Source organism: Streptomyces sp. NPDC017448 (genome assembly GCF_044330565.1).
Lineage (GTDB): Bacteria > Actinomycetota > Actinomycetes > Streptomycetales > Streptomycetaceae > Streptomyces.
This window is the reverse complement of sequence record NZ_JBIRLM010000007.1, coordinates 1-56,531: the sequence shown is the minus strand read 5'-3', so window position 1 is coordinate 56,531 and position 56,531 is coordinate 1. Positions and strand designations below refer to the sequence as shown.

The following is a 56,531-nucleotide window of genomic DNA, read 5'->3' as shown; positions in this document are numbered from 1 at the left end:
GCCTGCGCTACCTCCAGACCGGCGCGGTGAAGCTGGTCGCGGAGAACCACTTCGAGCGGCGCGCGGTCTCCCGCGAGGTGGCCCCGCACCTGGCCAACCCGCTCACCTTCTACCTGCCGGTCTACAAGGGCGGACCGCACGGCGCGGCCAAGCTCGGCGCGGGCGTCTTCGCCTACTCCGCGCTCTCCGCCTTCGGCGACGGCGTCGGCCACGTCATCTCCCCGGCCAGGGCCCAGCGCGACGTCCCCGAGCTGCGCACCGACAACCTCAAGGCCGTCGCGGTCTACGGCGACGACCAGATGAACGACGCCCGCATGGCGCTGATGACGGTCCGCGCGGCGGTCGACGCCGGCGCGGTCGTCCTCAACCACGCGGCCGTCACGGGTCTGCGCTTCACCCGGGGCCGGGTCACCGGCGCGGAGCTGAAGGACAGCACGGACGGCACGGAGTTCGGCGTCACCGCCCGCCTCGTGCTGAACGCGACGGGCCCCTGGGTCGACCACCTGCGGAAGATGGAGGACCCGAACGCGGCCCCCTCCATCCGCCTCTCCAAGGGCGCGCACCTGGTCCTCAAGCGGACCCGGCCGTGGCGGGCGGCGCTCGCCACCCCGATCGACAAGTACCGCATCACGTTCGCGCTGCCGTGGGAGGACATGCTGCTCCTCGGCACGACGGACGAGGAGTACGAGGGCGACCCGGCGGACGTCGCGGTGACCGAGGCGGACACCGCGCAGATCCTCGACGAGGCGGCGTTCTCGATCAAGGACCAGCAGCTCTCGCGCGATCTGATCACGTACTCCTTCGCGGGGCTGCGGGTGCTGCCCGGCGGCCCCGGCGACACCTCCAAGGCCAAGCGCGAGACGGTCGTCACGGAGGGCCGCGGCGGGATGCTGTCGGTCGCCGGCGGCAAGTGGACGACCTTCCGCCACATCGGCCGCACGGTCATGAACAAGCTGGCGGCCCTGCCGGGCCACCCGCTGGCCGAGGACATGGAGCCGATGAACCGGCTGCCGCGGAAGCTGCCGCTGCCCGGGATCGCCAACCCGAACGCGGTCGCGCACCGGCTGCTGGTCGACGGCCCCGCGCCCGGGCCCCGGATGGCTCCGGACACCGCCCGGCACCTGGCCACGCACTACGGCTCGCTCGCCTTCGACATCGCCCGGCTGGCGAACGAGAACCCGGAGCTGGCCGAGCGCGTCCACCCGGACGCCCCGGAGATCTGGGCGCAGGTCGCCTACGCCCGGGACCACGAGTGGGCCGAGACGGCGGACGACGTGCTGCGCCGCCGGACCACGCTGACGATCCGGGGCCTGGCCACGGACGAGGTCCGCGAGGGCGTCGAGAAGCTGCTGGCCGACCGCGACTGACCTCCCTGATCCACCCCCCACGGGTACGGGAACGGGGGCGGCCTCCCCGTCGGGGCCGCCCCCGTTCCCCTGTCCGCGCCTCCCGGGGGTTCTGACGGGGCGGCGGCACGGGGGCGGGCAGGCCGCCGTGCGCGGGGCCATGATGCACGGTTCCGCCCGGTGATCCACTCCTGGTGGCAGGGTTCACCCGGCCGTGCGGGAGGGCTGCGGCGGGGGGCCCCGGAAGCCGTAAGGTTGCTCCGTACGCATGGAGACAGCGGAAGGAGGCCCGGGTGATCGAGCTCGAGTCGGTGCCCGAGCTGGTCGACCCGGTCATGGTGGCCGCGTTCGAAGGCTGGAACGACGCCGGGGACGCCGCCTCCACAGCGGTCGCTCATCTGGACCGGGAGTGGAAGGGCGAGGTGTTCGCGGCGCTGGACGCCGAGGACTACTACGACTTCCAGGTCAACCGGCCCACGGTGTGGCTGGACGGCGGGACGCGGAAGATCACCTGGCCGACGACGCGGCTGTCCGTGGTGCGGGTCGGCGGCGACAAACCCCGGGACCTGGTCCTGGTGCGCGGCATCGAACCGTCGATGCGGTGGCGGTCGTTCTGCAACGAGATCCTCGGCTTCGCCCATGAGCTGGGCGTCGAAATGGTCGTCATCCTGGGCGCGTTGCTCGGGGACACCCCGCACACCCGGCCGGTGCCGGTGAGCGGGGTCACCTCCGACGCGGACCTGGCGCGGACGATGGACCTGGAGGAGACGCGGTACGAGGGCCCCACGGGCATCGTCGGGGTGCTCCAGGAGGCGTGCACGCACGCCGGGGTGCCCGCGGTCAGCCTGTGGGCGGCGGTCCCGCACTACGTGTCGCAGCCGCCGAACCCGAAGGCGACGCTGGCCCTGCTGAACCGCCTGGAGGATCTGATCGGACTGCGCATCCCGCTGGGCGAGCTGCCCGAGGACGCACGGGCGTGGCAGGTCGGCGTGGACCAACTGGCCTCGGAGGACAGCGAGGTCGCGGAGTACGTGCAGACGCTGGAGGAGGCGCGGGACACCGCGGAGCTGCCCGAGGCGTCCGGCGAGGCCATCGCCCGGGAGTTCGAGCGCTATCTGCGGCGGCGGGACGGCGGCCCCGGGCAGGGGCCGGGCGGCCACGCCACCGAGTCCGGCGACGTACCGTATCTGCGCGACCCCGGCTCCGGCCGCACCCGCCCGCCGATGCCGCCGCGCCCGGAGGCGGGGCGGGGCAGGGCCGCCGACGACCAGGGCGCCAAGGGCCCGGACGAGCCGTCCGAAGGCGAAGCGGGGGGTCCCGGCGACGGTCCGGACCGCCCCGGGGAGGACTGACCGCCGGGCAGGCCGAGGACCGACCGGAGCGCCGCACGGGGAACGATCCCGTGCGGCGCTCCGGCGCGTCGGGCCGGAGTCAGGCGCAGTGGAACCTCGCCGCGGCCCAGTCGCCGTGGTCCCCGGTCTTGGACCCGTTGGTGTCGGTGACCTTCAGCTGCACACGGCGTACGCCGTCGAGCCCCACCTCCACCGGGACGGTCGCCGAGGCGCCGGTCAGCTTCGGCGAGGTCCAGAGCACCTTGCCGTCGCCCTCCACGGAGAACGCGACCTCCCCGTACCCGTTGATCTCGTCGTCGATCCCGACGTCGGCGGTGAACGCGGTGCACCGGCCGCCGAGGTGGAACGCGATGGCGGAGTCGGCGTGGACGCCGATGCCCTTCTCGTACGAAGTTCCCGCCAGCGTCAGCCTCTTCCCGTCGCTCGCGCCGGACTCCCCGTTGGAGCGGTCGCGTTCGGCCGGGCCGTAGCCGTTGGTCTCGGAGAGCCAGACGAGATCGCTCGCCCAGGCGTCGCCCCCGGGCGGCGGGGGCAGGACGGTGACGGCGAGCCGCTGTTCGCTCGTGCGCTCCTCGCCGCCGGTCCGGTAGCGGGCGAGGGCCGTCAGCGTGGTCTCCCGCACTTCCGCGTCCTTCGGCGGGGTGAGGGCCACCTCGACCCGGCGGGTGGCCCCCGCCGGAATCCGGTCCGGGACCTGGACGGTCGCGGCCTGCCAGCCCTCGGGCGCCCGGAGGGAGACCGTGGTGCCCGTGAGCGCCGTGCTGCCGGCGGTCACGTCGACCAGGACCGTGCCGGGTGTGCCGGCCGCGGCCTCCTGGCCCGCGGGGGCGGTGAGGGCGGCGGCCGCCGAAGCCTTCTTCCCGCCGACCGCGCTGGTGCCCAGCAGCTTCACCGTGAACTTCTTCGCGGTGGTCAGGGGCGCGGTCTTCACGTGCACCACGCCGCCCCGGTCGTCGCGGTCGTACCACCAGCCCTGGCGGGCCCGGTCGTACGCGCTCTTCGACGTCAGCTCGGGCAGGGTCCGGTCCAGCTTCACCGTGCGGGGCTCGGAGCCGGTGTGGACGGTGAACTCGTAGGGGCGGGCGGTCTGTTTGCCGGTGAAGTCGCCCCGGCTCTCGTTGATCGTGACGGAGACGTCGCCCGCCCCGTGCTCCGGCGCGCGGACGTCGGCGCGCTGGGTGGCGTACGCGCCGGCCCGGTGCTCGCGGGTGACGCCGTCGTCCTCGTACAGGGTGAAGGAGGTGTCGCCCTGCGGGTAGACGTCCCAGGCGAGCGGGGAGTCGGCGGTGCGGTCGCGGTACGAGCGGATGCCCGGCCACATCGGGACCGCCGCCCCCGCCTTCACGAAGAGCGGCAGGGTGTCGAGCGGGGCGCTGTAGGTGTCGAGGGTGGTGGGGCCCTGGTAAGTGCGGCCGCTCCAGTAGTCGATCCAGGTGCCCTCCGGGAGGTAGATGTCCTTGCGCTCGGTGGCGTCCTGGTAGACGGGGGCGACGAGGAAGTGCTCGCCGGAGAGGAACTCGTACTTCGCCGCCTCCGTGGCCGCCTTCGGGTCGTCGGGGTGTTCGAGGACCAGCGGCCGGACCATGCCGACCCCGGTCTCGGTGGCCTCGTGGGCGTAGCTGTACTGGTAGGGCAGCAGCGACTCCTTGAGCTTGAGGTAGTCGCGGTTGATCGAGGTGTACGGCTCCCCGTAGCGGAAGGGCTGCTTGTCCTTGGCGGCCCACCCGTCCATGGTCATCGTGGTGCCGAGGAACATCTTCCACTGGAGGTCGCGGGTGTAGGTCTTGGCGCTGCCGCCGAAGATCCCGTCGACGTCACCGGTGGTGTAGGCGAGGCCGGACATGGTGGCGCCCGCGTAGGTCGGGATCTGCCAGCGGATGTACTCCCAGTCGCCCTTCTGGTCGCCGGACCACTGGACGCCGCAGCGCTGCGCGCCCGCCCAGCTCTCCGGGGCCCAGGTGAAGCCGCGGGCGTCGCTGTTGTCCTCGATGCCCCGGTAGGCGTCCTTGCAGGCGTCGAGGGCGAACTTGTAGCCCGGGCCGACCCAGGCGACGTCCAGCTTGGCGACCCGCTGTCCGGCCTTGACCTGGTCGGCGAGGCCGTCGATGCCGTCCTCGGTCCACAGCCCCAGTTCCATGTTCCGGTCCTTGAGCCCCTGGGCGGTCTTCTCCAGGTCCTCGTAGCCGCAGCCGTAGCCGTCGTTGACCAGCATCCAGCCGTTGGGCATGTCGTTCTCGACGTACCCGTCGGCGACCTTCAGCGCGTCCAGGGTGCGGCGCTCGCCCCGGTTGGCGTTGTGGAGGTAGCAGTCGGCGTCGCCGATCTCCATGCCGTAGACGGGCGGCAGGAACGGCTTGCCGGTGAGGTCGGTGTACTGGCCGATGACGTCCTTGGCCCCGCCGCCCGCGAAGTAGTAGGCGTCGAAGCGCCGTTCCTTCGCGCTCGTCGTCACCGGGTCGGTGAACGCGTAGGTGTTGGGGGCGTAGGTGTTGCGGAAGACGCCGTAGCCGGCCGAGGAGAGGTAGAACGGGACGGAGTTGGGGTGGCCGCCGTCGTTCCAGTTGTAGTCGACGGCGACCTCGACGGTCTTGTCGCGGTGGGTCGTGTTGCCCCGGCCGTTCTGCATGCCGGCCCCGTAGAACTGCTCCGTCGCGCCCCGGGCCAGCGTCTGGACGGTCCGCTCGCCGGTCCAGCTCAGGCCCTTCGTCTCGGACCAGACGCGGCTGCCGTCGGCCCGGTGCAGGGCGAAGCGGAGCGGGGTCTTGTAGGCCCGCAGGGTGACCGCGCTCGTCGACAGCTCGTAGCGGTCGCCGCGGTCCTTCCAGCGGGTGCGGGGCGGCGCGCCCTGGGGCAGGACGATGTCGTCGCCGGTGGGGTCGGTGAACTTCCCGTCCGGGGCCAGCTCGATGCGGAAGGTCTCGTCCGAGACGAAGCTGACCCGGGCCTCGGCCTGCCCGGCGGTCAGCCGGTAGACCGCCCCGTCCGCCCGGAAGCCGGTGACGTCCCCGACGGTGGTGGTCTCCGTGCTCTCCGGCGGGGCCTCGTCGGCGTGGGCCCCGCCGGGCCCCGCGAGGGCCGTGAGCAGTCCGAGCAGTGCGGCAACTGCCGCCACCCTCATGCGCGTTGATGTTTGCATAGAGAGCTTTTAGCGCAACTTCGAGCAGCTGACCATGGACAAAAAGGAACCGGCCCGAACTTCGTGCGGAAGTTCAGGGCCGGTCCGGGTGGTCGGATCGGGCGGCGGAGGCCGCTCGCCGTGCTACAGAGCGACCCCCAGCAGGGCGTCGACCGTACGCGAGACGAGGCCGGGCGCACCCTCGTCCGTACCGCCCTCCGCGCCCTGGAGCGCGGCCCAGCGGTCCACCGCGGCCAGGGCGGCGGGGCTGTCCAGATCGTCGGCGAGAGCCTCGCGGACCTCCTCGACCAGCGCGTCGGCGGACGGGCCGTCGGGGCGAGAGACGGCGGCCCGCCAGCGCGCGAGGCGCTCGACGGCGTCGGCCAGTACCTGGTCGGTCCACTCCCAGTCGGAGCGGTAGTGGCGGGAGAGGAGGGAGAGCCGGATGGCCGCCGGGTCCACGCCCTCGCGGCGCAGCGCCGAGACGAAGACCAGGTTGCCGCGCGACTTGGACATCTTCTCGCCGTCCAGGGCGACCATGCCCGCGTGGACGTACGCCCGGGCGAACGGGTGCTCGCCGGTCAGCGCCTGGGCGTGCGAGGCGCCCATCTCGTGGTGCGGGAAGGCGAGGTCGGAGCCGCCGCCCTGGATGTCGAAGCCCATGCCGAGGTGGTCGAGCGCGATGGCGACGCACTCGATGTGCCAGCCGGGGCGGCCCTCGCCCAGGGAGGCCCCGTCCCAGCTCGGCTCGCCCGGACGGGCGGCCATCCAGAGCATCGGGTCGAGGGGGTTCTTCTTGCCGGGGCGCTCCGGGTCGCCGCCGCGCTCGGCGGAGAGCAGCCGCATCGCCTCGGCGTCCAGGCCGGCGACCTCCCCGAAGTGCGGGTCGGCGTCGACGGAGAAGTAGACGTCGCCGTCCAGCTCGTAGGCGGCGCCCGCGCCCCGGAGGCGTTCGACGAGGGGCACGATGGCCGGTATCGCCTCGACCGCTCCGACGTAGTGCCGCGGGGGCAGCATCCGCAGGGCGGTCATGTCCTCGCGGAAGAGGGCGGTCTCGCGCTCCGCCAGCTCGGTCCAGTCCTGACCGTCGCGCACGGCCCGCTCCAGCAGCGGGTCGTCCACGTCGGTCACGTTCTGGACGTAGTGGACCTGCCGCTTGGTGTCGAGCCACACGCGCTGAACCAGGTCGAACGCGTTGTAGGTCGCCGCATGACCCATGTGGGTCGCGTCGTACGGCGTGATGCCGCAGACGTAGATGCGGGCGACGGGACCGGGGTCAAGGGTGATCCGTCCGCCGGTCGCGGTGTCGTGGATCCGAAGGTCGCGGCCCTTGCCGGGCAGGGCGGGGACCTCAGAAGCGGGCCAGGCATGCATGCCATGAGCGTAACCGGACGATGCTTCCGGATACGAACCGGATCCGTCATCCTGTCCGAAGAGGCACTCTTGCGGGAACCCCCGGCGCGTGGCGGACCACCACCGGTCGTCGGACCGGCGGCCCTCAGACCGGCGGCCAGGGGATGGACGGCCACTGCCCGCTCGGCTGCGGATGCGTCCCGCTCCCGACCAGCCCGGCGACCCGCGCGCGCAGGGCCTCCAACTCGGCGGCGGTGATGAGTTCGGCCATCCGGGTGGCGAGGGCGGTCCCCGGCGCCAGCTCGGCGGCGAGCCGGTCCAGCACCCGGCGGGCTTCCTCGGTCAACGGCTCGCCCGCCCACCCCCAGAGCAGGGTCCGCAACTTGTCGTCGGCGTTGAAGGTGACGCCGTGGTCGATGCCGAAGAGCCGTCCGCCGGGGCCGGGCAGCAGATGGCCGCCCTTGCGGTCGCCGTTGTTGATGACCGCGTCCAGCACGGCGAGCCGGCGCAGCCGGGGGTCGTCGGCGTGGACCAGCAGCGCGGTCCTCCCCTCCCCCACCTCCGCGAGGCCCACGGCCTTCCAGCCCTCGCCCGGCTCCTCCCCCTCGACGAGCGCCAGCAAGGAGGGCGCCTCCTCGTCGGACGGGGGGCCGTCGATCCAGAGCTGGCACATTCCCGGCCCGTACGGCCCTTCCCGCAGTACGGTCGGCGGCACCAGGTCCCAGCCGGTCGCCCGGGAGATCTCGTACGCCGCCACCTCCCGCTGGGCGAGAGTTCCGTCGGGGAAGTCCCAGAGCGGCTGCTCCCCCGCGACCGGCTTGTAGGCGCAGGTGCGCTCCTCGCCCTCGTACGCCACCGTGCAGTGCAGCACCGCGTTGGACGCCCCGCCGACCTGTCCGAGGACGGTGAGCGTGCCCTCGGAGAGCAGGGTGAGCAGCTCGGGGTCGGTCAGGCTCCGCGACGGTATCCGTTCTGGCGCGGGCATACGTGTCCTTCCGGATCGAGCGGCAGGCTGCACAGGGGGCACGGCGGGCGGCCGGCGTTGACGACGTCCAGGGCGCGCTTGGCGAAGGCGCGGGCCTGGGCGCCGCTGAGCCGGACGCGGAGCATCGGCGGGCCGTTCTCCTCGTCCTGGAGGAGCCTCTCCTCGGCCTCCGCGAGGTCGTCCTCGGTGTCCGCGTCGAGCTCGACGAGGGCCTGCGCCTCGACGATCATGCGCTGTTCCTCGCCGTCCCAGGCCAGGGCCATGGTGCCGACCCGGAACTCCTCCTCGACGGGGACGTCGAGCGGCGCGGTGTCGGTGACGTCGGTGGGGGCCACGGCGGGCACCGGGGAGCTGCCCCCGGTACGGCGCACGACCTCGTCGAGCAGTTCGTCGATCCGCTCGGCGAGCGCGGCGACCTGGGTCTTCTCCAGCGCCACGCTGGTGACCCGGCCCTGCGCGGACGCCTGCAGGAAAAACGTACGACGGCCAGGCAACCCGACCGTACCGGCCACGAATCGGTCCGGGGGATCGTAGAGGAACACCTGACGGGACACGTCCTGCTCCCTTGAGCTTCGATGGTGGTGGGGCGGCGCTACGGCGCGTCCACCCTACTGCCCGGAGCGATCACGGCGCGCCCGCGCCGCCCCCGACCGTCGCCGCCGCCGTGCCGTCGCCGGAGGGGGAGGCCGCGGCGTCCGCCCCGACCGGGTTCCCGCTCGGGGCCAGGGCGGCCAGGTCGCCGGTGTCGCCGAGCCGCAGGAGGAAGGGCCGCAGCCGGGTGTAGCGGATCGCGGTGACCGAGCAGGGGTCGGCGTGGAGGCGCTGGAAGAGGTCCAGGTGCATGCCCAGCGCGTCGGCCACCAGGGACTTGATGATGTCGCCGTGCGAGCACATGACGTACGCGGCGTCCTCGCCGTGCTCGGTCTCGACGCGGGCGTTCCAGTCGCGTACGGCGTCGACGGCGCGGGCCTGCATCGCGCGCATGGACTCGCCGCCGGGGAAGGCCGCGGCGGAGGGGTGCTGCTGGACGACGGACATCAGGGGCTCGTCGGCGAGTTCGGCCAGCTTCCGTCCCGACCAGTGGCCGTAGTCGCACTCGCTGATCCGCTCCTCGATGTGCAGGGGCAGCCCCGGGCGGGCGTCGAGGAGCGGCTGGAGCGTCTGGCGGCAGCGCTCCAGGGGGCTGCTGACGGCGAGGACCGGGGAGAGGGCGGAGAGCCGGGCGGGAAGGGCCGCGGCCTGTTCGGCGCCGCGTTCGTCGAGGCTGACGCCGGGGGTGCGGCCCGCGAGCACTCCGGCGGTGTTGGCGGTGGAGCGTCCGTGGCGTACGAGGATCAGCGTGGGCATACCCGCCAGCGTAGAGGGCCGGTGGAGGTGCGTAGAGGCGGGTTCACGGGGAAGAATGCCCGCCGTGATCGTGGACTGTGCCATTTACCGGGACGGGCGCCGCACCGACCGGCCCGAAGACTTCTCCGATGCCCTGGACGAGGCGCGGGCCTCGCACGACGCCTTCCTGTGGATCGGGCTGCACGAGCCGACGGAGGCGGAGTTCGACCTGGTCAGCGCGGAGTTCGGGCTGCACCCGCTGGCCGTGGAGGACGCGCTGCGGGCGCACCAGCGGCCCAAGCTGGAGGTGTACGACGACTCGCTGTTCGCGGTGCTCAAGCCGGTCGTCTACGAGCCGGAGAGCGACGCGGTCAGCGCGGACGAGCTGATGGTCTTCATCGGCGACGCGTTCGTGGTGACGGTCCGGCACGGCGAGGGCGCTCCGCTGGCGGCCGTGCGCCGCCGCCTGGAGGCCGAGCCCGAGGTGCTCAAGCACGGGCCGACCGCGGTGCTGTACGCGGTCAGCGACGCGGTCGTGGACCACTACCTGGACGTGGCCGGGGAGCTCCAGGTGGACCTGGAGGAGCTGGAGACGGAGGTCTTCGCGCCGTCCGGCTCGGGCGACTCGAAGAACACCGCCGCCCGGATCTACACCTTCAAGCGGCAGGTGCTGGAGTTCCGCCGGGCGGCCGGCCCGCTGTCGGGGCCGATGACGCGCCTGGCGGGGGCGGGCGTGCCGTTCGTCCACGAGGACGCGCAGCCGTTCTTCCGGGACGTCGCCGACCACCTGACGCGCGCCAACGAGCAGGTGGAGGGGTTGGACCGGCTGCTCTCGGACATCCTGTCGGCGCATCTGGCGCAGATGGGCGTGCGGCAGAACGACGACATGCGCAAGATCTCCGCCTGGGCGGCCATGGCCGCCGTCCCGACGATGGTGGCGGGGGTCTACGGCATGAACTTCGACCACATGCCGGAGCTGCACTGGACGTGGACCTACCCGGTGGTGGTCGGGCTGATGGGCGTGGCCGTGGTCGGCCTGTACCGGCTGTTCAAGCGGCGCGGCTGGCTCTGAGGGCGCCGGGTGCCCGAGAGAGCCGTGGGCCGGCGAGCCCCGGGGCGTTCAGGGCGTACGCGCTCGCCGGGCGTCCGGACGGGCGGGGCGGCGGGGCGGCGGGGCGGCGGGGCTCAGGCGTATTCGTGTTCCGGCGCGGCGGGGGCGCCCAGCGCGTCGCGCCGCCGCGGCGTCTCCAGCCGCACCATGCGCCGCCAGCCGCCCAGGCGCTCGTACGCGTACACCGCGTGGATGCCCGCGGCGAGCACGGCGGCCTTCGGCCGCGACCAGCCCAGCACCCGGCCCATGTGGGCCATCACCGCGAGGCTGACGTCGCGGTAGACGCGGATCTCGGCCAGCGCGCACTCGCGCATGATCCGCTGGATGGTCCGGCCGTGTCCGGCGCGGGCGAGGCGGAGCAGTTCCTCATGGCAGTAGGCGAGGTGGTTGTCCTCGTCGTGGGAGATCATCCTCACCGCCCGCCCGATGTCGGGGTGGTCGGCGAAGTACCGGCGCAGCAGGCGCATCTGCTCGGAGGCCCGCTGCTCGGTGACGCGGCTGTGGGCCAGATAGGTGATGACGTCGCGCTCGGTGAGCCGTTCCTCGCCCCGCAGCCGGGAGTGGGCGAGGCCGATGCCCTCCTGCTCCAGGAGCATCGTGTAGTCGGTCTCCGGCGGGACCTCGACCGGCGGCAGCCCGCGCTTCCTCAGCAGGGCGTTGAAGATCCGGCCGTGCTTGTCCTCGTCGGCGCCGTGCCGGACGATCTTGGGGGCCAGGTCGCGGCCGCTCTCCGGGACGAGGGCGGCGATCCGGGCGTTCTCCCAGCCGCCCTGGGCCTCTCCGCTCGCGGCGATGGAGCAGAAGAGCCGGTAGGACTCGTCGTTGTCCAGGATCTCCTGAAACAGGGTCTGCGCTGAGAGCATGTCGGCCGCCTCCGTACCCGTCGCCCGCGGAGCCGAGGTCCGCCCCGCAGTAGTCCGCACAGAGAGTCAAAGGCGCGTCCGGTCGGTCGGCAACCGGAGCGATCCCGCACGGGGCGCGCCGCCCCGCCGTAACCCCGGGGCGCGCGACGCGTTGTTCCCGGTGACGGCCGTGGCGGGGAGGAACCCCGAGCCCCCACCACGGCCGTAGCGCTGCGCCGGGAGGGTCAGGCGAGTCCGGAGCGCTCCAGGGCGTCCGTGCCGGCGCGCAGGGCGGTGATCCGCTCGTCCAGGGTGAAGCCGGCCGGGGCGAGGTTCAGCGTGGTGACCCCGGCGGCGGCGTACGCCTGCATCCGCTCCGCGATCCGCTCGACGGGGCCGAGCAGCGCGGTCTGGTCGATCAGCCGGTGCGGCACGGCGGCGGCGGCCCCGGCCTTGTCCCCGTCCAGGTACTTGTCCTGGATCTCCGCGGCCTCCTTCTCGTACCCCATGCGCTGGGCGAGCTGGTTGTAGAAGTTCTGCTTGCGGCTGCCCATCCCGCCGACGTACAGCGCGGTGTAGGGGCGGAACATGTCGGCGAGGCCGGTCACGTCGTCACCGACCGCGAGCGGCAGCGTGGGGCTGACGTCGAAACCCTCCATCGTCCTGCCGGCCTTCTCGCGGCCCGCGCGCAACGGCTGGATCGCGGTCTCCTCCAGGTGCTCGGCGGAGGGGAAGATCAGCAGGGCGCCGTCGGCGATCTCACCGGTCTGCTCCAGGTTCTTGGGGCCGATCGCGGCGATGTAGAGCGGGATGTGCTCGCGCTGGGGGTGCACGGTGAGCTTGATCGGCTTGCCCGGACCGCCGGGGAGCGGGAGGGTCCAGTGGGCGCCCTCGTACGACAGGCGCTCACGGGTCATCGCCTTGCGGACGATCTCCACGTACTCGCGGGTGCGGGCCAGCGGCTTGTCGAACTTCACGCCGTACCAGCCCTCGGAGACCTGCGGACCCGAGACGCCGAGGCCCAGGCGGAAGCGGCCTCCGGAGAGCGAGTCGAGGGTCGCGGCGGTCATCGCCGTCATGGTGGGCTGCCGGGCCGGGATCTGCATGATCGCGGAGCCGACGTCGATCGACTCGGTCTGGGCCGCGACCCAGGTCAGCACGGTCGGGGCGTCGGAGCCGTACGCCTCGGCCGCCCAGCAGACGTCGTAGCCGAGCCGGTCGGCCTCCTGCGCGACGGCGAGGTTGTCGCCGTCCATGCCGGCGCCCCAGTAACCGAGATTGATGCCGAGCCGCATAACCGCTCCCCTTACTGATCAGTAACGTCCCTTTCTCCGGACTCTAGCGCGGGCGGCGGCGATGCGGCAGGCCCGGCGGACCTCGGCTTGTCCACAGGCTTCCGCCCGCCGGGGCCCCGGCCAGTAATCTCAGCCTCCATGGAGCAGAGGCATCTCGGCCGTACCGGCCTTCGCGTGTCCCGGATCGGGCTCGGAACCCTCACCTGGAGCCGGGACACGGACGAGCACGTCGCCGCCGACCAGCTGAAGGCCTTCTGGGACGCGGGCGGCACGCTGGTGGACACCGCCGACGTCTACGGCGGCGGCGAGGCCGAGTTCCTGCTCGGGCGGCTCCTCGACACCCTGGTGCCCCGCCAGGACCTGGTCATCGCCACGAAGGCGGGCAACGTCCCCGACCCCTACCGCCGCGTCAACGGCTCGCGCGGGCACCTGCTGGCCGCTCTGGACGCGTCCCTGGAACGGCTCGGTACGGATTACGTGGACCTGTGGCAGATCCACGCCTTCGATCCGGCGACCCCGCTGGAGGAGACGCTCCAGGCGGTGGACCAGGCCGTCTCCTCCGGCCGGGTCCGGTACGCGGGCGTGTCGAACTTCTGCGGGTGGCAGCTGGCGAAGGCCGCGACCTGGCAGCTCGCCGTGCCCGGTGCGCGCACCCGGCTGGCCAGCACGCAGATGGAGTACTCGCTGCTCCAGCGGGGCATCGAGCGCGAGGTCCTGCCCGCCGCGCTGGACCTGGGGCTCGGGCTGCTGCCGTCCTCGCCGCTGGGGCGCGGCGTGCTGACCGGCAAGTACCGCCGGGGCACCCCGTCCGACTCGCGGGGCGCCTCGACCCGGCTCGCCCCGTTGGTCGAGCCGTATCTCGACGAGGCGGCGACCCGGGTCGTCGAGGCGGTGGCGACGGCGGCGGACGGCCTGGCGACGAGCCCGCTCCAGGTGGCGCTCGCCTGGGTCCGGGACCGGCCCGGCGTGACCGCCCCGATCGTCGGCGCGCGCAACGCCGCGCAGCTCACGGAGGCTTTGTCGGTGGAGGCGCTTAGTCTTCCCTACGAGATCCGCCGGGCGCTCGACGATGTGTCGGCGCCCGTGCACCGCTATCCCGACCAGGACTGGAGCACCCTGTGACTGCGCTTCCCGGGGAGACCCCCGGCACGGACGACGCGACGGCCGAGGACGCGTCGGCCGCCGCCCCCGCGCCCGGGGACGGCGCCGAGGACGCGACGCCCTCGGACGGCGGCCCCGCGGCTCCTCCCGCCGCCGAGGAGGGGGAGCCCGGCACGGACGAGAGCGCGACCGGGGACGGCGGCGCGGAGGCGGCGCCCGAAGCCGACGCCTCCGACGCGACGCCCGGAGCCGGTCCGCCCGACGCCGCCCCCGGAGCCGGCTCATCCGACGCCGCGCCCGCCTCCGAGCTCTCGGAGGCGCAGGCCGAGCTGGCCGCCCAGCGCGAGCTGCGGGAGCGGATCGAGAAGCGCAAGGCGGAGAAGGCCGCGCCCATCTCCGCGGGCGGAGGCCTGAGCGGTACGGCCGCCGATCTGCTCGCGGCCGTCCGGGCGGTGGAGAGCGGCGAGAAGGCGGGGACCGCGTTCTTCGCCCGTCCCGCCCCGGCCCCCGCTCCCGCGGCCTCCCAGCGCCCCGACCCGGCCCAGCCGCCCCGGCCCGCCGTGCCCGAGGCCGCTCCCGCGGCGCAGGCCGTCCCGCCGGAGGCCCTGGACGCGGTGCGCGCGGTGCTGGCGGAGGGCGGGGCCCCCGAGGCGCTGGCCCGCCCGGCCGTCGGCGCCCTGGGCGAACAGGCGGCCGAGCTGCTGCGCACCGATCCCTGGCACCTGCTGGCCGTGCCCGGCGTGCGGCCGGAGCAGGCCGACGGGTTCGCACGGGCCCTGCTGGGCGCGGAGTGCGGCCCGGACGACGAGCGCCGGACGGCGGCCCTGGTCGGCTGGCTGCTGGAGCGAGCCGCCCTCCAGGGCCACACCGCGCTGGACGCCGGCGCCGTACGGGCGGCGCTCGCCGAGCACGCGGTCCGCGACCCGGAGGCGGCCGTGCTGAACGCCGTCGAGGAAGGCGTCGCCCTGCTCTTCCGGGAGGGCGGTGACCCGGAGGCGGACGAGGCCGAAGCGGACGGGACCGGGGCGGACGAGGACGGAGCGCACGAGGCGGGCCCCGCCGAGGGTGCCGACGCGGCCGCGGAGCCGGCCCGGGTGCTGTTGGGCCTGGACCGCTACGCCCTGGCCGAGGAGAGCCTCGCGGACGGCCTGGCCCGGCTCGTCAACACCTGCGAGAAGGCCGCCGACTGGACGGAGGCGGCCGCGGCCGCCCCGAGCCCCTCGGCCGCCGAGCTGATCCGTACGGTCGCGTCGGCCGGACTGGTCGCGCACAGCGGCGGTGAGGCGGCGCGGGCCGAGCCCGCCGCGCTGATCGCGGCGGCGCGCGGTCTGGGGCTGCGGGCCTTGGGCGCGGCCCACAGCGAGGACGGCCGCCGACGCCTCGCGGCGGCCACCGGCGACCCGGACACGGCGGTCACCCTGGCCGGTCTGCTCTCCGGCGCGCAGGGCCCCGGCCGCGACGAGGACGGGGCGCTCGCCCTGGACCTGCTGGTCGTGCTGGACGCCCCGCAACTGGACGTGGAAGGCGCGGCGGTCCTGGTCGAGGCGCTGGCGGACGGGGCCCGGCTGGTGCTGAGCGGCGACCCCGGCGTGCTGGGCTCGGCGGGGGCCGGGCGGGTCTTCGCCGATGTGCTGGCCGCCCGTGCCTGTCCTCAGGTCGTCTCCCGTACCCCGGACCCCGGGCCGATCGGCGAACTGGTCTCGGGCATCGGCATCGGTGAGCTGAACCAGGTCGACGCCCCGGGCAAGGAGGTGGTGATCGTCCCGGTCCGCGACGCGGGCGAGGCGGTCCACCGCACCGTGCAGCTGGTCGCGGACTCGGTGCCCCGGGCGTTCTCCATCCCCGCCGAGGAGACCCAGGTGATCACCGTGGGCCACGGCGGGGCCGCCGGGACCAGGGTGCTGAACGAGGCGCTCAAGCGGCGGCTCAACCCGGGCCCCGGCCGGTTCGGCGGGTTCGACCCGGGCGACCGCGTGGTCCATGTGCCCGCGCCCGGGCGGGCGGTCCCCGGGGTGGTGCGCTCGGCCGACGCGGAGGGCCTGCACCTGGAGTGCGGGGGCCTCCCCGTCGTCGTACCGCAGGGGCGGGTGGAGTCGTCGGTGCGGCACGGCTGGGCCCTCAGCGCCCATCAGGCGGCCGGGATGCGCTGGCCCGCCGCGGTCGTCGTGCTGCCGGGCGACGCGGCGCAGGGGCTGAGCCGGCCGTGGGTGTACACGGCGTTCAGCCGGGGCGAGCGGCATCTGTCGGTGGTCCACGGGGCCGACCGGGCGCTCCCGCACGCGGTGGCGGAGGTCCCGGCCCAGGAGCGGACGACCCGGCTGCGCCGGCTGCTGGAGGCGCTTCCGACGCCCGACGCGGCGTCCCTGAGCGGATGACCGGGGCCGGCGGCGGCCGGCCCGGACAGCGGCGGGGGCCGGTGCGTGGCGCACCGGCCCCCGCCGTCACCTCCGGTGGGGATCAGCGGCCGCCCCCGGCGGGGCCGGTGAAGTCCTCGTCGGGCTCGTCCTCCTCGTCGAAGACCGCGCTGACGTCGAAGCGGCAGACGACCAGTTCGGGGTCGGCGTCCTCGAACGGGGCCCCCAGCCACTCCCCCGGCTCCGGCGGGGCGTCCGCGGCCGAGACCCAGAGCGTGGAGTCGCCCTCCTCCAGGCCGAACTCCTTGTGCCGGGAGGCGATCTCGTCCGGTTCGTACTCGCCGAAGAGCACGCCGAGCGCGGCGTGGACGCTGGTTCCAACCACCGGGGCCGTGTCCGGCCGGCCCCCGGGCCCCGCGTCGAGGTCGGCGAGGCGCTGGGCCTGTGCGAGGAGGCGCGGGGGCTCCGCGACCACGTAGTCGCGCCGGATCAGGACGCTGAGCGCACTGGGCTCGGCGGGACCGGCGTAGGGGGGCAGGGTGTCGTCGGCACCGGGGATCTCGAAGGGAGTGACTTCGTCGTAGCGGTCGTAGAGGAGTTCGTCGTAGACCTCGGAGGCAGCGGCCAGGGCGTTGAACGCGTCGTAGACGGCGGGGTCGTCGTCCCCGGTGCGGCGTTCGACCGCGTCGAGGTGACGGTCGATCGCGGTTTTGACCGCTTCGGCGGCGGCACGTACCTCGGCAGCGGTGGGCTGCGCAGCATCAGACATAGTGCAGACGCTATCCGTACCGGGGCTCTGCCCGCACAATAGATGCGATGCCGGAATACGAATTCGTCGACGTGTACGTGCCGCGCGGGGTCTCCCGCAAGGAAGCGGCCCGACTTCTGACCGACCACGCCGAGTACGGGCACTGGGAGCTGGACCGCCTGACGCTCCGCAGGGACGGCAGCCGCAGGGTGCGGCTGCGCAGACGGATCATCCGTCAGCTGCGGGCCACCTGGTGACATGGAGCGGGCCCCGCGAACGCGGGGCCCGCTCTTCACGTCTCGGCTCTGCCGTGCCGTGTGCGCCGGGTCAGGCGGCGCCGCGCGTGCGGCGGTAGAGCACCGACCCCGCTCCGGCGAGCAGCAGGCCGGCGGCGGCCGGGATGAGCACGTCGAGCCCGTCCCCACCGGTCTGCGCGAGCTGCTCCTCGGGGAAGTGGGGCTCGGGGGTGTTCGGCTCGGGCGGCTGGTTGGCCGGCGGGTCGACCGGCTTCTCCGGGGTGACCGGGGGCTTCTCCGGCTGCTCGGGCGGCGGGGGCGGAACCTCGGAGTCGTTGGTGCAGCTGTTGCCGAAGGCGGGGTTGAGCAGTCCGACGACGCTGACGGAGTTGCCGCAGACGTTGACCGGGATGTGGATCGGCGCCTGGATCGAGTTGCCGGAGAGGATGCCGGGCGAGCCCTGGGCGACCCCTTCGGCCGTGGCGCCGCCGCTGCCCGGGGCGCGGTGGCGTCCGGTGCCGGGCTCGGTGTGCCGGTCCGACGCGGTGGTGTCGCCGGCCTGGGCGCCGTTGCCGGAGCCGCCGGGGGCCGTGCGGGTCTCCGGGGCGGCCGAGCGGTCCCCGGCGCGGTCGGATGCCGCTGATCCGTTTCCGCAGTCGTTTCCGCCGGCGGGGTTGAGCAGTCCGCCGACGCTGACGGAGTTGCCGCAGACGTTGACCGGGATCTCGATCGGGACCTGGATCGAGTTGCCGGACAGTACGCCCGGGGAGCCGGCGGCCGTGGCGCCCGCTCCGGAGTCGGCGTGGGCGTATCCGCCACTGAGTGCGAGCACTCCGCCCGCAGCCGCCATGGTGATCAGGCCTTTACGAGTGACCTGTCGCATAGGTTCGTTTCCTGCCTTCTGGCTTCCGAAAAACCCCCGGACATGACCGTGCGGGAGCCGAATGCCGAACAGTCCCGGAGTGCATGGGGTGCACTCCGGGACCGGTCGAGCTCAAACCCTTACGGGTCGACGTTCAACGTCAGGCGTTGACGCAGGTGTTGCCGAAGGCGGGGTTCAGCAGACCGATCACGGAGACCGTGTTGCCGCACAGGTTGATCGGCACGTGGACCGGAACCTGGACGACGTTGCCGGAGAGCACGCCGGGGCTGCCGATGGCGGCACCCTGGGCGCCCGCGTCGGCGGAAGCCATTCCCGCACCCGCGAGAACGAGGCCACCGGTGGCAGCCGCAACTGCGACGACCTTCTTGATCATGATTCCTCCTAGTTGGAAAGCGCGGTCCCAGCCGCGGACCGCACACCGTGTAACGAGGAGGGGGTGGCGGAGCTACGTGTGAACGGCTCGTTTCACTCGTTCGGACATCCCCGCACAGGTGGACGAATCGCGTGGCGAATCGGCTGTCGGGCGGTCATGACGGTCAGGAATGGTCGATGAACCGGTCGAGCACCCGCACGCCGAACTGCAGACCGTCGACCGGAACCCGCTCGTCCACTCCGTGGAACATCCCGGCGAAGTCCAGCTCCGGCGGCAGCTTCAGCGGGGCGAAGCCGAAGCCCCGGATGCCCAGGTCGTCGAAGGACTTGGCGTCGGTGCCCGCCGAGAGCATGTACGGCACGGCACGGGCGATCGGGTCCTCGGCCACCAGCGCGGTCTGCATGGCGTCGACCAGGGCGCCGTCGAACGTGGTCTCCAGGGCCTTGTCCGCGTGCACGTCCTCGCGCCGGACACGGGGGCCGAGGATGCGGTCCAGGTCGGCCAGGAACTCCTCCTCGTACCCCGGCAGGAACCGGCCGTCCACGTGGGCGGTCGCCTGACCCGGGATGACGTTGACCTTGTAGCCGGCCCCCAGCTGGGTGGGGTTGGCGGTGTTCTGGAGGGAGGCGCCGATGAGCTTGGCGATGCCGCCCAGCTTGGCGAGCGTCTCGTCCATGTTCTCCGGGTCCAGCTCGGTGCCCAGCGCGTCCGAGAGCTCGTCCAGGAAGTGCCGCAGCGTCTTGGTGACCCGCACCGGGAACTTGTGCCGGCCCAGCCGTCCGACCGCCTCGGACAGCTCCGTGATGGCGTTGTCCTTGTGGATCATGGAGCCGTGCCCGGCGGTGCCGTCCACGGTCAGCTTCATCCAGTGCATGCCCTTCTGGGCCGTCTCCACCAGGTAGAGCCGCAGGTTCTCGTTGACGGTGAAGGAGAACCCGCCCACCTCGCTGATCGCCTCGGTGACGCCCTCGAAGAGGCCGGGGTGGTGGTCCACGAGGTAGCGGGCCCCGTACGTGCCGCCCGCCTCCTCGTCCGCGAGGAAGGCGAGCACGATGTCGCGCGGGGGCTTGCGGCCGGTGCGCATCCTCTCCCGGACGACCGCGAGGGTCATCGCGTCCATGTCCTTCATGTCGACCGCGCCCCGGCCCCAGACGCAGCCGTCCGCGATCTCCCCGGAGAACGGGTCGTGCGTCCAGTCGGCGGCGTTGGCCGGGACGACGTCGGTGTGCCCGTGGATGAGGAGCGCCGGACGGGAGGGGTCCTCGCCCTCGATCCGGGCGACGGTGGAGGCCCGGCCCTTGTGCGACTCGAAGATCTGCGGCTCCAGCCCGACCTCCGCGAGCTTCTCCGCCACGTACTCGGCCGCGAGCCGCTCGCCGGGCCCCGAGTGGTCGCCGTAGTTGCTGGTGTCGATCCGGATCAGGTCGCGACAGAGGTCGACGACCTCCTGCTCGGCGCTGCCGCCGGTCGCGGTCCGGCCCGTGCTGCTCTCGCTCACGCTGGTTCCCTCCACTGTCGCTGCGGTGCTCCTCCTCATCCTCCCGCGCCCGCGGCGTACGCCCAAGGCCGCACACCCCCCGTCACGCACCGTTCACAGCCGCCGGGGCGGGATCGAGCACCCTCGAATGTTTGCTATGGTTTTCCACGTCGGAACGGGCACGGCCCGCGAGACAGACACCTTGTCCGGGTGGCGGAATGGCAGACGCGCTAGCTTGAGGTGCTAGTGCCCTTTATCGGGCGTGGGGGTTCAAGTCCCCCCTCGGACACCAGGGTCAACCGACCAAATGGAGCCGGTCAAAGCGACGCAATGTCGCTCTGACCGGCTCTGTTGTTGTGCATAGACGTGATTTGGCCCCCTGCGGTTCGCAGGGGGCCAAATCTGTTTCTGCTGGTCAGGTGGGGCTCGGGGGGTGGGGTGGATCAGCTTTCGGGGCTGAGGGCGGGGAGGTAACCCTTGGGGGTCCAGTCGCGTGGGTTCTTGGGCTTGTGGCGGTTGGAGGGACGGCGGCGGGCGGGCTGGGCCTCGGTGGGAAGGGTGCTGAGCCAGGCTGTGAGTTTGCGGTGGTTGGCGTGGGCGATCTGGAAGGCGAGAAGGAGAGACTGGGCGGCGATGCCGCGGATGCGGCGGGTGCGACTGCGCTCGATGGCTTCCTGGTCCTTGGCATAGCCATTGAAGTGTTCGACGCGGTTACGCAACCGGAAGTAGTGGTGGACCCAGGGGGCGAGGCCGTGGTCGAGTTCCTGCCAGTAGCGGATGCCGACGTCGCGGGCGAAAGTGAGTGACTCCTTGCGGCAGATCGCGGGTGGGCCGGCCGGGGTGGGTGTGATGTCGACGACGGGCAGGTGGTGGCCCTTACCGAGGCTGCGGGATTTGAGGTGGCAGGCGACAGTGGGATGGGTGCCTGCGGCGGGGCAGAGCATCCGGCGGGCCCCGCGGGGGTCGGGAGCCGCCTTGGGCCGCAGCCGATAGGCGGCGCGTGCGTGAATACGGGCATGCCAGGTGGCTTTGTCGATCTTCTTGTTCAGGATGTCGGCAGTGGTGGTGAGCAGTGGTTCGGGCAGGCTGGGGCAGTACCAGGTGCCGTCGACGAGTAGAGCGCCAGCATGGGACTCCTGGATGCCGAGCTGGTCGATGCGGTAGTCCCAGATGGGCCGGTAGCCGAGGTCGCGGACGGGAATGTGGAAGGTTTCGGGCACGGCCGCGTTGTAAGCGCGGTCGGCGGCGAGCCAGCCTGCCGTGTAGCCGCGGCGGCGGACGTTACGCAGGGCGGTGACGGCGTTACCCGCAGGGTCGTGTCCGGGTTTGTGGACGGTGAACGCGAGGGTGAGTGCGGGAAGTCGATGCTCGTCCGCTTGAGCCGGTAGGGGCATTCCGCCCCGCGGGGTGTCGGAGGTGGCGCCTGTGACGACCAGGGTGGCTTCGTAGCCGTATAGGACACGTTTGGCCTTCTTGGCCCTTTTTGCCTTTTCGCTGCCCTTGGGGGTGTCGGAGGGGTCCCGGTGGTCGCCTTCTCGAACGTAGAACGCGGCGTCGGGGTCGGTGGAGGTGAGTGCGTCTGTGGTGCTGACGCCACGTGAGAATGTGCGGATCGGGGTGGCATCCACGGCAACCGAGCCGTCCCATCGCTCCTCGATCATCCGCCGGGCGGGGGTGAGTGAGGCTTCGACGATTCGGTTGGTGACCTCGACGAGCAACTGGCCTCGGACGGCCAGCTGTTCGTGGTCTGCTTCCTGTTCCAGGCGCAGCGCTTCGGCGCGCGGCAGGCGTCGCTTGGGTAGGGCCGACGGATCCATCACGGATTCGCATGCGTGGAAGACGCGGCGCGCCGCCTGGTATGCGGCCTCGAATCCGGCGGCAGTGTCGGGCCAGACCGGAAGTGAGAGTTGAGCGCGCGCGGTGGGGGTGAGTTGGTACGCAAGAAGGTCGATGACCTCGGCGAGGACGACACGGCCGTGGTTGCGGAAAGCGGCCAGAGTCATTCCTACGAAGAGGGCGTACGGGGTCACGGTGCGGACGCGGCCGGCGTTGGACTTGCGGGTCTGGCGCAGAGCGTCATTGAGGAGCGGTGCCACACCGGATCGGTCAATGAAGCGGCGAGCGTGGACCAGCTCGCTGGCTTTGACCGGCTGCCGCCGGTCCCGCAGCTGGGCGAACCACGCGGAAGAGAATCCCGCGGCACACGAGTGGGCTTCGGGGGCGTTGAAGTCGATACTCACGGCGTCTCCCTGAGGATGGTGCGGGCCTCGTCCGCTGCGACGCCCTGGAGGTAGGGCAGGAGGCGGGAGAGGGCGTGCAGCGAGTCGAGACCCGCGGCGGCCAGCAGCACTGGCAGTTTGATGGGCACGTTCATGCGCTCGACAAGCCAGGTCGCGCGGCAGCGACCCATGACCAGGCGGGGTACGCGAGGGTCACGGGATGCGCGGTAGACGAGGTCTGTGACGGTATTGCTTCCGCGGGCGAAGCTGTTGGGGCGGAAGAGGAAGCTGGTCCCGGCACGCTGGGAGGCTTCCGTGAGCGTGCGCTCGTAGGGCCTCGCGCAGACGATCAGACGGGTGCGCTTCCCCCGGATGGCCAGGACGCAGGACCCGTCGTCCATCACGCGGACGTCGGGACCGCGCAGTGGGATCACCTCGGAGGTGTCGAGGCCGCAGCCCAGTCCGAGGGCCAGCAGCAGACGCAGGCCCTGGCGTAGTTCCTCGGTGGACTGGCCACCCGACCAGGCCCACAGGTCCGCCCCCTGGGTGCCTGTATACGGCTCGGAAGGGTCGGAAGCGGAGAGCGGGACAGGGCGGCCGCCGGGAAGGTCAGGCCCGTAGACGGCGACGCGGATAGCGGTGAGGCAGGCCCGGTAGTTCGCGCGGCAGGACTTCTTCACGTCGGTACAGCCTGCCGTGGTGAAGTGCTCGACCATTTCGGGGTCCAGCCAGCGCCGGGCGTCTGCCGGAAGGCCCTGATGATCGGCGAAGACGGCGAGCCGGGTCAAGGCGGTGAGGAGGTCTCGGGCACGGTGGCTGGTCAGTGGTGCGGCGCGGGAGATCGTGGCGCGCACCTCGTCGGCGACACGCTCCCAGGCAGGCGGCGCGTTGTTGGGGCGGTACTGCACGATGCGGCGCTCCATCAGCATCCTCCAGACGAACACCCCTGGAGGGGTGCTATTGGAATACCATGCTGGATGTTGGGGGACACCGTGCGACCCAGGAGATCCGGATGGGTGAGACTGGGGCTCGTGCCCCGAGGAGACAGCCGTTCCGTACGCCCGCGTGGATTCGTCCAGGCCGGAGCTTGGCCAAGAGCCGTGTTGGCTGACCATCACGGAGCCAAGGTCGCCCAGGCTCTGGCTCTCGCGCTCGCTGCGGCGCTGGAGCGGGCGGGCTGGTCGGTGGCCGAGCTGTCCCGTCGCAGCGACGTAAGTCGGCTGACCATCGCCAACGTCCTGAAGGGTGAGGTCTGGCCGGACCTGCTGACCATCGCCAGCCTCGAGAAGGCCTTGGAGTGCGATCTCTGGCCGGGCCGCGGGGTGTGAAGGGGTATGCCGAAGCGGGGTGGGATTGGGGGATGCCATCGAAGCCGTCCTCGACCGGGTGGACCCGCTCTTCGCGGTCGCCCGAAGGGATGACGGCATGGCCGTACCCGGCCGCCTGGCGCGACGTTCGCGCTAAGGTGCCGGAAACGGCCGTGCCGTGCTGACTGCCCGGCGCCCGCTCTCGAGCGGGCACCAGGGCACCGTGACAAGGGTCTGCTCAGGCATGGGGCCGTTCAGGGCCGCCGCCGATGTAGGAGTTGGCGGCGGCCCGTACCTGTACCGGAGCGTGTGTGGTCAACTCGTGGCGGCCTCCCCGTCGGGCGGAGTGGAGCTCGCCCGGCTGTACAGAACGGACCGGGGCGGTACCGAGCGTCTAGCCAGGCAGCCCTGCTGCGCGAGCTCTTCGACAAGGACCCGGAGACTGCGTAGGTTGGGCTGCGCGATCGCCTCGCCGATCTCACGGACATTCCACGCGCGATCCCCGCTGCCTTCGACAAGCGCCAGTACCTGCATCCGCCGCGTCAATCGCACCTCGCCGGCCCCGCCCCCTCGGCGCCCGGACAGATCATCGCCTCGTCCGGCCTGAGGCGGCACGAAAGGGCCGCGTGGCGTCTCGTGTGCCTGTCCGCCAGATGCGCTGCCGCCCGAAGGGGGCGGCCCGGCCTGCCCGGGGAAGGTGCAAGGTCGCCCCTCCAGCGCCTCGAGCTTCATGATCACAATGCCTACCCGCACGCTGAACTCGGCGACCTCCTCTTGGAGCTGCTTGAGTTTTTCGACGGCCCCACCGGGATCGGAAACAGCCGCCTCCCAGTCCAGGCTGATGCTGTCCATGGCGCACACCCTAGGGCTGTGTCGCAGTACACAGCGCACCCAGGCGGAGGAGTCCACCCTGATGAGTGATGACCGCCGAGCTGCCAAGACAGGTGCCGCCCATGACGCCGTCGGCATGCGCACTCGACCTGTCATGACAGGTGTGCGCAGGATGCCACCCACCTGTATGACGTGTGTGGGTCAGTGTGCATCGCCCACAGGTGGTTGACCCGTCTCGCACGCGCCGCCGCGACCGTTTCCACTGCACAGGTCTACGACCTGTATGGCCCTCCAAGGATGCCAATTAAATAACATGACATGAAAGTGGAGGTGTGCCTATTCCGCCTCCGCGCCTGCGCCGCATCGTCCTCCTTCTCCTGCTCGACCGCAGCCGCAGGAGCGTCCTGCTCTCCGGGGGCCGCAGGCTGACACCTCCCTCTTTCCCAGTCACCTGCGGGCAGAGCTACCACTACGCCGCAGCACGGGCCGCCGAACTCCGGTGGGGGTTGTCCCTCCTGCAGATCGCCCCGGTCGTGTGCCATGTCTGGGCCACGCCGCCAGGCAGGCCGGCCGGTGTACGGACCGAGCGCCGGCTCCTGATCGCCTCCGTCCGGCAGCCCGACCTGCTCCGCCTTCTGAAGAAACCGCCAGCGCGTACGCGGTGGCGCCCTCTGGACAGCCTGCGTCAGCGCGATTCGCCGACAGAGCCGGTCGACCTGGCCGCCATCGTCGAGGGCTACTGGGACGGCTGGCTTCCCGACGGACCGCTGACCGTGGACTGGCACTGATTCGGGACCCGAGCCGACGTAGAACCGGCGACAGGCCGTCCCGCATGCGGCCGCGGTCACCATTTCGAGGGACTGCCACCTACCCCGCTTGGGCTGCCGTGCGGCTACAGCTAGCGTCGGGGGCGTGGCACATTCAGATCCGGGTCCCGGCCCGACAGCACCTGCGGACTTCGAATTCTTGAAGGAGGAGTGGAGCCGTCGGAGGGCCAAAGCCTCCGAGGAACTCCACTACTTTGACACCCTCCTGCAGTCCGCTCAGGACATTGAGGAGATCAAGGACCTCTGGAACCAACTCGCTGCCGGTCCCATCCGCCACCCTCTGTTTTCGGCCGCCCGACAGGAAACTGAGGCAACCGCATCCCCTTCCCACGCTGCCATCGAACTCAGCATCGAGCAGATCCTCTTGCTGATGCAGCAGCAACCACCGCGACTCTGGCGGGCCAAAGACGTCGCCGTCGCCTTGTCGCATCCCTCGCTTGCTGAAGTACGGGACTTCCTCAAGGTTATGGCGCAGAGTGGCCACCTCGAAGAAGTCCGTCGAAAAGGCCGCCACATCCTCTTCCGGGTCCCTGTCGCATCCGCAACTGTCGACTGAACTTCGCTGAGGAGAGCGACAGGTGACCGGCAACACCAGGTGGAGGACTGGCCATAGTCCTCGCCCTGCGGGCCGTATGCCCCTCACGACCGACGCGGTGGGTCGCGGCGCTGGCCGGATCGTCGTTGATCTGCGCTGTCTCACAGAACGGATGGCAGGTGCCGCCGTAGGGGCAGCAGGCCGGCCCGGGGGCGGGGCCCATGGCCGGGATACGTGACAGGCGGCCTTCGGCGCGTCCTCACCGTCGACACCCCCCTCGTCATCCAGTCCTGGACGTGCAGGGCCGGGATACCTGCGGCCCGAAGAGCTGCGCCAGCTGCCGCGTGGCGGCCGCGCAGAAGTCGGGTGCTGCACTGCTGACCGTACTGGTGTGAGTCAAGCCGAACAGGACGGCCGGTGCTCCGTCAGGGCCGAACAAGTCGTGGATCTCCTGCAGCGGGCCGGTCTGGCTGAACGCGGCCCCAGCCAGGCCGTCATGGCGCCAGAACGCTTTGGGATACTTGACGACGACCTTGACCACGGCCCCCATCCACACGGGGTCTGCTCCACTGCGGCGACGAGGTCCGCAGGCAGCTGGCCGTCGAAGTCGATGCGGGCTAAGCGGGCGTGGGCGGCACGGCCACGATGACGCAATGGGGGTGTGGACCGTCAAGCCGGAGGGGTGGCGCGGATCGCGGTGACCAGGGTGGCGAGCTGGACGGTGCCCGATGGCAGCGCGGCCGCGAGCGTATCGGTCAGCGCCGCGGCGCCGCTGGTGAAGCGGTTGGAGTGGCCATCGATCGGGTTGCCTTCCAGGTGCTGCACGCCACCCGCATCCTGGTACACGCCGTCGCCGGTGGTGTGCTGCGGGAGGCTGCCGAGCCCGAAGCCGGACAGAGACTGCGCATGTGCCGCTCGTCGTCCGAATCGGCTTGACGTAGGGCCCGCTGGGGTCGCCGCCCGACAGGTACGAAAGACAGAAATGCGCCCCACATAATTCTGTCTGATGTGATGACACGCGGAGAATGGTTAACTGTTTCGATTATATGGGCGGGTCTGCTACATGCTGGCGTTGGCCAGAGATCGGTGATCGGGAAGTCATTCAGGCCATAAATTATTGCCGCCGCCTGTGGCTGATAGTGCTCCGTTTGACGGCTCGCCGACCCCTGCCAACTGCTCACTCCTTGATCATCTCTGGATGTCCACCCTTGCATCTCGGCTTAAATCTCTCGGCGGCTTCGCCATTGCTTTTCGGACGGCGGTGCAATACCGATTGCAGGGAAAGGGGAGTGATCGCACTCTGGGCCATCAAATCCACGGCTGAGTTACCAGGGGGAGAGCGTGTCCGAGCTCATGAGTGCGGGGGATCTAGCGGCCATGGGGGCTGCGGCGCTGGTTGCGGAGATGACGAGGTCTACATGGCAGGGCGTGCGTGATGTCCTGGCCCGGTTTTTCGGTAGCAGGGACGAGGAGGGGGCGGCGGGGCAGGTGCTCCAGCTCGATGCGGGCTACGAGCTGCTGAGCCGGACCGATGATGCGAACCAGCCGGCTGTGGAGAACGCCCTGCGCACCACGCTGGGGATCCAGCTGGAGTCGTTTTTGCGGAGCCACCCGGACGCTGCCGCCGAGTTCCAGGCCCTGATCGAGAAGACTGCCGGGGCGTCCGGTCCGGCAGACGGCTCGCTGACCGTTCGGGGCAACACCAACAGTCAGATTGTCGTCTCACGCGGGTCCATCATCGGCAACACCCTCCACTACCGTCCGGAGGCCCAGCAGTGACCGAGGACAACCACCGCGGTGGCTTTCCGGAAGAGCCGGCGAGGTTCGGGGTGCCGTCCGCGCCCGGGAACTCGCCTTCCTCAACGCCTTCCTTCGGTCCGCCGACGGCTGCCGCCCCCGAGCATCCGCCGACCGCCGATTTGCCGGATCCGGTCGGCGAGCCGGATCCTGCGCCTGACGCCGATCCGAAGCCGCATGGCGTCGAGATCAGCGACAACAGGAACTCCCAGATCGTCGTCGCCGGTCGCGACGTGACGATGTACAGCAAGCCGCCGCTGACGGTGACGCCCATCCCGTCCGTGGAGGTCGAAGCTGTAGGTCTGGCCTGGGTAGGTACGGGGCCCGAGCACGAGCGGGTGACCACCGCCGAGGACGCCAGGGTGCTGCTGGCGGGGCCGGGGCCGGCTCTCGCGGTGGTCGCGGGCGCGCCGGGCATGGGCAAGCGAACCGCCGGCATCCGCGCCTTGTGGCAAGTGTCCGACGCACGCCGGCGCTCGGGTGCCAACCCGCTGGGCCTGCAGGAGGTGCACCCCGACTGGGAGCGCCCCGAGAGCCCGGACATCGAACTCATGCCGACGCAGGAGGCGACCGGGTACCTCCTCGATGTGGCATCCGAGATCGATGCCTGGAAAGCCCCCGGTGACGTGGCTAAGCAGCTCTTGGCCCATGCCGAGAAGCTGCGTGAGGTCGGCTCGTACCTGGTGGTAATCGCCAACGAGGACGGGTGGCCCGGCGAGCAGTCCGGTGCGTTCGACCGTGTGCTGGTCACTGCCAGGGTCAGGCCGTCCGCCCACGAGATCGCCATCGCGCACCTGAAGGCGCTGTACGGGAAGCCGGTGTGCGCGGACTGGCTGCAGCGGCCCATCGTGGGCAGCCCCGGCCCGGCCGCGATGCTCCTGAACGCGGGCTCGACTCCTGCGGACGCCGTGCGGCTGGCCGCGACACTGGCTGGTGTCGAGGAGTCCCTTAAGGGGCTGGAGACGGCGAAGTCGGCGTTCCAGGAATGGCGCACGGACGTGAAGAACGTGTTCACGGCCACGGAGGACAAGCCCGAGGACCGGGCCCTGCTTATCGCCGCCCTGTTCCTCGATGGCGAGGATGCCCTGACGGTCCAGGACGCGGCCCGCGCGCTCCTGAAAGACGACAGCGTCGGAAGCGTCAGGGAGATCCTCACCGGCCCCGACCTGACGAGCCGCCTGAACAAGGTCGGGGTAGAAGTTGTAAGCCGCAAAGTCAGCCTCGACCACAAGGCGGGCTACGCCCGCGCGGTGCTAGTCCACCTGTGGCACCAGCGGGCCGATATCCACAAGCCGCTGCTGGACTGGCTCGATGAGCTCATCACCGCCGAGGCTGGCCCCGGCAGACTGCAGACGATCAGTGACCTGCTGGTGGAACTCGCGATCGCCGAGAACGACTTCAGAGCGATCACCACCATCAAGGAGTGGATCGGGAAGGACAGCCGGGCCGAGCACCTGGACCTGCTCGCCCGTGTCCTCACCCGGGCCGCCGAGGCCCCCGCTCTTGGACCCCAGGTCCGCTCCAAACTCCTGGACTGGGCCCAGGAACCCTCCGAGCCGGTGGCCCGCGTGGTGGCTCTGGTCTGCCAGGGAGAGTTCGCCGAGCACTACCCGAGCCAGGCCCTGGTCCGCCTCAAGCACGTCCTGGGCCGCTCCGACCGCGACAAGGCCGTCCGTACCGCCGAAGCCGCCCTGCGCGCGACCGCCCGAGCCCAAGGCCAGCTGCCCCGGTTCTGGGCGGCACTGGGGAAATGGTCGGCGGAAGGCCGGAACCTGGCAGCCCACCGCGCTTTCCTCGCGCTCGTGGACCCACGCAAGGACCCTTGGATCCTCCAGGTCATGCTGTCCTCCGCCGAGCAGCACCCCGACGTCAAGGAAGCGCTTATCGACAAGTGGAGTGCCGCCCTCGGAAACTCCAAGGTTGACGCCGAGTCCCGTCAGGTCCTCCACAATTGGGCACACGCCTTCGCCGACGGACATGTCGAACTGCCCATACTCAAGGACATCCTTGACGAGGTCATCCAGCGCCACCTGGGCAGCTCACCTATCTCCGACCTTATGTTCGGGGCACCCGGAGTCGCCTACGACGAGGCAGTCGTCTCGCTGCGCAAGGCCCTTCGCATGCCCTCCCAGCTCCAGCCCTGGCGCAGGCACGGCTCCGGCCACCCGGGGTCGTGACATGGCGTTGTTCAAAAGCAGGCGCTCGGGGATCTCCCGCAAGGACCTGAACAGCGAACTCGCCCACATTGAAGCGCGCCTGGCCAGCAAGCACGAAGGCATCGCCTTCCACGTGGTGATCACCGCGACCGTGAACAGTGACCCGCCGGACGGTATGGACGCCGCCCAGGCCATCGCCGATATCCGGGACGTACTGCGCCATGTCGCGGCGGACGCGCTACGGGTCCGTGATGCGTTCGACCTCGCCACGGTCCAGGACGTGTGCGCGGCCGAACTGGGACGGGAGCGGTCCCTGGCTGCCGTCCCTCGCCTGCTGTTCACCGCGAAGGCCGACGTCGGCCTGCTCGCCGATGACCGCGCCGCCGTATCGGCCCTTCTGGAGGCACAACGCAAGCAGACCATCGCCGATGAACTGCGCCGCCAGAGGACCGAGGCGCTTGCCGTCCATCTCTCACAGCCCGCGACGCTCCTCGCGCACTGGCTCGAAGAAAAGGACAGCGACTGGACCAAGGCACCTACTGTCACGGTCACCGAGGAACTCGCCCAGCGCCTGGCCGAGCACCGCCCCGTCGAGCACCTCGGTGCGGAGTACGCGCTGGTAGACGTGGTGCGCCAGTTCCTCAGTACCTTTCCCGAGCCATCCCAGAAGATGATGATCCACACCATTCTGGCCGGTGGAATGCGAGCCTTGGGCCGGCACGACCACGCAGATCGGGTGGAGGCGCTCGCCGGCAGTCTCGAACCGGCCCCGGCAGGTGGCCCGTGAACAGACAGCTAGCCTCTCCTGCATACGGCCGGTGGTGCCCGTGAGTGCGACGTTGTGGCGGTGGTTGCTGTCGCCGCGGACCAGCTGGCACGCTTGGCGCGCGGTACGGGACTCTGGCGGGGACCTTTCCTTCGATGTGGCCTGGCGCCAGACCCGGGTACAGCTCCATCCCGACGAAGCCGATTACCGGGCAGCAGGGCACCGGCCCGACGGCGCCTTGCGGGCGAATACCGCCCAGGAGCAGTCCTCTCCGATCAAGCCGGACGGGCCATAGCCCCCGAGAAGGAACAGCCCCAGCAGTCCCTCCAGGACGGCCTCCGAGACCCTTTCCGGCCTCGGAGGCTGTTGTCCGTGCTTGGCTCCGGCGGGAATCCGAAAAGCCGCTGGTGCGGGCCCGTCATGCCGTTCCTCATTGCAGCGTCCGACCACCAGCACTAATGGACGAAACGGGCTGAGGGGACGTGCTGGGCGGATGATTCCGTCGGGCCAACTGGAATCGAGACCTCTTCGACTCTACCCGCCGGCCAGCTCAGGTTCGGTGGATCCAAGTGGCATCCACGGCGGTCGGGTGGCGTAGACGCTCGTCAAGCCGATCTTGCACGAAGTCCGGGAATCAAGATCATTGGCTGGAGCCCGTGATGCGGCTGTGGCGGCCTCACCATCCACGTACGCACCGGTGGTCTCGATGTCGGAGACCGCCAAAGCCCGCAGACCTGTTTGTCCCGTTCTCAAGCTGTCGATTGTCAGTGCTGCATGCGAGTCTGTGAGTACGCAGTCGGCAGGAACGAGCGGAGGGCAGTGGCATGCGTGCATTGACTGTGCGTGTTCGGCATACAGATCCGCCTGCTCCTTCGGGATGCAGATGGTGCGGCGAAGAACAAAGCAGCCATGGACACCGCTGGGCTGCGTCCGTCGGCATGCACACCTGGGTGGCCCCTACACGTGCACAGCGCCTGAGCCGCATGAAGGCGCGGCGCTCACGTAGGACCTCTCAGTCGTCCTCGGGCCAATAGCGCTGCCCGGCATCACTGGCGATCCTCATGGCGGTCTCGAAGACACCGATGAGAGAAGGCGGAATGTCAGATGGTCCCCGCAGCCGACGAGTAAGGGCCACGACCATTTCTTCCTTGGACCGGGGCGCATCGGAAGAATGATCACGGACCAGGGTGTGTAGCTTTTTGCTGAACTTGCCCTCCGTGCGCAGTGCCTCCACGTCCTCAGGCTTCCACTGCAGCTCGTCGCCGCGCGGCCACAGGGCATTCATGGTGTCCGCCCACTGATCGTTCCCGAACACGTCCTCGAGTTCGTGCGGGTTTCCAATGAAGAGACAGTCGTCCTCTGCGAAGCCCTGCTTCTTCAGCCGGTCGATATTGAACTCCTTCTGCTTGTCCTTGAGGGAGTCCGCGTCCACCATGAACTTCACTGTACGGTGGTGTTCCTTGAGGAACTTGGCGAAGTTGAGTGCTCCGTCGTTGCCTCCGCAGGACCACAGTGCGATGCCGGCGGACTGGATCGGGTATCCGAAGGCCAGCTTGAACAGGGCCGGGAGCGCCGCGTACTCGGTCGCTCCCTCGACCGCGATGAAGCACCTCTCGTGCAGCAGGACGCTGTTGCGGAACCCCAGCGAGGTCGCCATGTTCGACAGGAACCGGCGCGTGTCGGCATCCGTGTCGTTGCTGGTGAGGGACTGGATGTAGGCCCGGCCGTTCCGGCTGTTCAGGTGGACGATGTCCTGGATGTCCACGCCGTCGATCAGGTTGAGTGAATGCGTGGCGACGACCACGGTCGACTGGGCTCCACTGGCCGAGGCCTTGATCATCTCCATGATCCGCCGCTGGTGGTCGTAGTCCAGGTGGGTGTCGGGCTCGTCGTAGACGATGATGACGCCGCCACCAGCGCTGTCCTCGGTGGCTTCGGAGAGGAGCTGCTGGCTGGCCTCCCACAGTGCCAGGGTCACGCGCCGGGACCGGCCGGCTCCCGCAGCTGACAGCGGTACCGTTTGCTGCCCGCTGGCGGAGGCCGCGAGAGCCACACTGATGACGGACGGCTTGAACTGGATCTGGGGCTCAAGGGTGAACTCGTCGAAAGCGCAGCGCTCAAGGACAAGCTTGCGGAGCTGGTCGGCGTCCTCCTGCAACTGCTTCGAGAAATCGTCCTCCAGGCCGGTGATCTTCTGCCGGGTCGTCTCGTCCAGGGTGTACTCGCGCAGCTTCGCGGTGAGGATGCTGCGAACCACAGCTTCCGGCGACTCTGCGGAGTCGCCCTTGAAGTAGAGAAGCTGAGGCAGAGCGTCCTTGACCACAGGCGGTGCCGCAGCCCAGTCGGTGACGTGAGGACTCAAGGCCGCGTGCTCCTCGAGGACCTCCACCCAGCTCGCCCGGACGTTGGTCTGGCCGGGCCGCAGGTTCAGGCCCAGGCTGGAGGCCAGATCTCGAAGTTCACTGACCTTGAGTCCCTGAACATCCCTGAGCTCAAGGCACTGGGGAACCAACGACTCCCACTCCAGGCGGGCTCCCTGCCCTTCCACGAACCGGCGACGGATCCGAACCGGAGAGGATGTGTTGAGGAGCTTTGCCTCGCCGGTCGAGAGCTCGAAGCGTCCCTCCACGGTCACCGTGCGCGGCGGCTCCTCATCGCCGAGCGCCGGGAGTGCGGTCCGCTCAGCTGCCCCGATCGCGAAACGAGAGATATCGCTTTCCTGGATGTCACGCTCGCCAAGGAGAAAGGCCAGGGCATCCAAAGTGGCGGTCTTCCCACAGTCGTTGTGGCCTGCCAGGATCGTTTGTCTCCTGATCGGGATGTCCTGCACGTCCGCCAGGGAGCGGAAATTGCTGACGCTGAGCCCGATGAGTTGCACGATGCTCCCTTGTTTCTAACGGTTATGGCCGTCGGAGGTGCGATCGACGGTCACCGCTGGTAACACACCCTTCGACTGTGGGTGGGGAAGACTCTAGCGCCTGTCCGCCATACGGGTGCAGGTGTGCGCCTTCTGGGTGCACGGTGAGCGTCGCGGACTCTGAACAGGTTGCGAGGTCTGACCGGCGGTGGCGGCCCGCTGGTGGGACAGCGCGGCAACCCCTGCGGTTCGCAGGGGTTGTCAGTGCTGCGCTCTAGAGTCCTCGATGAGGATCGAAGTGGCTTCGGTAAGGGCCCGAAGAAGGGGGTGAGGCGTTGACGACCGTTCGCCCGACGCATCTCGTCGACCGCGCCGGTGTCGCCCGGGCTTCCTACCTGGTGACGACCCGGCTGGGATGGCTGTTCCGAGAGCAGGAGACAAGCGACGTCGGGATCGATGCCCATCTCGAGGTCGTCGATGGCGCCAGTCTCACAGGCAAGACCACCGGCGGCGCCACTGGCCGTCTCCTCGCTGTCCAGGTCAAATCGGGGGACAGTCAGTTCGCCGCTGCCAGCGAAGGCGGATGGTGGTATCCCTGCGACGCGGCGCACGTGGAGTACTGGACCAACCACTCCCTTCCGGTGGCGCTGCTGCTGTTCCATCCCGCGTCCGAACGCGTCTACTGGCAGCACATCAACGCCGACACCCTCGTTTCCACGGGCAAGAATTACAAAGTCTTCGTTCCCTCCCATCAGGAGATCGACGAGGCCAACGCGGAGGTGCTGGGCCGCCCTGCCAAGCTTCGTGAGGATGTTGCCGTCATCGAGGAGGCCACCGACCGTCTCCCAGGCGACACCCGCCTTCGGCTCCTGCGCGACCATCAGGCCGGCGCCGGCTACGCCGAGCCCCTGGCCAAGTTCCTCGCCGAGACAGACGACCCGGCCGCTACGGTGTCCGTCCTACTCACCCAGCCACCGGCCTGGCTTACCAACCTGGAGGCCGAGCATGAGGAGAACGCATGGAAGGTGATCGCCTCCTACAGCACGGCTCACGAACTCGGTCTCCCCGCGGTCGAATCCTTGGAGAGGGCTGCGGAGCAGGCCGTGGAAGACAAGGGACGCTGGCTCGCTCTCGCTGCGTTCTCCGCTCTCTCGCACGCGCCTGACCGAGCACTGCGCCTGGCCGATGCAGCCGAGGAAGAAGGAGACACCGTCCTCGTGGCGGCAGTACGCGCAGTGGCCGGAGCAGGAGGATCGCACCCCACACAGCTCCCGGATACCCTGGTCCGCGCCTTCGCCTCATCCGATCCGGCCGCCACCCGGGACGTTAACGTCCTACGCTTTGCCGCGCACTGCCACTTCGCGGCAGACCGGCACGACGACGGCGAGCATATGCTCGAAAGAGCCCTGCTCGTGGCGCCCGGCAATCCGGACGTGCAGCTCGATCTCGCCCGCTGCCTCTTGAGTCGCAGTGCTGCCGGGGCACCACAGCAGGGGTTCCTCGATGCCGGCCGAGCCCAGCGTCTGGCTCTTGCCGCGCGCGCCGACTTCCGCCGGTGGCGAGGGCCCAGCAGCCGGGCCGCTCGCATCGTCATGCAGGCCCGTCTGCACACTGGTGAAGTCGATGCCGCCATCCGGACCGCGATTGCCGGACCCGACGGAGACGCCCAGGAACGGGAGGCCGCTGACCAACCTCTCCGGATGGGTGCCATCCGCTTGGCCTACAGAGCGGGCCGAACCGATCTCGCGGACGTCATCGCTGCTGGTCTGACAGGTGACCGCGCCCAGCTCCAGCTGGCAGCTTTCGCAGCCGACGCGGACCCAGCGGCAAGCCGCGAGACCCGGATCGCCGCCTGGCAAGGCGTCGCTGCCGGTGCTATCGACGACGACGAGCAGTGGGCAGCGGCAGTCGCACTGTCCGCCCTGGGTGTCTGGCCCGTGTCCCACCTGGACGAACTTCGCGAGCAAGGTGCCATCCACGAGGCTGTCTACCAGACCCGGTGCGCCCTCGCGGAAGCGGTGAACGGCGACACGGCTGGCGCAGTCCGGCGCTTGCGAGAATGGGAGAACCATAGCGCCGTAGCCGCTACGGGCCTCGTCGAGCAACACGAACGCGACGGCCATCTCGTGCTCGCGGCAGAAGCCGCCGAACGCGCTGGCCTGCGCTTCGGCGACACCCCGCTGCGGGTGCTTGCCGTCGATCTCTGGGAGCGTTCGGGGGAGAGGGACCAAGCCCGCATCAAAGCACTCACTCTCCTGGGCCGGCCGTTCCTGCCCGCCGCCATGCGTCGGCATCTGCGCGGTCTGGCTATCCAGTGGGCGAACGACCGACGGGACTGGACCGACATGGAAGAACACGCCCTTGTCGGACTTGCTGAGACCGTCGGTATCGAACACCTCACCGCCATAGAAGGTGCTGCCGGAGCTGTCCCGCATCACGCGCTTCCCTTCGCTTGGGCAGCTATCCGAGCCCAGCTCAACGCGCGCAAACTCTCAACAGCACAAGACACCCTCGCCAGATTCGCCCCGCAGATCCGTGATGCGGACGACGCGCGCCCATGGCTCATGCTGGTTGCCTGGTCCGGGTGGACGCTGGACCTGGCCGAAACAGCGATCGGCCTTGCCGAGCGCTTCCGCCGCGACGATCCTGAACTCACCGGAGCCCTCCTCGCCGGTCTCTTGACCGCGACCGGCGAGCCAGCACAGTCACCCGCGGACAACGGAGATGGTGAGGCTGAAGCGGCCAAGGGACCGCGCACTGGGCTGGACCTTCCAGAGCCGCTCGCCACCAGGCTAAAGGCCCTGCTTGCCGATCTGCCGACAAGCCGCGCACTCACCGCCATGGACGGGGACGCGGAGGACCTTGTCCACTACGTTGAGCAGACCCTGGGGCCCCGCGAAGCCCTCCTCGACGCGGCGGCCGATGCCGTACGCATCAGCGCCCTACCTATGGGAATGCTGGCCTGGGTAGCCCGCCGTCCTGTCGCCCTGGCCGTTACCCAACGAGCTGCCGGCCTGATTCCCGCCTGCAGCATCAACCCCGCTCACATCGCAGCGGAGGTCAGAGCCGTCCAGAACTCCCTGGATGGCACCGTCGTCATGGACGCCACCGCCCTGGCGGTCATGTCGCTCGTCCCCGGACGGCTTGACCAGCTACGTGCGGTCTTCGCGGCCACTCCCACCACGAAAGCTGCCTGCGACGACCTCATCGAGACCCGGTACGCCCTCCACGAGATGCTCCGTTCCTCGGGACAGCTCGGCGTCAGGGGCGGACGGTTCACCCTCACCGAGTACACCGACCAGGACCGGCAGCACCTCGCCCTGCAAGCCGAGGCCTTCAGCCAGATCATCCCCAGTCTTCACACAGTCGACGTGACAGATCTGACCGAGATCCGCCGCCGACTCGGAATGGCCAATGTCCCTCAAGACGCCGACGCCGCATGGCTGTCAGCGGCTCAGCACGCACTCGACACTGATGTCGCTGTGTGGTGTGACGACGCTGCCCTGCGTGACATGCTCATCGCCGCTGGGATCCCGACCTTCGGCACCGTTGCTCTCCTGCACGTTCTCAAAGAACGAAGCGACTACTCCGAGTTCACCGACTCACGCCATGAACGCGACATCAGGAAGCTTGTGGAGGCGTATGTCGTCGATCTACCGGTCAGCGTGAACGATATCGCTGACATTGGCCGAGCCCGAGCGTGGCACCCTGCCCCGGCGGCAACCATGTTTACCCGCCCCCAGTTCTGGCAAGTCGAGGCCGCGCGGCAACTATGGGCAGCAGTCGCCGAGACGGTTTGGGACAACGCCTCGCCCCAGCTCGCCGCATGGATGGATTTCGCCGCCGCCGGACGAACCGCCCTCTTGGAACCTCAGGACGTACCTCAGGCGGTTGTCGAACTCGCGGCGGAGACCCTCCTCGCGGTTGGCGTGGGACCCGAGACCGCACGCGCAGTGCTGGAATCCGCAGTGCGGTCCCTCGACGCCTACGGCCAGGCGGCGAGCCGGCGGCGCCAGGTGACCGGACTACCCTCTCAGGAACTGGGGCCAATGGTTGAGGACGACATCCAGACCCTGCTCCGCCAGGTCGCTATGCGACAGCTGATCAGCGTGCAGGGATTCACCCCGGGCGCAGCCGAAGCCATCGTCCGTGCAGCGCTGCCGGATCCCCCAGGACGGACGGACGAGCAGAGCACTTCGGTTTCCTTGTTGCTGTAGGCCAGGTTCGGCTTCGCGTCGGCCAACACTGGAGGACGATCTCTCGTGGGTGATCGCTGATACCCAGGCCCTCGAACCCCTCGTCCGCGGGATGCCGCCACCTGTCCAATCGCGCTGCGGCCGGCGACGGTGCAAACCCGGCAAGCTCCAAGCGGACAAGGGTTACGACTATGCGCACCTGCGGAAATGGTTGCGCAGACGGGCAACACGCACCGCATCGCCCGCAGGGGCATCGATTCCTCGCAGCGGCTGGGCCACCACTGCTGGATCATCGAACGCACCCTGGCCTGGATCGACGGCTGCCGCCACCTTCACCGCCGCTACGAATGCAAAGCCGACCACTTCCTCGCCTTCACCAGTATCGCCTGCACCTTCATCTGCTACCGCAGACTCGCCGCATGAGATGACTCCTACGGTGGTGACGCGCGTGAGCCTGCAGGTCCGCGTAGATCAGAATGACTGTGCCACGGCTGCGCCACGCTGCCCGGCGGTCACGAGCCACTGGGGCTCCTCACACGAACCTTTTGGAGACTCCTCCCTGACCCAACGGGGCCGGCCAAGGCTGCATGGGAGCAGGGGGTAAGGGAAACGGGGTTTGTATGCGTTCCAGCGCACACTGACTCGGTGCTGGACCGCTGACCTGCAGCTTGGGAAGTGATCTTGTCTGCTGAGGGAGCGATGGCCCCAGCGGCTCGCTAAACCGGCAGGTCAGTCAATTCCGTCGGTTGACCACCAGCAGGAGCCCCACTTCGGTGGGGCTCCTTCGCGTTGTCGGGCGGTTACGAAGCGTCGCCGACGCGGGGAGCGTACCGCGCCCGGTAGTGGCTCGGCGGCAACCCCGGGGCGGCACGGAAGGCGCGGGTGGAGTCGGCCGGGCGCGGGAATCCCCACCGGGTGGTGAGGGAGTGGACGGTGAGGTGGCCCAGGTCCGGATCGGTCAGATCACGCCGGCACCGCTCCAGGCGCCGCTGTCTGACGTAGGCGCTGACCGAGGTCCCGTTCTGCTGGAAGACCCGGTGCAGATGGCGCAGAGAGATCCCGTGCGCCGCCGGGAGGGCGGCAGGCCGCAGACCGGGCGCGTGCAGCCACCGGTCGATGGAGGAGGTGATCCGCTGGAAGAGGACGCCGGGCGCCGACGTCGAGGGGGCGCACGGGTTCGCCCCGTCCGCCCCCGCCGCGCGTTCCCGGCCCGTGCCCCGTACGGACAGGTCGCCCGCTTCGAGGGGGCACGGAGTGCCCGTCCCCCTCGTCCGGGAGAATGGCGGGACGGCCGGCCGGAGCCCGGCTGCCCGACCGGAAGGACGGCCCGACCGCATGCGTGGACCCGCTGCCCCCGCCCACGACGACGTACCCGTCCCCGGCGGCGCCCGGTGAGGGGTCGCCGGAGGGCGTCCGCCGGGCCGCTTCCCCAGCGGGACGGCATCGACGCGGTGCGGGTGCGGTTGCCGGAGGCGGCGGGGTGCGTCCCGGCCACCGTCGGGGAGTACCTGGTCGAGCGGTTCGGCGGGGCGGTCGGGGCCGGGCGGGTGGGCGAGATGCTGGCGGCCGGGCGGTTCGTGGGGGCGGACGGGGCCGCCGTGCGGGGCTCGGAGCCGTACGCCGCCGGGCTGTGCCTCTGGTTCCACCGGGACTTCGCGCCCGAGGAGCCGGTGCCGTTCCCGGTGGGGGTGGTGTACCGGGACGAGCGGATCGTGGTCGCCGACAAGCCGCACTTCCTGGCGACGACGCCCCGCGGGCGGCACGTCACCGAGACCGCGGTGGCCCGGCTGCGGCGGGAGCTGGAGCTGCCCGCCCTCCAGCCCGCGCACCGGCTGGACCGGCTGACGGCGGGGCTCCTGCTGTTCGTGGTTCGGCCCGAGGACCGGGGCGCGTACCAGACGCTGTTCCGGGACCGGCGGGTGCGCAAGGAGTACGAGGCGGTGGCCCCGTACGACCCCTCGGTGGCCCTCCCCCGGACCGTACGCAGCCGGATCGTCAAGGAGCGCGGGGTGCCGGCGGCCCGCGAGGAGCCGGGCGAGGCCAACAGTGAGAGCCGTATCGAGCTGGTGGAGCGGCGGGGCGGGACGGGGCGCTACCGGCTGCTGCCCGCGACCGGGCGGACGCATCAGCTGCGGGTCCACATGAATGCCCTGGGGCTGCCGATCCTCCACGACCCGCTGTATCCGGTGGTGGAGGCGGAGGGGGCCGCGGACGACTTCTCGCGGCCGTTGCAGCTGCTGGCGCGGGTGCTGGAGTTCACCGATCCGGTCGGCGGGGAGCCGCGCCGCTTCACGAGCGGGCTGCGGCTCTCCGCCTGGCCGGAGGGGTGAGGCGGGCGGCGCTCAGTGGCCGCGCTTGATCCACTCGTCGAGCTGCGGGGCCTCCGCGCCGATGGTGGTGGGGTCGCCGTGGCCGGTGCGCACGGCGGTGTCGCCCGGCAGCGTGAGCAGGCGGTCCCGGATCGAGTCGATGATCGTCGGGAAGGACGAGAACGACCGGCCGGTGGCGCCGGGGCCGCCCTGGAAGAGGGTGTCGCCGGTGAAGACGGTTCCCAGCTCGGGGGCGTACAGGCAGACGGCGCCGGGGGCGTGGCCCGGGGTGTGCAGGACCGTGAGGACCGTGCCCGCCACGGTCAGCTCCTGGCCGTCCGCGAGGGTGTCGTCCGGAGTGCGCTCCGGGTGGGTCCGCAGCCAGAGCGGCAGGTCGTCGGGGTGGAGGAGGATCGGGGCGCCGGTGGCCTCCGCGAGGGCGGGCGCGGCGTCGATGTGGTCGTTGTGCGCGTGGGTGCAGACGATGGCGCGCAGGGTACGGCCGCCGAGCGCGGCCTCGATGGCGGCGGCGTCGTGGGCGGCGTCGATGACGATCGCCTCGCTGTCGTCGCCGACGATCCAGACGTTGTTGTCGACGTCCCACTCGCCGCCGTCGAGGGCGAAGGTGCCGGAGGTGACCAGGTGGTCGATGCGGGCGGCCATCAGAAGACCACCACCGAGCGCAGGACGTCGCCGTCGTGCATCCGGGCGAACGCCTGCTCGACGTCGCCGATGCCGATGGTCTCGGTGACGAAGGCGGCGAGGTCGAGGCGGCCCTGCTGGTGCAGGTCGACGAGCATCGGGAAGTCGCGGGAGGGCAGGCAGTCGCCGTACCAGGAGGACTTGAGGGAGCCGCCGCGTCCGAAGACGTCCAGGAGCGGCAGTTCGAGCTTCATCTCCGGGGTGGGGACGCCGACGAGGACGACCGTGCCGGCCAGGTCGCGGGCGTAGAAGGCCTGCTTGTAGGTCTCGGGGCGGCCGACGGCCTCGATGACCACGTCGGCGCCGTTGCCGTCGGTGAGGGCGCGGATCGCCTCGACGGGGTCGGTGGAGCGGGAGTTGACGGTGTGGGTGGCGCCCATCTTCTTCGCCGTCTCCAGCTTGCGGTCGTCGATGTCGACCGCGATGATCTTCGCCGCGCCGGCCAGCCGGGCTCCGGCGATCGCCGCGTCGCCGACGCCGCCGCAGCCGATGACGGCGACGGAGTCCCCGCGGCCGACCTGGCCGGTGTTGATGGCGGCGCCGATGCCCGCCATGACGCCGCAGCCCAGCAGACCGGCGACCTCCGGGGCGACCTCGGGGTCGACCTTGGTGCACTGGCCGGAGGCGACGAGGGTCTTCTCCGCGAACGCTCCGATGCCGAGGGCCGGCGACAGCTCCGTGCCGTCCAGCAGGGTCATCCTCTGCTTGGCGTTGTGGGTGTCGAAGCAGTACCAGGGGCGGCCGCGCAGACAGGCGCGGCACTGGCCGCACACGGCACGCCAGTTGAGGACGACGAAGTCGCCGGGGGCGACGTCGGTGACGCCCTCGCCGACCGATTCCACGACGCCCGCCGCCTCGTGGCCGAGGAGGAAGGGGAACTCGTCGTTGATGCCGCCCTGCTTGTAGTGCAGGTCGGTGTGGCAGACGCCGCACGCCTGGATCTTCACGACGGCCTCGCCGGGGCCGGGGTCCGGGATCACGATCGTCTCGACCCTGACCGGCTCGTCCTTGCCCGGTGCGATGACCGCTTGCACCTGCTGTGCCATAACCCTGTTCTCCCTGTTCCCGCGCTTGGCGAAGATCGATCGCGGACCACCGTACGCCTTGGGGGTCCGCTACGGAGCGAGCACGTCCAGTTCGTGCAGGGCGCCCACCGCGATCTCCTTGGTGATCCGCTCGGCGGCCTCCGCGTCCCCCTCGCGGACCGCTTCGGCCAACCGTACGTGCAGGGTGACGGCGGCCGGATCGGGGTCCTCGAACATCACCTGGTGGTGGGTTCGGCCCGCCAGGACCTCGGCGACGACGTCCCCGAGCCGGGCGAACATCTCGTTGCCGGAGGCGTTGAGGACGATCCGGTGGAAGGCGATGTCGTGTTCGAGGTAGCCCTCCAGCTGCTGGCCCCGCGAGGTGGCGACCATGCCGAGGGCGCGCTCGGTCAGCTCGGCGCACTGCTCGGCGGTGGCGTGGCGGGCGGCGAGGGAGGCGGCGACCGGCTCCACCGCGGAGCGCAGCACGGTGAGGGAGCGGAGCTGGCGGGGGCGGTCGGCGCCGGCGAGGCGCCAGCGGATGACCTGGGGGTCGTACACGTTCCAGGTCTCGGTGGGGCGGACGGTCACGCCGACGCGGCGGCGCGACTCGACCAGGTGCATCGACTCCAGGACCCGGACCACTTCCCGGACGACCGTGCGGGAGACGTCGAAGCGCTGGGCCAGCTCGTCGGTGCGCAGCACGCTGCCGGGCGGGCACTGGCCGGAGGAGATCTCCAGACCCAGGGTGTCCAGCACATGCGTATGCAGCCCCTGGCTCTGTGTGGTCATGGACCAAGCCTAAAGGGCGCACCCCGGGAACAATAAGTACGACGTTTACGTCACAGCCTCTTGAATAAGTCGTACCTAATAGGTTTCAGTAGCGCGACGGACCGATGTCGAAGAAGACAGCGAGGCACCCCCCATGAGCACCCCCCACGTCGTCGTGGTGATGGGCGTAGCAGGAACCGGCAAGACCACGATCGGTCCCCTGCTCGCCGCCGAACTCGGCGTTCCGTATGCCGAGGGCGATGACTTCCATCCCCCGGCGAACATCGCCAAGATGTCGGCCGGCACCCCCCTGGACGACGACGACCGGTGGCCCTGGCTGGACGCCATCGGTGAATGGGCGCACGGACGCGCCGGGCTCGGCGGGGTCGTCTCCAGCTCCGCTCTCAAGCGGGTCTACCGGGACCGGCTGCGGGAGGGGGCGCCCGACGCCGTCTTCCTGCACCTGACCGGCGACCGGGCGCTGATCGAGGAGCGGATGGCGGACCGCAAGGGCCACTTCATGCCCACCGCGCTGCTCGACTCGCAGTTCGCGACGCTCCAGCCGCTCCAGGCCGACGAGGCCGGGGTGAGCGTCGACGTGTCCGGCACCCCTACGGAAATCACCCAGCGAGCCGTCGCGGCACTGCGCCGGCTCGACAGTTAAGGACCTTCACCGTGACCAGTCTCAGCGTCGAGATGCTGGCAGCGGGCGCCGCCGAACCGATCACCTCGGCAGGCAACGCTCAGTTGGGCATCGCCGTCCTGGCGGGCATCGCCGTCATCGTTCTCCTCATCACCAAGCTCAGGATGCACGCCTTCCTGGCGCTGACCATCGGTTCGCTGGCGCTCGGCTCCTTCGCCGGCGCGGCCCCGGCGGACACGATCCTCAGCTTCACCTCGGGCCTCGGCTCCACGGTGTCGGGTGTGGGCGTCCTCATCGCGCTCGGCGCGATCCTCGGCAAGCTGCTCGCGGACTCGGGCGGCGCCGACCAGGTCGTCGACACCATCCTGGCGAAGGCGAGCGGCCGGGCGATGCCCTGGGCGATGGTCCTGATCGCCTCGATCATCGGGCTGCCGCTGTTCTTCGAGGTCGGGATCGTGCTGATGATCCCGGTCGTGCTGCTGGTCGCCAAGCGCGGCAACTACTCCCTGATGCGGATCGGCATCCCCGCGCTGGCCGGGCTCTCCGTGATGCACGGGCTGATCCCGCCGCACCCCGGCCCGCTGGTCGCGATCGACGCCCTGGACGCCAACCTGGGTGTGACGCTGGCGCTCGGCGTGCTGGTCGCCATACCGACGGTGATCATCGCCGGCCCGGTCTTCTCCCGCTACGCCGCGCGCTGGGTGGACATCAAGCCGCCGGAGAACATGATCCCGCAGCGGCCCTCGGAGGAGCTGGACCGCCGCCCGAGCTTCGGCGCGACCCTGGCGACCATCCTGCTGCCGGTCGTCCTGATGCTGCTGAACGCGCTCGTCGAGATCGTGGTCGACAACCCGGATAACGGCCTCCAGAAGGTCACCGCGGTCATCGGTTCGCCGCTGATCGCCCTGCTCGCGGCCGTCCTGGTCGGGATGTTCACGCTCGGCCGGGCCGCCGGGTTCACCAAGGACCGGCTGGCCGGCACCGTGGAGAAGTCCCTCGCCCCGATCGCCGGGATCCTGCTGATCGTCGGAGCGGGCGGCGGCTTCAAGCAGACGCTGATCGACGCCGGGGTGGGCCAGATGATCCTGGACTTCTCCGAGAACTGGTCGATCCCCGCCTTGCTGCTCGGCTGGCTGATCGCCGTCGCGATCCGCCTCGCCACCGGCTCGGCCACGGTCGCCACCATCTCGGCCGCCGGCCTGGTCGCCCCGCTGGCCGCCGACATGTCGACCTCGCACGCGGCGCTGCTGGTGCTGGCGGTCGGCGCCGGTTCGCTCTTCTTCAGCCACGTCAACGACGCCGGGTTCTGGCTGGTGAAGGAGTACTTCGGCATGAACGTCGGCCAGACGGTGAAGACCTGGTCCGTGATGGAGACGATCATCTCCGTGGTGGCGATGGCGTTCATCCTGCTGCTGTCGCTGCTGCTGTAGCGGCCCCGTACGCGTACGGACGCGCCCGCCCCGGAACCGTCCGGGGCGGGCGCGTCCGTGTGTGCAGGGGGCTCAGCGGCGGGCGGCCCCGCTCTCGGCGGCCTTCTCCAGCTGGAACGCCTCGTTGCCGAGGCCGATCCGGGCGTGCGCCTCGGGCCGGACCGAGCGCAGTACCGTCCCGTACGCCAGGCCGCCGAGGAGGGCGAGGAGGATCACACCGGGCAGCAGCCAGGTGAGGGCCGATCCGGGGACCGACCCGAGGAGGACGTCGAAGTCCCGGACGGTGAGGACCGCGATCGTGAGGAGCGCCAGTCCGGCGAGGGCGGAGGCGACCAGGCGGGGGGCCTGGGCGCGGCCCGCGCCGCGCTTGACGAAGAAGGCGATGACGGCGAAGGAGGCGGCGGCCATCAGCAGGATGACGCCGAGCGCGCCGACGTTGCCCATCCAGGTGAACAGCCGCAGGACGGGGGCGGTGGGGTCGCCGACCGGGTTGTCGTCGGTGAGCGCGAACGCCAGGACGACCACCGCCGAGACCGCGCTCTGGAGCAGCGAGCCGGTGCCGGGGGCGCCGCTCACCCGGTTGGTACGGCCGAAGCGGGCGGGCAGCAGGCCCTCGCGGCCCATGGCGAACGCGTAGCGGGCGACCACGTTGTGGAAGCTCAGGAGCGCCGCGAACATCCCGGTGACGAAGAGGATGTGCAGCACGTCGGTGAAGGTGGAGCCGAGCCGCTCCTCGGTGAGGCCGAACAGCATGCCGGGGCCCTCCTCGAGGGAGGCGCCGACGATGGAGCCGGGTCCGGCGGCCACGGTCAGGGCCCAGGAGCTGATCGCCAGGAACAGCGCGGCGTATCCGACCGCGAGGAACATCACCCGGGAGACCACGATCTGCGGGCGGCTGGTCTCCTCCGCGTAGACCGGGGCCTGTTCGAAGCCGACGAACGCGGCGATGCAGAAGCAGAGCGCGGTGCCGAGTCCGGCGCCGGCGAGCGTCTCGGGGTCGAAGGCGTGCAAGGACAGCCCCTCGGGGCCCGGCTTGCTCACGGCGGCGATGTCGAAGATCACGACGAGGGCGCACTCGATGACCAGCAGGATGCCGAGCACCTTGGCGTTGAGGTCGATCTTCAGCCAGCCGAGGACGCCGACGACGGCCGCCGAGACCAGGGCGGGTATCCACCACGCCAGCTCGATGTCGAGGTAGGCGGCGAAGATGCCGGAGACCTCGAAGCCGAGGATGCCGTAGATGCCGACCTGCATGGCGCTGTACGCCACCAGCGCCACGAACGAGGCGCCGGCGCCGGCGGTCGGGCCGAGCCCGCGGGCGATGTAGGCGTAGAACGCGCCGGCGTTGTGGACGTGCCGGCTCATCTCCGCGTAACCGACGCCGAAGAGCATCAGGACGACGCCCAGGATGAGGTAGAGCAGGGGCTGGCCGACGATGCCCATCACGCCGAAGACCGTGGGCATCACTCCCGCGACGACCATCAGGGGCGCGCTGGCGGCGACCACCGACAGCAGGAGGCCGGGGGCGCCGAGCCGGTCGGCGCGCAGCGCCCGCTCCTCGCCCTTGTAGGTGTTGATCCCTCCGGCGTCGGCCGCGCTCCTGGAGGCGTCGGTCTCACGGGAAAACGAACTGCCGGTCGACATGACGGGTGGGGTTCCTTCCTTCGCGGTGGAGCCGGCGGGGTGGTGCTCATCGTGGTGGGCGGGGCGCTCCGCCCCAGGGCAGGGGCGCCTCAGGGGGCGGCGTGCCTCAGGGGGCGCCGAGGGCGTAGGCGCGCGCGGCGGTGAACGCCGCGTGGGGTTCACCGCCGGCGTACGACCAGGGCGCGGCGGTGGCGTGGGCTCCGATGCGGTGGAAGAGGGCGGCGGCCTCGGCGGGACGGCCCTCGCAGACCTTGGCGTGCGCCAGGAAGTTCAGGTCGACGCGGTGGCGGGGGTGGTCGTCGCGTTCCCACTCCAGCCACCAGTCGAAGGCGGCCTTCGTCACCTGGCGGGCGCGGCGTCCGGACCAGTGGCCGGAGGCCGCCGGGTCGGCGGGTTCGATGCCCGCGGCGACCAGGACGCGGTAGCGCTCGGCGTGGGCGACGACGGGGAGGACGGCCAGCGGGGAGTCCTCCGGGGCCAGTTCGGCGGCCCAGGCGGCGAAGTCGTAGACCTCGTGGAGCGGGTCGTGACCGCTCTGGGGGCTGCTCTCGGCCAGCAGAGCCGTCATCACGTGGTGGGCGTGGTGGTGGTCCGGGTGGCGGGAGCGCACCTCCTCGAAGAGCCGGCCGGTCTCGTCCGCGCCGTCGTCGCGCCCCCGGTCCAGGAGGAGCAGCGCGAGCCAGGGGGTGGGGTCCTCGGGGGTGAGGCGGGCGGCGGTCAGACACGCCTCACGGGCGCGGGCGGCGTCGTGCGCCCCGGCCTTGGGCCGCAGCGCCCGGGCCACCCGGGCGCAGCCGAGGAGGACGGCCGCGTCGGTGCTCTCGGGTTCGACGAGCAGCCAGTCGCCCGCCCACTCCACGGCGGACGAGATCTCGGCGAGGGCCAGCAGGCGGTGGGCGCGGCGGTCCCAGTCCCGTCCGGTGCCCACCAGCAGGGTGCGGGCCTCGGACCATCTGCCCCGGGCGAACAGGCCGCGTGCGGCGATGAGTTCGTCGTCGTCGAGGGCCGGGTCGAAGACGAGTTCCGAGCGGCTGCCCCGGCGTCGGGAACGACCCAGGGGTGGCGGCGGAGGCGGGGGCATGCCGCGGGCTTCCTTCGATGCGGTGTGCGAGCGGACGATCGCGCACAGCAAAGCGGGAGGCCGTGCTTCACGTCAAGGGGCGTTGGACGCCAACTGCTCATATAGGCAGGCCGGTTGGCTGGTTCCGGTCGAACCGGCGGGGGTAGCGGCACAGCGGCCGGGCGGAGGGCGGCGCGGGAAGCGCCGACGCCCGGGGCGGGGCCCCTCCGGGTGCCACACTGGTCGCATGGAGCCACGCGACCCCCTGAAGCCCTTCCTTCTCGCCTTCCCCGGACCGGTGCGGGACCGGCTGGTGGCGGCGGTGCTCGCCGGTGAGAAGGTGTCCACCACCGGGTTGCTGTGCGAATACGAGCTGGAGCGGGAGGAGTTGCCGCCGGTCGGCGAACGGTCCGCGCTCATCGACTCGGACGGGCGGGAGGTCGCGGTGGTCGAGGTGACGGACGTACGGGTGCTGCCGCTGGGGGCCGTGGACCTGCGGCACGCGCTGGACGAGGGCGAGGGGTACGCCTCGGTGGCCGAGTGGCGGGCGGGGCACGAACGGTTCTGGCACAGCGAGGAGATGCGGGAGGCTCTGGGGGATCCGTCGTTCACGGTGGACGACGGGACGCTGATCGTGGCGGAGCGGTTCCGGGTGGTCGAGCGGATGGTGTGACCCGGGGGCGGGGTGTCCCGGGGGGCCTCCGGGGCGGGAACGCCGGGGGGGCGGGGGCGTCCGGGGGCGGGGTGGCCGGCGGCAGGGGCGCCCGCGGCGCGGGGGCGTCCGGCGGCGGGGTGTCCGCGGCGCGGGGGCGGGCCTTCGCCGGGCGGTCGCCGGGCCGGGCCCCGCCCCCCGCCCCTCGGCCGCCGCAGGGGCTCGGCCCCGGTGGTCCGGTCCGCCCCGCACGGCAGGAGCGAGGGCGAGCGGCCCGGACGTCGATGCCCGCGAAAGGGCCGGAACGGCCCGCTCGTCGGTCCTCGGCGCTAGGAAGCCACCGCCTTGGCCGCCGCCCGCCCCGCCGCCCGGCCCGAGAAGATGCAGCCGCCCAGGAAGGTGCCCTCCAGGGAGCGGTAGCCGTGGACGCCGCCGCCGCCGAAGCCCGCCGCCTCGCCCGCCGCGTACAGGCCGGGGAGCGGGGCCCCGTCGGCGGTCAGGACCCGGGAGGACAGGTCCGTCTCCAGGCCGCCGAGGGACTTGCGGGTGAGGATGTGGAGGCGGACGGCGATCAGCGGGCCGGCGGCCGGGTCCAGGATGCGGTGCGGCTTCACGGTGCGGATGAGGCGGTCGCCCAGGTAGGCGCGGGCTCCGTTGATCGCGGTGACCTGGAGGTCCTTGGTGAAGGGGTTGACGATCTCGCGGTCGCGGGCGGTGATCTCGTGGCGCAGGCTCGCCTCGTCGATGAGGCCGTCTCCGGTGACCGCGTTCATGCCGCGCACCAGCGCGCCGAGCTCCTTCTCCACGACGAAGTCGGCGCCGTGGTCCATGAACGCCTTGACCGGTGCGGGCACGTCCACCCGGGCCCGGCCGATCACGTCGCGGACCGACTTGCCGGTCAGGTCCGGGTTCTGTTCGGAGCCGGAGAGGGCGAACTCCTTGCCGATGATGCGCTGGTTGAGCACGAACCAGGTGTAGCCGTGGCCGGAGCCCATGATGTGTTCGAGGGTGCCGAGCGTGTCGAAGCCGGGGAAGAGGGGTACCGGCAGCCGCTTGCCGCGGGCGTCCAGCCAGAGGGAGGAGGGGCCGGGCAGGATGCGGATGCCGTGCTTGCCCCAGATCGGGTTCCAGTTCTCGATGCCCTCGGTGTAGTGCCACATCCGGTCGCGGTTGACGTGGTGCGCGCCCGCCTTCTCCGCGATGCCGAGCATCAGTCCGTCCACGTGGGCCGGGACGCCGGAGAGCATCTTCTCGGGCGGGGTGCCCAGGCGCTTCGGCCACTGGGCGCGGACGAGGTCGTGGTTGCCGCCGATGCCGCCGGAGGTGACGATCACCGCCTGGGCCTTCAGCTCGAAGGCGCCGGCGACCTCCCGGCTGCTCGCGGCGCCGCGCTCGGCCGCGCTGGGTTCCAGGATCTCGCCGGTGACCGTGTCGAGCGCCCCGGCGGTGCGGGAGAGACCGGTCACCCGGTGGCGGAACCCCAGCCGGACGAGCCCCCGGGCGACGCCCTCGCGGACCCGCCGCTCGAAGGGGGCGACGATGCCGGGGCCGGTTCCCCAGGTGATGTGGAAGCGGGGTACGGAGTTGCCGTGGCCGGTCGCGTCGTAACCGCCGCGTTCGGCCCAGCCGACGACGGGGAAGAAGCGCACCCCCTGCCGGTGCAGCCAGGAGCGCTTCTCACCGGCGGCGAAGTCGACGTACGCCTCCGCCCACCTCCTCGGCCAGCGGTCCTCCTCCTCGCGGTCGAACCCCGCCGTGCCGTACCAGTCCTGGAGCGCCAGCTCCCGGCTGTCCTTGATCCTCATCCTGCGCTGTTCGGGCGAGTCGACGAGGAAGAGGCCGCCGAAGGACCAGTGCGCCTGGCCGCCGACGGCCTGCTCGGGCTCCTGGTCGAGGAGGATCACGGAGCGGCCGGCGTCGACCAGTTCGGCCGTGGCCACGAGCCCGGCGAGCCCCGCCCCGATCACGATCACGTCAGCGTCGTACGCCATGGGTTCCATCCTGTCGGGGAGGCTCGGGGGCGGGCAGGACGGGCGGCGGCGGCCGGCCCCCGCGAGGCCGGCGGGACGTTCGAGTTACCCGTGCGTCAGATCTTGGGTATCCGCCGGGGCCACGTCAACCGTCCGGCCTGGTGCTGTTGGATGGAACGCATGGACCCCTCGGACGAGATTCTGGACATCGTCGACGAGAACGACGAGGTCGTCGGGCAGGCTCCGCGCGGTGAGGCGACCGCGCGGAGGCTGCGGCACCGCTGCGTGTTCATCGAGGTGCGCGACGCGGAGGGGAGGGTCTTCGTCCACCGGCGTACGGACACGAAGGCGGTCTTCCCCTCGCACTACGACATGTTCGTCGGCGGCGTCGTGGGCGCGGGCGAGTCGTACGACGAGGCGGCGCTGCGCGAGGCGGAGGAGGAGCTGGGGGTCTCGGGGCTGCCCCGGCCGGAGCCGCTGTTCCGGTTCCTCTACGCGGACGGCGAGCACACCTGGTGGTCGGCCGTCTACCGGGTGCGGTGCGAGCTGCCGGTCTCCCCGCAGGTGGAGGAGGTCGCCTGGCACGCGTTCCTCGACGAGGCGGAGCTGGAGCGGCGGCTTGAGGAGTGGCCCTGGGTGCCGGACGGGCTGGAGGCGTACCGGCGGCTGCGGGGGCCGGGGGCGGCGTGACCGCGTCCGGTGCGGCCCGGCCGGGCCTCGGACCCGGTCGGACCCGGGCGGGTTCGTCCGACCCGGCCGGGCCTCGGACCCGGGCGGGCCCGTCCGGCCCGGTCGGGCCCGTCCGGTGGGCAGCGCCTAGGGTTTCCGGTGTGAACAAGATCGCGCAGAGCGTACGGCTGTGGTTCGCGCCGCAGCGGGTCCGGGAGGAGGGGGACACCCCCGACTACCGGTTCTCGCTGGCCAACGAGCGCACGTTCCTCGCCTGGATCCGGACGGCGCTCGCCCTGGTCGGCGGCGGGTTCGCCGTCGACCAGTTCCTGCCGGAGCTGGCGTGGGGCGTCCGGGCCGGGCTGGCGCTCGGACTGCTGGCCGCCGGAGTGCTCTGCGCGCTGCGGGCGGTCAACCACTGGGTGCGGTGCGAGCGGGCGATGCGGCGGGACGAGGACCTGCCGGTGTCCCGGTTCCCGACCCTGCTGAGCCTGGTGGTCGCCGTCGTGGCCGTGGCGATGGTGGTGGTGGTCCTCTTCGGCTGGGAGGGCGGGTGACGGCGCCGGGCCGGGACCCCGGGCTGCAGCCCGAGCGGACGCGGCTGGCCTGGCGGCGGACGACGCTCTCCGCCACGGTCGTCGCGCTGCTCGCCGTACGGCAGGCGCTGCACAGCGGGGCGTCCCCGGGCGCGCTGGTCGCGGTGGCGCTGAGCGCGCTCTCCTGGCTGGGGTTCCTGCTGGTGGCCCACCGCCGGGTGGTGGAGCTGGGGGCGGCGCGCCCCGGACCGCTCGCGCCCCCCGGGGCGCTGGCGGCGGCGCTGTGCACGGGGGCGCTGGCGGCGTTCGCGGCGGCGATGCTGTTCTGAGCGCGGCCCGGCCGCAGCCGGTCCTCAGCCGTCCCAGTCCACCGTCACCACGATCTTGCCGCGGGTGCGCCCCTCCTGGTTGAGGCGGTAGGCCGCGGCGGCCTCCTCCAGCGGGAACACCCGGTCCACGTGGACGGTGACCACGCCCCGCTCGGCCAGCTCCGCGACCTGGGCCAGGTCGTCCGCGTCGGGGCGCACGAAGGCGTAGCGGCCGCCGTAGGAGAAGACCTCCTCGTCCGCGATGGAGGCGAGCCGGCCGTCCGGGGCGAGGGTGTCGGCGGAGGCCCGCAGGGCGTCGCCGCCCACCGTGTCGAAGGAGGCGTCGAAGCCCTGGGGGACCAGGTCCCGCAGACGGTCGACCAGGCCCTCGCCGTACTCCACCGGCTCCGCGCCGAGGCTGCGCAGGTGGTCGTGGTTGCGGAGGCTCGCGGTGCCGACCACCCGGCAGCCGGCGTGCCGGGCGATCTGGACGGCGAGCGATCCGACCCCGCCGGCCGCGGCGTGGACCAGGACGGTGTCGCCCTCGCGGATCTTCAGGACGCGGTGCAGGACCTGGTAGGCGGTCAGCCCGGCCAGCGGCAGACCGGCCGCCTCCTCGAAGCCCAGGCTCAGCGGTTTGCGGGCCAGGGTGCGCACGGGGGCGGCGACGTACTGGGCGAACGTACCGCGCGAGAGGAAGTCCTCCCGTACGTAGCCGATGACCTCGTCGCCCACCGCGAACTCGTCCACGGCCACGCCCGGTTGCACGACGACGCCGGAGACGTCCCAGCCGGGGACCACCGGGAAGACGGCGTCGAGCGCCCCTTGCAGATAGCCCTCGCGGGCCTTCCAGTCGACCGGGTTGACGGCGGCGGCCCGCACCTTCACCAGGACGGAGTCGGGGCCGACCTTGGGGTCGGGCCGCTCGCCGTACTCCAGGACGTCCGCGGAACCGTACGCGCTGTAGCTGATCGCCTTCATCCTCCGACCTTCCGCGCAGCGGGGGGACGCCGCAACTCGGAGCGCCGCCGGTGCGGGGCCACCGGCGGCCACCGGCCGCCCCGAGGCGCACGGGGGCACGCGAGGGCTCGGAGGCAGGTCCGGGGCGGGCTGCGGAACGGCCGGATCCCGGGAGGGCACTGGACGGCATACCGACTGGTCGGCATCATGGTCCCCGACCGTCCCCTCACCTCGTTCCACCGTCCGGAGGTACGCGCCATGAGCCCACTCCCCCCGCCAGGTCTCGACCCCGAGTCGCTGCGGGCCCGTCTCGACCGCGAGCGGCCGGGGCTGGTGAGCGGGCCCCTGGAAGCGCGGTTGATCGAGGGCGGCCGTTCGAACCTCACGTACGTCGTCGGCGACGGGACGGGGCAGTGGGTGGTACGCAGGCCGCCGCTCGGCCATGTGCTGGCCACCGCGCACGACATGGCGCGCGAGTACCGTGTGATCAGCGGCCTGCACCCCACCGCCGTGCCCGTGCCGGAGCCGCTGCTGCTCTGCGAGGACGACACGGTGCTCGGCGCGCCGTTCTACGTGATGGAGTACGTCGAGGGCACCCCGTACCGCACCGCCGACCAGCTCGCCCCCCTGGGCCCCGAGCGCACCCGGGCCGCGGTCCTCGGCCTCGTCGACACCCTGGTGGACCTGCACGCCGTGGACCCGGACGCGGTCGGGCTCGGGGACTTCGGGCGGCCGGAGGGCTTCCTGGACCGGCAGCTGCGGCGGTGGGGCAAGCAGCTGGACGCCTCCCGCAACCGCGAGCTGGCGGGCATCGACGAGCTGCACGCCGCCCTCGGCCGGGCGCTGCCCGCCTCCCCCGCGCCCACCGTCGTCCACGGCGACTACCGGCTGGACAACGTGCTGCTCGGCCCCGACGACCGGATCAGGGCCGTCCTCGACTGGGAGATGTCCACGCTCGGCGACCCGCTGACCGACCTCGGGCTGCTCGTGATGTACAGCTCCGACCTCGGGCTGCCGCGGTCGCCCGTCTCCACCACCAGCGGGGCCCCCGGCCACCCCTCCCCCGCCGAACTGATCGAGCGCTACGCGGCCCGCTCCGGCCGCGACACCTCCGCCCTCTCCTGGTACACCGCGTTCGCGTGGTTCAAGCTCGCCGTGATCCTGGAGGGCATCCACTACCGCTACACCCTCGGCCAGACCGTCGGCGCGGGCTTCGACCGGATCGGCGACCTCGTCCCCGTCTTCATCGAGCACGGCCGCACCACCCTCCAAGAAGGCTGACCCCGTGGACTTCGCATTCGACGCCCGTACCGAGGAACTGCGGGGCAGGCTGCTCGCGTTCATGGACGAGCACGTGTATCCGGCCGAGCCGGTCGCCGAGGAGCAGCGGGCGCTGCTCGCCTCGCCGTGGGAGACGCCCGCGGTCGTCGGGGAGCTGAAGGCCGAGGCGCGCCGCCGGGGCCTGTGGAACCTCTTCCTGCCGGACGCGGAGTACGGGGCGGGGCTGACCAACCTCCAGTACGCCCCGCTCGCGGAGATCACCGGCCGCTCCCCGCACCTCGCGCCGACCGCGACGAACTGCGCCGCTCCGGACACCGGGAACATGGAGGTGCTGTCCCAGTTCGGCACCGAGGAGCAGAAGAAGCGGTGGCTGGAGCCGCTGCTCGCCGGGGAGATCCGCTCCGCGTTCGCGATGACGGAGCCGGACGTGGCGTCCTCGGACGCGACGAACATCGAGACCCGGATGGTCCGGGACGGCGGGGACTACGTCGTCAACGGGCGCAAGTGGTACATCTCCGGGGCGATGAACCCGGAGTGCGCGGTCTTCATCGTGATGGGCAAGACCGACCCGGACGGCGACGACATCCGCCGCCAGCAGTCGATGATCCTGGTCCCCCGCGACGCCCCGGGCGTCGAGGTGCGGCGGGCCATGCGGGTGTACGGGTACGAGGACCACTCGCACGGCGGCCACGCCGAGGTGGTCTTCCACGACGTACGGGTGCCCGCCTCCCACCTGGTCGGCGAGGAGGGCGGTGGTTTCGCCATCGCGCAGGCGCGGCTCGGGCCGGGCCGCATCCACCACTGCATGCGGCTGATCGGAATGGCGGAGCGGGCGATCGAGCTGATGTGCCGGCGGGCCGTGGGCCGTACGGCGTTCGGCAAGCCGCTGGCCGCGCAGGGGGTGGTGCAGAACTGGATCGCGGACGCCCGGGTCACGGTGGAGCAGCTGCGGCTGCTGGTGCTGAAGACGGCCTGGCTGATGGACACGGTGGGCAACAGGGGCGCGCACACGGAGATCCAGGCCATCAAGATCGCCACTCCGCGCGCGGTGGTGGACATCCTGGACTCGGCGGTGCAGCTGTACGGGGCGGGCGGGGTCAGCCAGGACTTCCCGCTGGCGGAGCTGTGGGCCTCGGCGCGGACGCTGCGGTTGGCGGACGGTCCCGACGAGGTGCACCAGCGGTCGCTGGCCCGGCGGGAGATCAAGCGGTACCGGTGACCGACCGCGGTGCGGCCCCCTCCCGGGGTGCTCCTCGGGAGGGGGCCGCGGCCGGTCGGCTTCCCGGCGGGGTGCGGGCCGGTGGCCGGTGGGCTTGACGGTCAGAAGGTGAGCTTCCAGCCGTTGATGTAGCCGGTGTCCTGGCGGGCGATGTCCTGGACGCGGAGCTTCCAGGTCCCGTTGGCCGTCTCAGCGGAGGCGTTGACCGTGTACGCCGCGATGACGTTGTCGGCCGAGTCCCCGCTGCTGGAGTTCTTCAGCCGGTACGCGGTGCCGTCCGGCGCGAGCAGGTCGACGACCAGGTCGCCCCGGTAGGTGTGCCTGATGTCGACGTCGACCTTGAGCGCGGCCGGGGCGTTGCCCGTCCGGCCGGTGACCGCGATCGACGAGGTCACGGCCGCCCCGGCGTCCGGGACGGCGACGTCGGCGTCGTTGGAGAAGACGGTGCCGGTGGGCGGTTCGCCGGTGGAGCCTGCGGACAGGGTCCAGATCGCGTGGGCGGCGGCGTCGCTGTTGCGGTCCAGGGCGGTGTCGTTGATGTTGCTCAGGTTGTCGCAGGACGAGTGGTAGCAGCGGTCGAAGGCCTGCCCGGCCGTCCCGCCCCACTTCTGCGCCTGGGCGGCGGACTTGGTGTAACCGGCCCCGGTGAAGAGGCCGCCGACGGGAACGCCGACGTTCTTGAACGGAGCGTGGTCGGAGCGGCCGTCGCCCTCGGTCTCGATCTCGGTGGGGACCGAGATGCCCGCGAAGTAGTCCTTGAAGGTCTTCTCGATGACCGGGTCGTCGTCGTAGACGAAGTAACCGGGGTTGGGCGAGCCGATCATGTCGAAGTTGAGGTAGCCGGCGAGCTTGGAACGCTCGGTGGACGGCAGGTTGTTGACGTAGTACTTCGACCCGATCAGACCCAGCTCCTCCGCGCCCCACCAGGCGAACCGCAGGTGCTTGTCGGGCTGGTACCCGGCGCGGGAGACGGCGAGGGCGGTCTCCAGCACGCCGGCCGAGCCGGAGCCGTTGTCGTTGATGCCGGCGCCGGAGGAGACCGAGTCGAGGTGGGCCCCGGCCATCAGGACCTTGTTCGGGTCGCCGCCGGGCCAGTCGGCTATGAGGTTGTATCCGGTGGCCCCGCCGGAGGTGAACTGCTGGAGCGTGGTGGTGTACCCGGCCGCGTCGAGCTTGGCCTTCACGTAGTCCACGGACGCCTTGTAGCCGGGGCGGCCGTGGGCGCGGTTGCCGCCGTTGTTCGCGGCGATCGTCGAGAACTGCGACAGGTGGGCCTTGACGTTGGCCACAGGGATGTCGGGGGCGGCGACGGCGGCCTTCGCGGGTGCCGCCGCGTCGGCGTGGGCGGCCGGCGCGCCGGCCCCGAGGGCGACGGCGAGGGCCACGGCCGCGACGGCCGCCGGGGATCTGCGCAGGGCGAAACGGTTCGGTCTCATTCACGGGCTCCGGATTCCGTTGGGGACTGACGGAACGTGCGGGGGGTCCCCGGCCGCGGTGGTCCGGCCGGGTCCTGGAGCGTGGGCCCCGAGAGGGGGGCCCAGAGGTGCGCGATGCGTGACCGATGCTCAGGTAGATGACCGTGCTCCGTCAAGAGCGGAAACCGGACAGAACCGTTCTATTAACGGACAGGGGCGCGCCGGTGAATCCTGGCGCCGCCCCGGGAGGGGGCACATACGTCATGTATCCAGGCTCGCCCCGGTCGGCGGAGCGGGCCAGTGGACGGCCCGGGGCCCGGTGGGCGGAGGGGATCGGCGGACGGCCCGGCCCCCGTTCCGGAGCGGTGCGCCACGAGGGGGCGGCAGCTTGACGACAGGCCCTGGGGTGTGTCCGGCGGATCAGGATCGGAGAGGCCGCGGCGTCTGGTGCGGGGCATCGCAAGGCGCTGGAATGCCTGCATCGCGGAGCGATTCGGGCGTTTCGGCAACGCCGCGAGGTGCTGTGCCGGGCGTCGTGGACCCGGTCAA

Annotated in this window: 48 protein-coding genes, 1 tRNA gene and 1 pseudogene (1 of these 50 running past the window's edge); 24 read left to right on the top strand and 26 right to left on the bottom strand. The window is 71.2% G+C overall.

What is annotated here, in order from left to right:
* Both ACH4K1_RS14070 and ACH4K1_RS14065 read left to right on the top strand, forming a co-directional pair.
* Nucleotides 1-1,367 carry the 3' portion of an FAD-dependent oxidoreductase gene (locus tag ACH4K1_RS14070; RefSeq protein ID WP_398089361.1) on the top strand. It extends 244 nt beyond the left edge of the window, so 1,367 of the gene's 1,611 nt are visible here — the last part of the coding sequence; its start codon lies off the left edge, out of view; it ends in the stop codon at nt 1,365-1,367.
* Nucleotides 1,368-1,639: 272 nt separating this feature from the next.
* On the top strand, nt 1,640-2,698 hold the full coding sequence (locus ACH4K1_RS14065) for a PAC2 family protein (RefSeq protein WP_398089359.1): 1,059 nt from the start codon (nt 1,640-1,642) through the stop codon (nt 2,696-2,698).
* A 79-nt stretch (nt 2,699-2,777) separates the two neighbouring features.
* On the opposite strand, the gene ACH4K1_RS14060 is transcribed toward ACH4K1_RS14065, so the two are convergent.
* The 5 genes from ACH4K1_RS14060 to ACH4K1_RS14040 form a co-directional block, all read right to left on the bottom strand.
* Nucleotides 2,778-5,834, bottom strand: a complete 3,057-nt coding sequence (locus tag ACH4K1_RS14060) for an NPCBM/NEW2 domain-containing protein (RefSeq protein ID WP_398089357.1) — start codon at nt 5,832-5,834, stop codon at nt 2,778-2,780.
* Nucleotides 5,835-5,957: 123 nt separating this feature from the next.
* Complete coding sequence (gene mshC, locus ACH4K1_RS14055) at nt 5,958-7,187, bottom strand: cysteine--1-D-myo-inosityl 2-amino-2-deoxy-alpha-D-glucopyranoside ligase (RefSeq protein WP_398089355.1); 1,230 nt, start codon at nt 7,185-7,187, stop codon at nt 5,958-5,960.
* 124 nt (nt 7,188-7,311) lie between these two features.
* Entirely contained in the window at nt 7,312-8,151 is an 840-nt protein-coding gene (locus tag ACH4K1_RS14050) for an SCO1664 family protein (protein ID WP_398089353.1), read from the bottom strand.
* Entirely contained in the window at nt 8,115-8,705 is a 591-nt protein-coding gene (locus tag ACH4K1_RS14045; protein ID WP_398089352.1) for a DUF3090 domain-containing protein, read from the bottom strand. The genes ACH4K1_RS14050 and ACH4K1_RS14045 overlap by 37 nt, the downstream gene beginning before the upstream one ends.
* Nucleotides 8,706-8,775: 70 nt before the next feature.
* Nucleotides 8,776-9,498: a histidine phosphatase family protein gene (locus ACH4K1_RS14040; RefSeq protein WP_398089350.1), complete on the bottom strand. Its 723-nt coding sequence runs from the start codon at nt 9,496-9,498 to the stop codon at nt 8,776-8,778.
* Nucleotides 9,499-9,553: 55 nt separating this feature from the next.
* Between ACH4K1_RS14040 and corA the strand changes: the two genes are divergently transcribed.
* Entirely contained in the window at nt 9,554-10,549 is a 996-nt protein-coding gene (corA, locus tag ACH4K1_RS14035) for a magnesium/cobalt transporter CorA (RefSeq protein WP_398089348.1), read from the top strand.
* A 113-nt stretch (nt 10,550-10,662) separates the two neighbouring features.
* Here the strand turns inward: corA and ACH4K1_RS14030 are convergent, their stop codons facing one another.
* Together ACH4K1_RS14030 and ACH4K1_RS14025 are read right to left on the bottom strand one after the other, a co-directional pair.
* Nucleotides 10,663-11,451 (bottom strand): ferritin-like domain-containing protein, encoded by a 789-nt coding sequence (locus tag ACH4K1_RS14030; protein ID WP_398089346.1) that lies wholly within the window; start codon nt 11,449-11,451, stop codon nt 10,663-10,665.
* A gap of 224 nt (nt 11,452-11,675) precedes the next feature.
* Nucleotides 11,676-12,725 carry an LLM class F420-dependent oxidoreductase gene (locus tag ACH4K1_RS14025; RefSeq protein WP_398089344.1) on the bottom strand — a complete coding sequence of 350 codons (1,050 nt, stop codon included), beginning with the start codon at nt 12,723-12,725 and terminating at the stop codon, nt 11,676-11,678.
* A gap of 138 nt (nt 12,726-12,863) precedes the next feature.
* Here ACH4K1_RS14025 and ACH4K1_RS14020 point away from each other — a divergent pair, with 138 nt between their 5' ends.
* Entirely contained in the window at nt 12,864-13,847 is a 984-nt protein-coding gene (locus ACH4K1_RS14020) for an aldo/keto reductase (protein ID WP_398089343.1), read from the top strand.
* Nucleotides 13,844-16,201: a helix-hairpin-helix domain-containing protein gene (locus tag ACH4K1_RS14015; protein ID WP_398089341.1), complete on the top strand. Its 2,358-nt coding sequence runs from the start codon at nt 13,844-13,846 to the stop codon at nt 16,199-16,201. Before ACH4K1_RS14020 ends, ACH4K1_RS14015 begins: the two co-directional genes overlap by 4 nt.
* Nucleotides 16,202-16,283: 82 nt before the next feature.
* Here ACH4K1_RS14015 and ACH4K1_RS14010 read toward each other — a convergent pair whose 3' ends face one another.
* Complete coding sequence (locus ACH4K1_RS14010) at nt 16,284-16,949, bottom strand: hypothetical protein (RefSeq protein WP_398089339.1); 666 nt, start codon at nt 16,947-16,949, stop codon at nt 16,284-16,286.
* A 47-nt stretch (nt 16,950-16,996) separates the two neighbouring features.
* Between ACH4K1_RS14010 and ACH4K1_RS14005 the strand changes: the two genes are divergently transcribed.
* Complete coding sequence (locus ACH4K1_RS14005) at nt 16,997-17,185, top strand: DUF5703 family protein (protein ID WP_003970138.1); 189 nt, start codon at nt 16,997-16,999, stop codon at nt 17,183-17,185.
* A gap of 70 nt (nt 17,186-17,255) precedes the next feature.
* On the opposite strand, the gene ACH4K1_RS14000 is transcribed toward ACH4K1_RS14005, so the two are convergent.
* The 3 genes from ACH4K1_RS14000 to ACH4K1_RS13990 form a co-directional block, all read right to left on the bottom strand.
* Entirely contained in the window at nt 17,256-18,047 is a 792-nt protein-coding gene (locus ACH4K1_RS14000; RefSeq protein WP_398089338.1) for a chaplin, read from the bottom strand.
* A gap of 139 nt (nt 18,048-18,186) precedes the next feature.
* The gene (gene chpH / locus ACH4K1_RS13995) at nt 18,187-18,420 is read right to left on the bottom strand and encodes a chaplin ChpH (protein WP_015607544.1); all 234 of its coding nucleotides are present in this window, start codon (nt 18,418-18,420) and stop codon (nt 18,187-18,189) included.
* A 163-nt stretch (nt 18,421-18,583) separates the two neighbouring features.
* A complete protein-coding gene (locus ACH4K1_RS13990; protein ID WP_228991390.1) occupies nt 18,584-19,918 on the bottom strand; it encodes a M20/M25/M40 family metallo-hydrolase in 1,335 nt (444 codons plus the stop codon).
* A gap of 183 nt (nt 19,919-20,101) precedes the next feature.
* On the opposite strand from ACH4K1_RS13990, the gene ACH4K1_RS13985 reads away from it, so the two are divergent.
* Nucleotides 20,102-20,189 (top strand) — tRNA-Leu (locus tag ACH4K1_RS13985).
* 151 nt (nt 20,190-20,340) lie between these two features.
* Here ACH4K1_RS13985 and ACH4K1_RS13980 read toward each other — a convergent pair.
* Nucleotides 20,341-22,137, bottom strand: a complete 1,797-nt coding sequence (locus ACH4K1_RS13980) for a hypothetical protein (RefSeq protein ID WP_398089335.1) — start codon at nt 22,135-22,137, stop codon at nt 20,341-20,343.
* Complete coding sequence (locus tag ACH4K1_RS13975) at nt 22,134-23,060, bottom strand: hypothetical protein (protein ID WP_398089333.1); 927 nt, start codon at nt 23,058-23,060, stop codon at nt 22,134-22,136. Before ACH4K1_RS13975 ends, ACH4K1_RS13980 begins: the two co-directional genes overlap by 4 nt.
* Nucleotides 23,061-23,219: 159 nt before the next feature.
* On the opposite strand from ACH4K1_RS13975, the gene ACH4K1_RS13970 reads away from it, so the two are divergent.
* Entirely contained in the window at nt 23,220-23,444 is a 225-nt protein-coding gene (locus ACH4K1_RS13970) for a helix-turn-helix transcriptional regulator (RefSeq protein ID WP_073772899.1), read from the top strand.
* 294 nt (nt 23,445-23,738) lie between these two features.
* Here ACH4K1_RS13970 and ACH4K1_RS13965 read toward each other — a convergent pair whose 3' ends face one another.
* Nucleotides 23,739-24,275 carry a hypothetical protein gene (locus ACH4K1_RS13965; protein WP_398089331.1) on the bottom strand — a complete coding sequence of 179 codons (537 nt, stop codon included), beginning with the start codon at nt 24,273-24,275 and terminating at the stop codon, nt 23,739-23,741.
* A 311-nt stretch (nt 24,276-24,586) separates the two neighbouring features.
* Between ACH4K1_RS13965 and ACH4K1_RS13960 the strand changes: the two genes are divergently transcribed.
* Both ACH4K1_RS13960 and ACH4K1_RS13955 read left to right on the top strand, forming a co-directional pair.
* Nucleotides 24,587-25,042 (top strand): hypothetical protein, encoded by a 456-nt coding sequence (locus ACH4K1_RS13960; protein WP_073772503.1) that lies wholly within the window; start codon nt 24,587-24,589, stop codon nt 25,040-25,042.
* 124 nt (nt 25,043-25,166) lie between these two features.
* Nucleotides 25,167-25,637, top strand: a complete 471-nt coding sequence (locus ACH4K1_RS13955) for a hypothetical protein (protein WP_143196569.1) — start codon at nt 25,167-25,169, stop codon at nt 25,635-25,637.
* A gap of 259 nt (nt 25,638-25,896) precedes the next feature.
* Here the strand turns inward: ACH4K1_RS13955 and ACH4K1_RS13950 are convergent, their stop codons facing one another.
* Together ACH4K1_RS13950 and ACH4K1_RS13945 are read right to left on the bottom strand one after the other, a co-directional pair.
* Entirely contained in the window at nt 25,897-26,157 is a 261-nt protein-coding gene (locus ACH4K1_RS13950; protein WP_398089328.1) for a hypothetical protein, read from the bottom strand.
* 128 nt (nt 26,158-26,285) lie between these two features.
* The gene (locus ACH4K1_RS13945) at nt 26,286-26,441 is read right to left on the bottom strand and encodes a hypothetical protein (protein ID WP_158075006.1); all 156 of its coding nucleotides are present in this window, start codon (nt 26,439-26,441) and stop codon (nt 26,286-26,288) included.
* A 516-nt stretch (nt 26,442-26,957) separates the two neighbouring features.
* Here ACH4K1_RS13945 and ACH4K1_RS13940 point away from each other — a divergent pair.
* The 3 genes from ACH4K1_RS13940 to ACH4K1_RS13930 are packed head-to-tail and all read left to right on the top strand — an operon-like array spanning nt 26,958 to nt 30,356.
* Nucleotides 26,958-27,395 carry a hypothetical protein gene (locus ACH4K1_RS13940; protein WP_073772506.1) on the top strand — a complete coding sequence of 146 codons (438 nt, stop codon included), beginning with the start codon at nt 26,958-26,960 and terminating at the stop codon, nt 27,393-27,395.
* Nucleotides 27,392-29,590, top strand: coding sequence for a hypothetical protein (locus tag ACH4K1_RS13935; RefSeq protein ID WP_398089326.1), 2,199 nt, complete (start codon nt 27,392-27,394; stop codon nt 29,588-29,590). The genes ACH4K1_RS13940 and ACH4K1_RS13935 overlap by 4 nt, the downstream gene beginning before the upstream one ends.
* A gap of 1 nt (nt 29,591) precedes the next feature.
* A complete protein-coding gene (locus ACH4K1_RS13930) occupies nt 29,592-30,356 on the top strand; it encodes a hypothetical protein (protein ID WP_073772508.1) in 765 nt (254 codons plus the stop codon).
* Between the two features lie 991 nt (nt 30,357-31,347).
* On the opposite strand, the gene ACH4K1_RS13925 is transcribed toward ACH4K1_RS13930, so the two are convergent.
* The gene (locus tag ACH4K1_RS13925) at nt 31,348-33,213 is read right to left on the bottom strand and encodes an ATP-dependent nuclease (protein ID WP_398089324.1); all 1,866 of its coding nucleotides are present in this window, start codon (nt 33,211-33,213) and stop codon (nt 31,348-31,350) included.
* A gap of 314 nt (nt 33,214-33,527) precedes the next feature.
* On the opposite strand from ACH4K1_RS13925, the gene ACH4K1_RS13920 reads away from it, so the two are divergent.
* Complete coding sequence (locus ACH4K1_RS13920) at nt 33,528-37,409, top strand: DUF4365 domain-containing protein (protein ID WP_398089323.1); 3,882 nt, start codon at nt 33,528-33,530, stop codon at nt 37,407-37,409.
* A gap of 58 nt (nt 37,410-37,467) precedes the next feature.
* Nucleotides 37,468-37,811: pseudogene (locus ACH4K1_RS13915) on the top strand (transposase); the annotation flags it as partial.
* A 377-nt stretch (nt 37,812-38,188) separates the two neighbouring features.
* Here the strand turns inward: ACH4K1_RS13915 and ACH4K1_RS13910 are convergent.
* Nucleotides 38,189-38,725, bottom strand: a complete 537-nt coding sequence (locus ACH4K1_RS13910) for a helix-turn-helix domain-containing protein (RefSeq protein ID WP_398089321.1) — start codon at nt 38,723-38,725, stop codon at nt 38,189-38,191.
* A 54-nt stretch (nt 38,726-38,779) separates the two neighbouring features.
* On the opposite strand from ACH4K1_RS13910, the gene ACH4K1_RS13905 reads away from it, so the two are divergent.
* Nucleotides 38,780-39,718, top strand: coding sequence for an RluA family pseudouridine synthase (locus ACH4K1_RS13905; RefSeq protein ID WP_398089319.1), 939 nt, complete (start codon nt 38,780-38,782; stop codon nt 39,716-39,718).
* Nucleotides 39,719-39,730: 12 nt separating this feature from the next.
* Here the strand turns inward: ACH4K1_RS13905 and ACH4K1_RS13900 are convergent, their stop codons facing one another.
* The 3 genes from ACH4K1_RS13900 to ACH4K1_RS13890 all read right to left on the bottom strand — a co-directional run bounded on the left by ACH4K1_RS13900 (nt 39,731) and on the right by ACH4K1_RS13890 (nt 42,216).
* Nucleotides 39,731-40,360 (bottom strand): MBL fold metallo-hydrolase, encoded by a 630-nt coding sequence (locus ACH4K1_RS13900; protein WP_398089317.1) that lies wholly within the window; start codon nt 40,358-40,360, stop codon nt 39,731-39,733.
* On the bottom strand, nt 40,360-41,445 hold the full coding sequence (locus tag ACH4K1_RS13895; RefSeq protein ID WP_398089315.1) for an S-(hydroxymethyl)mycothiol dehydrogenase: 1,086 nt from the start codon (nt 41,443-41,445) through the stop codon (nt 40,360-40,362). Before ACH4K1_RS13895 ends, ACH4K1_RS13900 begins: the two co-directional genes overlap by 1 nt.
* 69 nt (nt 41,446-41,514) lie before the next feature.
* Nucleotides 41,515-42,216, bottom strand: coding sequence for a FadR/GntR family transcriptional regulator (locus ACH4K1_RS13890; RefSeq protein WP_228991420.1), 702 nt, complete (start codon nt 42,214-42,216; stop codon nt 41,515-41,517).
* A 133-nt stretch (nt 42,217-42,349) separates the two neighbouring features.
* Between ACH4K1_RS13890 and ACH4K1_RS13885 the strand changes: the two genes are divergently transcribed.
* Together ACH4K1_RS13885 and ACH4K1_RS13880 are read left to right on the top strand one after the other, a co-directional pair.
* Nucleotides 42,350-42,859, top strand: a complete 510-nt coding sequence (locus tag ACH4K1_RS13885; RefSeq protein ID WP_398089314.1) for a gluconokinase — start codon at nt 42,350-42,352, stop codon at nt 42,857-42,859.
* 11 nt (nt 42,860-42,870) lie between these two features.
* A complete protein-coding gene (locus ACH4K1_RS13880) occupies nt 42,871-44,268 on the top strand; it encodes a GntP family permease (RefSeq protein WP_398089312.1) in 1,398 nt (465 codons plus the stop codon).
* Nucleotides 44,269-44,340: 72 nt separating this feature from the next.
* Here the strand turns inward: ACH4K1_RS13880 and ACH4K1_RS13875 are convergent, their stop codons facing one another.
* Both ACH4K1_RS13875 and ACH4K1_RS13870 read right to left on the bottom strand, forming a co-directional pair.
* The gene (locus ACH4K1_RS13875; RefSeq protein ID WP_398089310.1) at nt 44,341-45,912 is read right to left on the bottom strand and encodes an APC family permease; all 1,572 of its coding nucleotides are present in this window, start codon (nt 45,910-45,912) and stop codon (nt 44,341-44,343) included.
* A 106-nt stretch (nt 45,913-46,018) separates the two neighbouring features.
* Nucleotides 46,019-46,993 (bottom strand): hypothetical protein, encoded by a 975-nt coding sequence (locus ACH4K1_RS13870; RefSeq protein WP_398089309.1) that lies wholly within the window; start codon nt 46,991-46,993, stop codon nt 46,019-46,021.
* A 226-nt stretch (nt 46,994-47,219) separates the two neighbouring features.
* Between ACH4K1_RS13870 and ACH4K1_RS13865 the strand changes: the two genes are divergently transcribed.
* Nucleotides 47,220-47,645: an ASCH domain-containing protein gene (locus tag ACH4K1_RS13865; RefSeq protein ID WP_398089307.1), complete on the top strand. Its 426-nt coding sequence runs from the start codon at nt 47,220-47,222 to the stop codon at nt 47,643-47,645.
* A 308-nt stretch (nt 47,646-47,953) separates the two neighbouring features.
* Here ACH4K1_RS13865 and ACH4K1_RS13860 read toward each other — a convergent pair whose 3' ends face one another.
* Nucleotides 47,954-49,615 (bottom strand): FAD-binding dehydrogenase, encoded by a 1,662-nt coding sequence (locus tag ACH4K1_RS13860; RefSeq protein ID WP_398089305.1) that lies wholly within the window; start codon nt 49,613-49,615, stop codon nt 47,954-47,956.
* Between the two features lie 159 nt (nt 49,616-49,774).
* On the opposite strand from ACH4K1_RS13860, the gene ACH4K1_RS13855 reads away from it, so the two are divergent.
* The 3 genes from ACH4K1_RS13855 (at nt 49,775) to ACH4K1_RS13845 (ending at nt 51,128) form a co-directional block, all read left to right on the top strand.
* Nucleotides 49,775-50,284: an NUDIX domain-containing protein gene (locus ACH4K1_RS13855; RefSeq protein WP_398089708.1), complete on the top strand. Its 510-nt coding sequence runs from the start codon at nt 49,775-49,777 to the stop codon at nt 50,282-50,284.
* A 140-nt stretch (nt 50,285-50,424) separates the two neighbouring features.
* A complete protein-coding gene (locus tag ACH4K1_RS13850; RefSeq protein WP_398089303.1) occupies nt 50,425-50,820 on the top strand; it encodes a YidH family protein in 396 nt (131 codons plus the stop codon).
* A complete protein-coding gene (locus ACH4K1_RS13845; RefSeq protein WP_398089302.1) occupies nt 50,817-51,128 on the top strand; it encodes a DUF202 domain-containing protein in 312 nt (103 codons plus the stop codon). Before ACH4K1_RS13850 ends, ACH4K1_RS13845 begins: the two co-directional genes overlap by 4 nt.
* Nucleotides 51,129-51,152: 24 nt before the next feature.
* Here ACH4K1_RS13845 and ACH4K1_RS13840 read toward each other — a convergent pair whose 3' ends face one another.
* Nucleotides 51,153-52,088 carry an NADP-dependent oxidoreductase gene (locus tag ACH4K1_RS13840; RefSeq protein ID WP_398089300.1) on the bottom strand — a complete coding sequence of 312 codons (936 nt, stop codon included), beginning with the start codon at nt 52,086-52,088 and terminating at the stop codon, nt 51,153-51,155.
* Nucleotides 52,089-52,325: 237 nt separating this feature from the next.
* Between ACH4K1_RS13840 and ACH4K1_RS13835 the strand changes: the two genes are divergently transcribed.
* Both ACH4K1_RS13835 and ACH4K1_RS13830 read left to right on the top strand, forming a co-directional pair.
* Entirely contained in the window at nt 52,326-53,348 is a 1,023-nt protein-coding gene (locus ACH4K1_RS13835) for a phosphotransferase family protein (RefSeq protein WP_398089299.1), read from the top strand.
* Nucleotides 53,349-53,352: 4 nt separating this feature from the next.
* Nucleotides 53,353-54,567 (top strand): acyl-CoA dehydrogenase family protein, encoded by a 1,215-nt coding sequence (locus ACH4K1_RS13830; protein WP_398089297.1) that lies wholly within the window; start codon nt 53,353-53,355, stop codon nt 54,565-54,567.
* Between the two features lie 101 nt (nt 54,568-54,668).
* Here the strand turns inward: ACH4K1_RS13830 and ACH4K1_RS13825 are convergent, their stop codons facing one another.
* Nucleotides 54,669-56,003, bottom strand: a complete 1,335-nt coding sequence (locus ACH4K1_RS13825; protein ID WP_398089295.1) for a M28 family metallopeptidase — start codon at nt 56,001-56,003, stop codon at nt 54,669-54,671.
* Nucleotides 56,004-56,531: the final 528 nt, after the last annotated feature.

What these genes read in the sequence shown, in the direction of transcription:
- ACH4K1_RS13895 (WP_398089315.1), bottom strand. Translation starts at nt 41,445, where the DNA reads ATGGCACAGCAGGTGCAAGCGGTCATCGCACCGGGCAAGGACGAGCCG.
- ACH4K1_RS13860 (WP_398089305.1), bottom strand. Translation starts at nt 49,615, where the DNA reads ATGGCGTACGACGCTGACGTGATCGTGATCGGGGCGGGGCTCGCCGGG.
- ACH4K1_RS13865 (WP_398089307.1), top strand. Translation starts at nt 47,220, where the DNA reads ATGGAGCCACGCGACCCCCTGAAGCCCTTCCTTCTCGCCTTCCCCGGA.
- ACH4K1_RS13900 (WP_398089317.1), bottom strand. Translation starts at nt 40,360, where the DNA reads ATGGCCGCCCGCATCGACCACCTGGTCACCTCCGGCACCTTCGCCCTC.
- ACH4K1_RS14060 (WP_398089357.1), bottom strand. Translation starts at nt 5,834, where the DNA reads ATGCAAACATCAACGCGCATGAGGGTGGCGGCAGTTGCCGCACTGCTC.
- ACH4K1_RS13885 (WP_398089314.1), top strand. Translation starts at nt 42,350, where the DNA reads ATGAGCACCCCCCACGTCGTCGTGGTGATGGGCGTAGCAGGAACCGGC.
- ACH4K1_RS14025 (WP_398089344.1), bottom strand. Translation starts at nt 12,725, where the DNA reads ATGCGGCTCGGCATCAATCTCGGTTACTGGGGCGCCGGCATGGACGGC.
- ACH4K1_RS13910 (WP_398089321.1), bottom strand. Translation starts at nt 38,725, where the DNA reads ATGCGGTCGGGCCGTCCTTCCGGTCGGGCAGCCGGGCTCCGGCCGGCC.
- ACH4K1_RS14010 (WP_398089339.1), bottom strand. Translation starts at nt 16,949, where the DNA reads ATGTCTGATGCTGCGCAGCCCACCGCTGCCGAGGTACGTGCCGCCGCC.
- corA (WP_398089348.1), top strand. Translation starts at nt 9,554, where the DNA reads ATGCCCGCCGTGATCGTGGACTGTGCCATTTACCGGGACGGGCGCCGC.
- ACH4K1_RS13855 (WP_398089708.1), top strand. Translation starts at nt 49,775, where the DNA reads ATGGACCCCTCGGACGAGATTCTGGACATCGTCGACGAGAACGACGAG.
- ACH4K1_RS13930 (WP_073772508.1), top strand. Translation starts at nt 29,592, where the DNA reads ATGGCGTTGTTCAAAAGCAGGCGCTCGGGGATCTCCCGCAAGGACCTG.
- ACH4K1_RS14005 (WP_003970138.1), top strand. Translation starts at nt 16,997, where the DNA reads ATGCCGGAATACGAATTCGTCGACGTGTACGTGCCGCGCGGGGTCTCC.
- ACH4K1_RS14030 (WP_398089346.1), bottom strand. Translation starts at nt 11,451, where the DNA reads ATGCTCTCAGCGCAGACCCTGTTTCAGGAGATCCTGGACAACGACGAG.
- ACH4K1_RS13835 (WP_398089299.1), top strand. Translation starts at nt 52,326, where the DNA reads ATGAGCCCACTCCCCCCGCCAGGTCTCGACCCCGAGTCGCTGCGGGCC.
- ACH4K1_RS13965 (WP_398089331.1), bottom strand. Translation starts at nt 24,275, where the DNA reads ATGGACAGCATCAGCCTGGACTGGGAGGCGGCTGTTTCCGATCCCGGT.
- ACH4K1_RS14000 (WP_398089338.1), bottom strand. Translation starts at nt 18,047, where the DNA reads ATGCGACAGGTCACTCGTAAAGGCCTGATCACCATGGCGGCTGCGGGC.
- mshC (WP_398089355.1), bottom strand. Translation starts at nt 7,187, where the DNA reads ATGCATGCCTGGCCCGCTTCTGAGGTCCCCGCCCTGCCCGGCAAGGGC.
- ACH4K1_RS14050 (WP_398089353.1), bottom strand. Translation starts at nt 8,151, where the DNA reads ATGCCCGCGCCAGAACGGATACCGTCGCGGAGCCTGACCGACCCCGAG.
- ACH4K1_RS14040 (WP_398089350.1), bottom strand. Translation starts at nt 9,498, where the DNA reads ATGCCCACGCTGATCCTCGTACGCCACGGACGCTCCACCGCCAACACC.
- ACH4K1_RS13840 (WP_398089300.1), bottom strand. Translation starts at nt 52,088, where the DNA reads ATGAAGGCGATCAGCTACAGCGCGTACGGTTCCGCGGACGTCCTGGAG.
- ACH4K1_RS13875 (WP_398089310.1), bottom strand. Translation starts at nt 45,912, where the DNA reads ATGTCGACCGGCAGTTCGTTTTCCCGTGAGACCGACGCCTCCAGGAGC.
- ACH4K1_RS14020 (WP_398089343.1), top strand. Translation starts at nt 12,864, where the DNA reads ATGGAGCAGAGGCATCTCGGCCGTACCGGCCTTCGCGTGTCCCGGATC.
- ACH4K1_RS13825 (WP_398089295.1), bottom strand. Translation starts at nt 56,003, where the DNA reads ATGAGACCGAACCGTTTCGCCCTGCGCAGATCCCCGGCGGCCGTCGCG.
- chpH (WP_015607544.1), bottom strand. Translation starts at nt 18,420, where the DNA reads ATGATCAAGAAGGTCGTCGCAGTTGCGGCTGCCACCGGTGGCCTCGTT.
- ACH4K1_RS13870 (WP_398089309.1), bottom strand. Translation starts at nt 46,993, where the DNA reads ATGCCCCCGCCTCCGCCGCCACCCCTGGGTCGTTCCCGACGCCGGGGC.
- ACH4K1_RS13890 (WP_228991420.1), bottom strand. Translation starts at nt 42,216, where the DNA reads ATGACCACACAGAGCCAGGGGCTGCATACGCATGTGCTGGACACCCTG.